The following is a 54,760-nucleotide window of genomic DNA, read 5'->3' on the forward strand; positions in this document are numbered from 1 at the left end:
GTAGGCCCGATAAGCAAAGCGCCATCGGGCAGGCTCGCCGCAGAGGGGAAGCGGGGGATGGTGTAGGCCCGATAAGCAAAGCGCCATCGGGCACAGGGGGTCAGGCAGTGACGGTCACGCTCTGACCGTCGAAGGTGACAGTTTGCCCGGCGACAACTTTGCAACGCTTACGCGTTTCAACTACGCCATCAACCTTCACGTAACCCTCGGCGATAACACTCTTCGCCTGCGCGCCGCTCTCGCTCCAGCCTTCCAGTTTCAGCAGATCGCACAATTCAACGTGCGGGTGTTTACCAAGAGAAAATGTTGCCATCTTAATTGCCTTTTACATCGTGATATTCTTCACACGCCTGCAGCGTGTTCTGGATCAGGGTTGCCACGGTCATCGGACCCACGCCGCCGGGAACGGGCGTTATGTAAGCGGCGCGCGCGGCGGCCTCTTCAAACACCACATCACCAACCACTTTGCCGTTTTCCAGCCGGTTGATGCCGACATCCACGACAATCGCGCCCTCTTTAATCCACTCGCCGGGGATAAAGCCCGGTTTGCCTACCGCAACGATCAGCAGATCGGCGTTCTCAACATGATGGCGCAGATTTTTCGTAAAGCGGTGCGTTACGGTGGTAGTACAACCGGCCAGCAGCAGCTCCATACTCATCGGGCGACCAACAATGTTCGACGCGCCAATCACCACAGCGTTGAGTCCGAAGGTGTCGATGTTGTAACGCTCAAGCAGGGTGACGATCCCGCGCGGCGTGCAGGGACGCAGACGCGGCGCTCGCTGACACAGACGCCCGACATTGTAAGGGTGAAAGCCGTCCACGTCTTTATCGGGCGCGATACGCTCCAGCACTTTGACATTATCGATGCCCGCGGGCAGCGGCAGCTGCACCAGGATGCCATCGATTGCGCTATCGGCGTTGAGTTCGTCAATCAGCCCCAGCAGCTCGGCTTCGCTGGTGGTTTCCGGCAGATCGTAAGAGCGGGAGATGAAACCCACCTCTTCGCACGCTTTGCGTTTACTGCCGACATAAATTTGCGAGGCCGGGTTGCTGCCAACCAGAACGACGGCCAGACCCGGAGCGCGAAAACCGGCCGCAACGCGGGCACGAACTTTTTCAGCAACCTCAGAGCGCACCTGCTGCGCAATCGTTTTACCATCAATAATTTTTGCTGCCATCAGAGAGAAGATTCCATCTGTTAAATTGACTAAAGGGGATGCGCGCTATTCTGTCAGAAGCACGCCGCGCTGTCAGTTACCGTTTGCGGATTTCACTTACCGTGCGGGAAGAGGTCGACTACCTGGCTTTAATTAACAAAAATGAAACAACTCATCACCCCCAGGAAACATGAGGTTAAGCTTGCAGCTATGCGGGGTTGGTCGTCATTTCAGGTAACACCAATAAAATATGGCAGGGTCATTTCTTAGGCCTTCTTAGGCAACCCCTTAGGGGAAATGCAGCATTTATATCTGGTTTTAATTTTGCGTCAGGCCTAATTTAAAAGGGCAGCAAGTAATAATGATAATTAAATAACTTTAATTCGTTTTGCTTGATCTGGGAGGCACACGAAATGAGGAGTGTTTCATCAATATTTTCACGGAAGAGAATCTCTTTCGGGCATTAAATGCCTTCAGTCATTAGCGATATTAAAAAGGATGATGAAATCGCTGGGCGAATTATAAGGAAATAACATGAAAGTCAAACCTATAGTTATTCCGCTTGCGGCGAATCTGATGCTGTTTTCTGGTTTAGCGCAGGCCAGCGGACCGGTGGTTATTCCGGGCGGTAACCTTCATTTTGAAGGTGAACTGGTACAGGTTGCCTGCGCGATTAGCGTGCAGTCGGGCAGCCAGACCGTGGCCATGGGCCAATATCACACGACGTTGTTCAGTAATGTCGGTGATACGACGCCTCCGGTGCCGTTCACCCTGACGGTGAATGATTGCGATCGCAGCGTGGCAACGCAGGCATCTGTCGCATTTGCAGGAAAAGCGGATGATGCTGATCCAACGTTGTTAGCGCTTACTGCGGGCGACCGCGGCACCAGCGCGAAAGGGGTGGCCATTGAGATCCTCGATAGTAATGCCGAAACGCTAAAGCCTGACGGCGCAACCTTTTCCGCTGCGCGAGCGCTGGCGAATGGAAACAATACCTTGCGTTTTGCCGCTCGCTATAGAGCGACAGCGGCAGAGGTAACGCCAGGTTCGGCCAACGCCGACACAATGTTTGTTATGAAGTACGAATAAGAAATGGAAGACAGGAGGCTACACTCTCAGGGATGAGTTCTTGTAGATATCCGTATAGTTTTTTTGAATATTCTTATTATAAGAAAGTTGACCATGCAGAATTTACTACAAATGGGTGTTGCGGCTATTTTTGTTATCTCCTGTGCCGTAAATGCCGACGGGGGAATATCTTTAGGTGCCACGCGAGTTATTTACCCTGCCGAGGCGAAACAGACTTCCCTTGCGGTAAGTAATAGCGATGATAAATCCCGCTTTTTAATTAACTCATGGGTTGAGGATGAGCAGGGGCAGAAAATTAAAACCTTTGCTGTCACCCCACCATTATTTGTCAGCGAACCGAACAGTGAAAATACGCTGCGTATTATTTATGTCGGTCCGCCGCTGCCCACCGATCGGGAATCGCTCTTTTGGCTCAATGTAAAAGCGATCCCCTCGGTGGAAAAAGAGAGCGTGGCGGGCAAAAACGTTCTCCATCTGGCGATCTTGTCTCGCATCAAACTCTTCGTGCGCCCCGCAACCCTTGCCGACCTGGCGCATGAGGCTCCTGCGGCGCTGAGCTTTGCGCGTGAGGGGAGCCGCCTGAAGATCGCCAACCCATCGCCTTTTTATCTGTCACTGGTAAACGTGCAGATCAACCAGCGGAAATTAAACAACATCATGGTTACGCCAAAAAGCAGTACGCAGGTGCCGCTGCCATTCGATGCCCGGGGCGATCTCACTTTTCAGACGGTGAATGACTACGGTGCCGTCACGGCAGCCAGAACAGTTAGCCTGCGTTAGACGGGCGAGTGGTAAACATTTATGAGCATAAAATTTCCTCCGCGTCGGTTCGCGCTCTCAATGCTGGCCGCGCTATGCCCGCTGGATCTCAATGCTGAACGTTATTTCAATCCGGCTTTCCTGGCGGGCGAGCCCGGTTCTGTCGCGGATTTATCGCTGCTGGAAAAAGGGTTTCAGCGCCCGGGCAGCTACCGCGTCGATATCTGGCGCAACGATGAGTTTATTGCCACACAGGATATCCGCTTTGAGCGGGGGGCGAGGAGCGCTGCTGATGCGGGATCAGGCGGCTTAACGCCCTGTTTCTCTGAAGCGCTATTAGCGCGTCTCGGCGTCAATATGGCTGCGTTTTCTGCGATCAAGTCACAGCAAGCGCCTGACTGTATTGATATAAGCCAGGCCATCCCTGGGGCACAAACCACCTTTACCTTTGCAACCCTGCGGCTCGATATCAGCCTGCCGCAGGCGGCAATGCATCTTCACGCCCGCGACTACATCCCGCCGGAATCATGGGATGAGGGCATTCCCGCCGCGCTGTTTAATTACAGCTTTAGCGGTAACCATGGCACGCAGAGCGATAGCGCTTTTTTTGCCCTGCAGAGCGGGCTGAATTATGGCCCCTGGCGGCTGCGAAACAGCGGAGCCTGGCGCAGCGCAGACACTCGGCGCTGGGAAAATATCGCCAGCTGGCTGCAGCGGACGGTTGTACCGCTGAAAAGCGAGCTGGTGATGGGTGACAGCAACACGCAGAATGCGCTGTTTGATAGCATCGGCTTTCGCGGGCTGCGCCTCTTTTCGGCGGACGCCATGTATCCCGATAGCCAGCAGGGCTATGCGCCAACCGTACGCGGTATTGCACGCGCGAGCGCGAGGCTCACTATTCGCCAGAATGGCTATGTCATCTATCAACGCACGGTTGCCGCTGGCCCTTTCACCATCACCGATCTGAATCCCACCTCCTCCAGCGGCGATCTTGAGGTCGTGCTGGAGGAAAAAGATGGCCGTGAGCAGCGTTACAGCGTGCCCTATTCGACGTTGCCGCTGCTGCAGCGTGAAGGACGCATCAAATATGATCTGGTGGCCGGGCGCTATCGCAGCGGTAATCGCCACTATGCTTCGCCCTTATTTACCCAGAGCACGGTCATGGCCGGTCTGGCAGAGGGCTATACCCTTTACGGGGGGACGCAGCTTGCCAGGGATTACGCGGCTTTCGTCAGCGGCGCTGGGGTGAACCTTGGCGATCTGGGGGCGATCTCATTTGATGTTACCCATACACACAGCCGCCTTGCCACGGAGCGCAAACAGCAGGGCGAGTCTGTACGCTTAATGTATGCCAAATCTCTTAATCAACTCGGCACGCACTTTCAGCTTATGGCGCTGCGCTACTCCACGCGCGGGTTTCATACCCTGGATGAAGTGGCACACCCGGTCAGCAAAAATGGTGGCGACGAAAAGGGGAGACCGGGAGAGGAGAGCGCGAACAAGAAACGGCGCGTGCAGGCCAATATTACGCATAACTTCACCGATTACGGGTCACTCTATCTCTTTGGCTCTCAGCAGACATATTGGGATGAAGCGCATAGCCGACGCTGGTTGCAGCTTGGCTATGCAGATGTCTGGCGAGGGATGAGCTATGCCCTGTCGTGGTCGCTGAGCTACGCTTCCGGCGACAAGCAGGCGGAACGTATCGCTGCGCTCAATATCTCCATCCCCTTTAGCGCACTGGGCTTTGGATCGCGCGGCGGTGTAGCACAAAACGCTTACACCAGCGCCAACTTCAACCGCAGCAGCAGCGGGCACTCCAGCTGGCAGAGCGGTATTGGCGGGACACTGCTGGAAGGGGGCAACTTTGGTTACAACCTCAGCCAGGGGAGCAGTCATACCCGCGGTTATAACGGCAGTGCTAATGCGTACTCGCAGGCAGCGTGGGGCAGGCTTAATCTGGGTTACAACTACGATAAACAGCAGCAAGACTATAACTGGCAGTTTGCCGGCGGGGCGGTAGCCCATGCCGATGGCGTCACGTTTGCCCAGCCGCTTGGCGACACCAATGTGCTGATTAAAGCGCCGGGGGCGCAGGGGGTACGTATTGAGCATCAGCCGGCCATTACGACCGACTGGCGCGGTTACGCCGTCGTCCCGTATGCCACCGTCTATCGCCACAATCGTGTGGCGCTCGATACGGCTACGCTCAACGATCACACCGATATTGTGAGTAACGTTGGCAGTGTCGTCCCCACCGAAGGCGCACTGGTGCGCGCCAGTTTCACGACCCGCATCGGCGTGCGTGCGCTGCTTACCGTCATGCGCGGCGATCGCGCGGTGCCTTTTGGATCGCTGGTCAGCGAGCGCGGCAGCGGTGTCAGCAGCATGGTGGGCGAGGAGGGACAGCTCTTTTTAAGCGGGTTACCGCTGCGTGGAGAGCTGCTGGTGCAGTGGGGAGCGCGCGCTCATGAACGCTGCATCGCTTCGTACGCCTTACCGGAAGCCAGCCTGCAGCAGCCCATCACCCTCGCCAGTGCAAACTGTGTCAGTAAAGGATAACGCGATGCGATCGATTTTTGCCGGTCTGTTATGGCTTGCGGCAACGCAGGTCTTTGCCGCCAATTGTTTTAACGCCAAAGGCAGCCCCACCGATGTGACGTATGATTTGTCGAACAGCTTCGATGGCAGCAGTAACCAGCTCAATAAAGTGATGACGCGATCGGAGAAATCAGCGTGGATCGGCGTGCAGGCCATCTGTCCTGCGGGTACTCGCCAGACCCATACTTACCGCAGTTATGTGACGCGCTATCCGGTGGAGTTTACCGCCCAGGGTTACCACTATCTGCAAGTTAACCCCTATTTGCAGGTGGCCATGCGCATTACGGATAATTTCGCCGGTGAGTTTTATCCCCCCATCAACTCTCTGCGCATGGGGCACAATGAGAATGTGGATAAACAGCAGCCGTTTGGGGTAATGGATTCGCAACTGATACTCAAGCTGCGGTTGACCCAGCGCTTTATGAACCGGGTGACTCTCCCGCAGCAGACCCTCTTTAGCGTGTATGTTACCACCGGCGTAAACGATCCGCTGATCACGCCGGTCTACACCATCAGTCTTGGCGGCGTGATAGAAGTACCGCAGCGCTGTGAGGTGAACGCCGGACAGGTGATAGAGTTCGATTTTGGTGATATTCGCGCCGCCCTGTTTAGCGAGGCCGGAGCGGGAAATCGCCCGCGCGGCGTGACGCCGCAAAGTCGAACGGTTGCGGTCAACTGTACGAATGTTCACGCCCGGGCCTATCTCTCGGTGCGGCTCGAAGCGGAGAAGTCGGCCAGCCATATTCTGCTCTCCGATAATCCGGATCTGGGCTTTGTGGTCGCCAATGAGGCGGGCGAGCCCTTAACGCCCAATAATATTTTCAGCCTGATCCCGCTTCAGCTCGATAACAGCGCCGCCGCAAGCTTCGGCATTCGTGCCTGGCCCGTAAGCGTTACCGGCAATAAACCGGCGGATGGGCCTTTTAGCGCCCGCGGTTTTTTACGCATGGAATATCATTAAGGAGCCGCAATGCCCCGCTTTTTATGCTTCATCTTGCTGCTCGGCTGCGCAGCGAGTGCTGCCGACGCGCAAACCAATATTGAACTGCGTGGCACGGTTATTCACGCCGGATGTGCGGTGGAGAGCAGCGATAGACACAAAACGGTCTCATTAGGGCGCTGGCCGGTACGGCAGTTGCAGATGGCAGGAAATATCACCACGCCGGTTGCCTTTTCGTTGCGATTGAAGGGGTGTCCACCGGGAAGCGTGTCGATAACTTTTTCGGGAAAAGCGGCCAGTAATTCTGGCTGGCTGGCGCTTAGCGACAATAAAATGGCGCATCAGGTGGCTATCCAACTGCGTGACCACGATCTGTCGCCCTTAGAACTTGAAACACCCAGCCAGGTGATGCTGGTGGATGGTAATGGCAATTCACTTTTGCAGTTCTTCGCCAATTACATTGCTCTGGTGAATAACCCTACGGCAGGCATTGCTAAAGCAGATGCTACTTTTACCATTAATTATTATTAAGCTCTCTTTTAAAACGATTGTTTAAAAAAGGCCGCACACGTTGCGGCCTTTTTTTATAACAACTCATGCGCCTTGGCATAATCAATCAACTCAACGATGGTATGAACACCCAGCTTAGAGAAGATGTTGGATTTATGGGCGCTGATGGTTTTGTTACTCAGTATCAATTGTTCCGCAATCTCTTTGTTTGAAAAACCATTCGCCAGATAGCGTAATACTGTGACTTCGCGATTAGAGAGCGGCATATCCCGCATTTCCCCTTTACGTTTACCGGGATGGTTAATGTAATTGAGCGTTTCGGAAGGGAAGAAAGAGTAGCCGGCAAGAATCATCTTTACCGCATTATAAATATCATTGAGATCTTTTCTTTTGCTGACAAAACCATTTGCGCCTGCGCGGATTGCGCGAGCGGCATAAAACGACTCCGATTTTGAAGAGAGAAAGAGTACGTTAACATCTTCACGTATCGCTTTGATTTTCCTTAATAAAGTAAAGCCATCGGTCTTCGGTAACTCAATGTCCAGAATAACCAGATCCACCTTATTGGCGCGAATAAAATCAAGCGCGCTGCGACTGTCATCTGTTTTCAGAACGACTTTTACATTCTGGCTTTTCTGCAACAGAACTTCTATCGACATCCTGACGATAGGATGCTCATCCATAATAATGACGGAAGCCGGTTTCATCTTTTCTAGCCTCTGATTGTTTTTTTATGACTCGTCTACGCAGGTGTGCCACAGACGTTAAGAAGAGTAGTTGCCGTTGACGTTTTCTGTGACGAAGATAATTTTCATGGGAAAACCGGTGGCTTCCTTGAGTCTGTCAGACTATTTCTTCTCGCAGACTGCGAAGGGGGGAAATAATCTATTCCTTATTAACGCAAGAGAGATTGCGTGCGCGTTAATGCGCTAGATCAATTATACCTGGTAAGTATGTATGGAGAGGTCTTATGAGTTAGCGTGATTTATTTACCGGCAGGAAATCCTGAGGAGTAAAAGCGTATAAAAGATATTTGAATCTATCTGTTATCAATTTTTCTTGTTTTAGAGAGTTATCATTTTTACGGCGAGCAAAACAAAATAACAGGCTATTTGTTTTAAGTCTGTTAAGAAGATAAATGACATCTTATCCGCAGTCAGCGTGAGCAAAGCATTGTGGTCAGCGGATACCAGAGAGAGGCAGACGCCCTCTCTGGTTCCAGGATAAGTATCAATTGTTATCGTCTTGTGAAAAAAATCTGCGTGCGTGCGCTTTTCTCGCTCTTTTGACCCATAAAGCAACGTGAAAAGTGAGTTCATTCATAGCATCTGGTGATGTCTGTTGAGGGTCAGACGATGCAGGAGATGGATAAGACTCTGTCTATCGGGGAGGCCAAGCAGCTTAAGTTGGGTGTTGAGTCGGTAAACAACGCGATGATAAGGGAGGTTGAGCTGTCGTGCGATGCGTTTCATGGTTAATCCTCGCGCCAGAGAAGAGAGAATTTTCCACTCTGTTGCCGGAAAGAGCGGAGCGTGAATACTTCTTTCAGGGGGCACCAACAGCGCCTGGCGGAACGGAACAACGGAGAGATTGCGGGCAATAACATGAAACGGGCCCGCAGCGCGCAGAAAGCTGATTTGCGCCGGATCGTCTTTTGAGGTTAAGAGGTAGATATGCAGACCGCGATTACTTAAATTGGGCTGCCGCAGGGTTTCCAGCGCCTCCAGCCGGGAGGTTGTCAGGGTTTCCATATCAACAATTAAGTGTGACAGATAGGGTTCGCACAGCTGATGATTTGCCAACTCAAGCGATGGAAAGACCGCATTTCGTTTGCCGGAGAAGAGGCAACTGCGCCAGGCATAACTCAAATAGTGATCGGTGGAGATTAGCGTCTGGCTAATCATATATTCCGGCAGTGCGAAATTGAGCTGCTGGACGAGCTGTTCCAGCGTATCAAAAAGGGGAGGCGTTGCGCCCCGGTAAGGTAGAACCCGATGTGTCGGTTTATCGCTGCGATGCTTTTCTCTACGGATACGTTTTCGCATTTTTCCCTCGCCAACGTATTTTATTTTTCGGCTAAAACGCCCTGTCCATTCAGGCTTTGCCAGCAGCAAACACACGCTGCATGTCCTGTTTTATGCCCTGTTAAGAGCAACATTTTTACAATCTGATTCATGCAGAAACAGGTACAGATACTTAAAGCCATCTGGGATATTTCCCAAGAAGTGAGGCAGGGTTAAGGCGAAGACGTAGGCGGAATGACGCATAAACTGGCGGATTGCCGGGAAAACGCGCAGGCGCGTTCACTTCGCGGTCAACCAGCCTAAAATTCATTGACTCACCTGGTGCTCACCGTATAATTCCAGGCGTTTCCACCGTAAAAGTGGTGGCATCCGCGCAATGCGCCCTTAGCTCAGCTGGATAGAGCAACGGCCTTCTAAGCCGTAGGTCACAGGTTCGAACCCTGTAGGGCGTACCATCTTCCCTCCGCTTGCGCGTACAGTTTCTCCCTGGTTTTTCTGCACAGCGCGTAGCCGCAAAAAAATTTTTTACCCACTCTTGAAAAACGTGTCTGCGACATTATTTTTATTAGCGGACAAGCAAGGCTTGCCTGTAACTTGAACTTTTGAATTGATTATTCAGGAGGTTAACTTATGGCACTCAGAACCTTGTCAGCACTCCCTGGCTTTTCAGATTCGCTTTTTGCCGACCGTTTTAACCGGATTGATTCGCTTTTTAGCCAGCTCACCGGCAACACGCCCGTGGCGGCATCGCCTGCCTACGATCTGAAAAAAGTGGATGCTAACAACTACCTGTTGCATGTCAGCGTGCCTGGCTGGAAAGAGGAGGAGCTGGAAATCGAGACGGTAGGCGGCAACCTGCATATTTCCGGCAAGCGCAGTGAAGAGGCTTCCGAGGAGGAGCAGGGCTGGATCTATAAAGGCATACGGCGCGCGGATTTCCGCCTCAGCTTCTCGCTGCCCGAGCATGCTAAAGTAAGCAGTGCGAAATTAGAGAGCGGTATTTTAGCGGTCTCGATTTATCAGGAGATCCCGGAGAGCGAAAAACCACGCAAAATCGCTATTGAGAATAACCAGAAGGTGATTGAGCACCAGCCATAATCGTACGCTTTTTCTTGATAAGCCGTTAAGGCCCGCCCGCGCGGGCCTTATTGCTTTCACCTGAGGTGAAAGAACACTCAGTTCGTTGCCTGAGCGAGGGCGTTTTTATCTTGGTTGAAAATTTTGCTGCAGTGCGGGCACATTAACATTGACCCTTTCTGGACGCGGGAGAAGCTGTGTTCGGAATATTGTGAGCAGTGAGGGCAGGAACATTTTACGAGGTAGTTACGGCGGCTTTTGGCATCTTTGCGTTGTGACATAGATTTTTTCCTAATGAATGGCCGGCAACCATACACGATCCTGCTGCGCATAGCTCGATATCATTATCTTCACTGATAATTTAACCGCGCAGACGCCGCCAGGATTAATCCCAATATTGCGCAAGGTTTTTAATATAACGCTATGATTTGACTAGCTATCATCATTAACCCCTATTAACCCTGATAATGTTTCTGCGCCGCTCTGCCCGAGCGGCTTTTTTTTATCTTATTACACGATTTGCGGCGTTTTTGTGCCCATCTTACAGGGATGTGATTGCATCCTGCCGCACCTGATGGTGTTATATCCGACCACTGGAAATGTAATCTGAGGAGCAAACAGTGTTAGAAGGATATTTTGATCTGGACGGCGCGACCGGCAATGACGCGCTGGAGAACAGAAAACGGTTATTAGCCGTACAGGCAGCACTGGAGATTTCGAAAGCGGCTGTCTCTGCAACGACTGCAAATGCCGGCATTCGCAGCCAGATGGATTTACGTAATGTCTCGCAAGAGGTCGCTACGCTTGCCGATGCCATCCAGGATGCGTTAGAAGCAGATTAACGCTTTACCCCCGCATTGATGAAGCAGCCCGAATGGGCGACTTCATCAATTTATTGCAATTTCCCTCTCCTCCTCATCCTTGATTATCATCACATTTCACGTTTTGAGCGCTTGAGCCAAATAATGGGATTCGTTATAAGAGTCCACCCGGGTCGTCATCAATAAACCGAGCGAAACCTGATTCCCTTACTGCCTGCCAGGCACGAAGGGAATCAGGTTTTTTTTTGCCTGTCGTTCGGCGTTCCGCGACGAGGCGCTATGACAACAAGGAGAGATAAACGATGAAAATGGTATTTCCCGACGGGTTTTTATGGGGCGGAGCGGTCGCCGCTAACCAGATCGAAGGCGCATGGAATCAGGGGGGAAAAGGCGTCTCGACCGCCGATCTGCAACCCAGGGGAATCGATGGCGAAATTGCCGTGCGCCCGGGCACAAACGGTAACCTCAAAGATATCGCCATCGATTTTTACCACCGTTATCCGCAAGACATAAAACTCTTCGCTGAAATGGGATTTACCATCCTGCGCACCTCTATTGCCTGGGCGCGAATTTACCCGAACGGTGATGAAACCGAGCCGAACGAAGCGGGGCTGGCGTTCTACGATCGCCTTTTTGATGAGATGGCGCAGCACGGTATTCAGCCGCTCATCACCCTTTCACATTACGAAATGCCTTTTAGTCTGGTGAAAAAGTATGACGGCTGGAGCAGCCGGCAGGTTATCGATTTTTTCGAACGTTACGCGCGCACGGTGTTCACCCGGTATCGTCACAAAGTGAAATATTGGCTCACCTTTAACGAGATCAATATGGCGCTGCATGCGCCCTTTACCGGCGTCGGGTTGATGGGCGAGCGTAGCAAGCAGGAGATTTATCAGGCGCTGCATCATCAACTGGTCGCCAGTGCGCGAGCCGTCAAAGCGTGTCATGACATTATTGAGGACGCCCGAATCGGCTGCATGCTGTTGGGGGCGGTACGCTATCCGATCAGCTGCAAACCGGAGGATCTGCTGCAAGCGCAGCAGGAGAACCGCGAGTGGCTCTTCTTCGGCGATGTGCAGGTGCGAGGAGAGTATCCGAAGTGGATTGCGCGTTATTTTCGTGAAAATGGCATTACGCTCTGTGTGACGTCGCAGGACAGAGAAGATCTTAAAGAGACTGTCGATTTTATCTCGTTCAGCTATTACATGAGCGGTTGCGCCGCCGCCCGGCCCGATCTCTATCAACGCGGCCACAGCACGCTCCTCAATATGATCCCCAACCCCTTTCTCTCGGCGTCGGAGTGGGGGTGGCAGATCGACCCTAAGGGGCTGCGTTTTCTGCTCAACGAACTCTATGATCGCTACCGTAAGCCGCTCTTTATCGTGGAGAACGGCCTCGGGGCGAAAGATGTGCCTGAACTGGATGGTTCGATTCAGGACGACTACCGCATTCACTATCTTCACGCCCATCTGGTAGAGGTTCGCGAGGCGATTGAAGATGGCGTTGACCTGCTCGGTTACACCAGCTGGGGGCCGATAGATCTGGTCAGCGCCGGAACGGGGCAGATGGCAAAACGCTACGGCTTTATCTATGTCGATCGAGACGATGGCGGTAACGGCAGCCTGGCGCGTCAGCGCAAGAAAAGCTTTTACTGGTATCGCGATGTGATCCACAGCAACGGTGGCACGCTGAGCGAACCGATTTAAGTCGCTCCTATTACGCTGGTCATCGTCATCATACGATGACCCTTTCGCTCACTCGCCAACGGACGGCGGCGACAAACGAGGTTTCAGGTTGTTGGATTACATGGAAGAAGAAGAATGAATTACATGGTTCTCGCAGAGAATATTCTGCGGCTGGTGGGGGGCGAAAGTAACGTCGTATCGGTCATCCATTGCGCGACGCGCTTGCGCATCGCCCTGATCGATAAGCACAAAGCGAAACTGGCGGAGCTCGGGGCGCTGGATGGCGTACTCACCGTGGTGAGCGAGGACGATCGGTTACAGGTGGTTATTGGCAATCGCGTGGAGAAAGTCTTCCATGCTCTCAGCGTGCGTTGCGGTTTAATCAGCGATGCAGAACAGAGCGGGCAGCCTGAAAGAGTGGGCTGGCCACAGTTGATGACGTGGCTCGACGATCTTGCGGATATAACGATGCCGCTAATGAGTGTCATGATGGCCGCAGGCATCCTGAAAGGTCTACTCATGATGTGTGTCGACGCCGGTTGGCTGAACCCTGGCAGGCAAAGCGCCGCCATCCTGTTTGCCATCGCCGAAAGTCCTTTTAATTTTCTGCCCATTTTTCTCGCTATTCTCTGCGCGCGTAAATTTAAGGCCAATCTTTTTATTGCCGTCGCGATGGCGGGCGCCTCTCTCTCGCCGCTGGAGATGGGGCTGCCGGCAGGCGGGCAACAGGAGGCTTTTCCGGCGCTACCGTTCAAAATAATAAGTCATAGCGGCGCGGTAATTCCGGTTATTGTCGGCGTCTGGTTAATGTCGCGCAGTGAGCAGGCTCTCGATCGCTATTTTAACGAGGCAAAACGCGCAATAGTGACGCCCTGTATAGTGCTTCTTCTTGTCGTGCCTCTCATCTTGCTGATTCTGTTTCCTGTGGGGGTGAGTGTAAGCCAGGGGATTAGCGCGCTATTTAGTGCGCTTTATAGCTTCAGCCCCATCTTTACCTGCGCGCTAATGGCGGCTGCCTGGCCTTTGCTGCTGATGCTCGGCCTTCACCAGGCATTTATTGTGCTTTTTATTAATGATATTTCGGTTATGAGACAGAGTTTTTTGCTGGCGGCATGCGGCCCGTCAATATTCGCCTGCTCTGCAATGTTGCTGGCTGTCAATCTGCGTACCCGTAACAGTAAATTGAAAGCGATAACCGGCAACGCAATTATTCCATCGCTTTTCGGTCTCAGCGAACCGGCTATTTATGGCGTAACGTTAAAACGTAAGAAAATGTTTTTATGCGTTCTGCTTGTCGCCGCATTTGGCGGCGCAATGGTGGGTTATGGCAAAAGTTTCGCTATCGCTATGGCGATGCCCGGGCTGCTGACATTTCCGGTTTTTTATGGCGAAGGGTTTATCACTTTTATTCTTGCGTGCAGCCTCGCATTTGTGGGCACTCTGGGATTAATCCTGCTTACCGGTTTTGAAGAGGGGGCTCAACGGGTGAGCCAGGCTCAATCCTCGGGTCGGGGAAATATAGCAGTAAGGCGTTTTCCACCTGTACCGAAACCGGTTTCAGATATTACTGAGCAAATTATCGCCCCGGTGTCAGGTGAGGTCATCTCACTTGCCCAGGTCAATGATGGGGTCTTTTCTACCGGCAGCGTTGGGCCAGGTTTTGCGATTATTCCCGATGAAGGGCGCGTTTATTCTCCGGTTGATGGTTATATCGCCAGCACATATGCCAGTGGACATGCAATTGGGATCTGCTCTAACGCAGGTGCAGAGATCCTGATTCACGTCGGGATTAATACCGTGCAGCTGGCCGGAAACTATTTTTGCGTCGAGGTAAAAACGGGAGAGGCGGTAAAACAGGGACAACTGTTAATGACATTTAATCTGCTGGCGATTGCCGCTGAAGGTTATGACACGGTAACGCCTGTCATCATTACGAATAGTGAGGCATGGCGCACACTGGATGTCAGCGAAAAACCGCGCTCGCGTAGCGGTGAGCGAAGCTCAGCATTAGCAATATAACCTGTTGGCAACAGGGAGAAGGGCGTATTGATGCAGATTTTATTTTTCATACCCCTGATGAAAACAGGTGTAATGCACTATTTGCAAGGGAAATGAACATGTTACAAGGCAGATAAAAAAGAGGGCGATAATATTATCGCCCTGCTTTTTAGATGGAGAAGTCTTCCAGTTTTTTGCCTTCTTCCAGCGCCCTGGCGATGACTTTCGGCGTACGGCCCTGGCCGGTCCAGCTTTTTTCAGTGCCGTCTTCGTCAATATACTTATATTTAGCAGGACGCGGCGCACGAACAGATTTGGTTTTAGTCGCCTGACCTTTCAGCGAGGATAAAAGTTCGGTCGGATCGATACCTTCATCCAGCAACTTCTGGCGGAATGCCGCCAGTTTAGCTTCTTTCTCTTCCTGCTCTTTACGTAAAGAAGATTCCTCTTCGCGGCGTTCTTCTACAACCACGGACAATTTTTCAAGCATTTCTTCCAGCGTTTCGAGCGTAACTTCACGCGCCTGAACTCGCAGGGTGCGAATGTTATTTAACGATTTAAGTGCTTCTGACATGATGTCACTCCGTGTGCGGGTAAATGAAAATCGATCGGAATTAATTTTTAGTGATAAAGAGATAAAAATCAACTTGGGATTATGTGTTTTATCAAATAGGGTGAGGAAATTGCAACCCTTGATGTTGGATATCTATGTTGTGCTAAGAAATTTAGTAAGTTCGCGCCGTGATAAAGGCCGGGTCATTTAAGGGTTATTTTTAACGTAAACCCTGGTTGAAGCTCAAGCGCTATTAAGAAAATAGCATATGGGTTAGAAGGCGAGCGATTTCAGCGTTACTGTAGCTTTACTTAAACATTGCGCATGTGCTTTGTTCAACAACGTCACAATAAGCGACAGAAAGTTTCACTTATATCTGTCATAACTGAGAATATTCTCAGTTGGAGACAAAATCGCACTTTCAGATCATTCTTCGCTGAGAAACACCCGAGGGGAGTGCGCAATAGTCAGCGCTATTCGATAACGGTGCCACGATGAGGATATTTGTTCGCCGCCTTTCCATCACTATTGCAATAAAGATTTCTGTATGGCACGGCTAAGGCGGCAAAAATTTGCCTTTATCTGCCATGTTGTGCCGACGGTCGACAAAACGGCTTACCGCAATAATAACCCTCTTTGCCGCAGGATATCCTCACGCGCGCGTCGCGATATTCGTCGATTTTTATCTTAAAATTGAAAAATTATTTTCAACTTAGCTTTCATAACGTTAACCAGACCATTGATTGCCTGAATATCGTTCTGCCCGCTGCTAACGGCACATCCCGCCAAAGACAAGCTATGGTAATTGGCTGACAGTTTCTTCTCTTTACTGCGCGCGGGTGCTTTCAGTTGCGCAGTGAACGAAGCCGGAAAAGGATGAGACATGAGTAAACTATTTTCAGAAGTGACGCTTGGGCGTGTGACGCTGGATAACCGTATTGTGATCGCACCGATGTGTCAGTATTCGGCCGATGAAGGCAAAGCGACCGCCTGGCATCGTATTCATCTCGGTAACCTCGCGCTCTCCGGCGCAGGGCTGCTGATAATTGAAGCGACCGCCGTGGAGCCGGAAGGGCGCATCTCACCAGAGGATCTTGGGTTGTGGGATGATGCCACCGAAGAGGCGCTGCGCGTGGTGCTGGACGATATTCGCCGCTATTCGCCGATCAAAATCGGTATTCAGCTGGGTCATGCCGGGCGTAAAGCTTCCACCAGTGCGCCATGGCTTGGCGGCAAGCAGCTCTCGCTGGACGAAGGTGGGTGGGAAACGCTCTCCGCTTCTGCTCAGGCGTATGACGAAACAGAACGTCCACCGCACACGATGAGCAAAGCGGATCTGGCGCGCGTGAAGCAGCGTTTCGTCGATAGCGCGCTGCGCGCGGTGAAGCTTGGGGTTGAGGTGATCGAGATCCATGCTGCGCACGGCTATTTACTGCATCAATTCCTCTCTCCGCTCTCTAATGAGCGCGACGATGAGTATGGCGGTAGCCTCGAAAACCGTCTGCGCTATACCGTAGAGGTGTTCCGCGCGGTGCGCGAGGCGGTACCGGCTTCCGTTGTGGTCGGGCTACGCCTGTCGGCCACCGATTGGGTGGAGGGCGGCTGGGATATTGAGCAATCCGCGGCGCTCACCGGGCAGATCGAAGCAGCCGGCGGTGACTATGTCCACGTCTCCAGCGGCGGCCTTTCGCCGATGCAGCAGATCAGCGTCAAAGCGGGTTATCAGGTGCCGTTTGCTAAGGCGCTGCGCGAACGGACAACGATGCCGGTTATTGCCGTCGGGCTGATCACCGAAGCAGAGCAGGCGGAAGCGGTTCTGCAGCAAGGCGAGGCGGATCTGGTAGCGCTGGCGCGCGGCATGCTTTATGACCCGCGCTGGCCGTGGCACGCAGCGGCAAAACTGGGCGGTGCCGTGAATATTGCGCCGCAGTATCAGCGCGCTGAGCCGCACGGTGTTAAAGGTACGGTGAAATAGAAATAAACAGGCGAGTTTGCCTCTGTGACAAACTCGCCTGGTATGATTAATGGGCGTGGCTACACGCCTTTACTGACCAGTTCCGCGGCTTTGAGGAACACCTCTTCCTCAACGCCTTCTCCCCGGGCCCGCCCCTGTCGCCCAATTTCACGCACAATATTGTCCCGATTGAGAGGTTCACGCGCCGCAATCAGGCCAATCACCGCTGCACCAATGGCTAATCCAATGAGTCCCGTGTGCTCATCATTGAACTTCATACCCTGTCCTCCCTTCTTGCCCCTCCCAAAAATAGCACAACCTGCTTCATTTGTAGCCAGCCGGCCCGCCAGGGCAAAAGGAGTCAATCTGTCTACTTTTTGCCGTTCGGCTTCAGTTGTTCGCCTGCCTGCAGTGTGAACAACTCATCATCGCGTGTGGAGTAGCGCACGCTACCATCCGCCATCAGATAAGCCCCTTCAGTAAAACCGGCACCATTAATAAAGGCGGCAACGGTATCAGGCTTACCGCGATGAGCAGCTTCGAGCGCCAGCAGCGCATATGGGGCAATGTTGTCGATATTGGCGTAAACATAGCGGCGATCGTCGATAAAAAAGTTATTCAGCCTTTTGCTGGCTAAAATATTGTCAGCGACCCTATCCGCCAGCGTGAGATAGCGTTTATCACCGGTTGCCTGCACTGGTCGGAAAGTATTGGCTTTCTCATCGTAGGCGGAATGGGCAGATGCTTTCAGACCATCCAGCGTCCATGTTTTGAGATCATCTCCGCTATTGCCGGGGGATTTCGCCAGTACCAGCTGCATTAACGCACTCTCTGGGTAGAGGATAGCTGTTAGCTGACGAGCTGCTGTTCAGGTTCAAGCTGAAAGGGGGGATTGGTCTTGTAGACATAGCTGGCCACTACTTCGGTGCCGTTACTGAGGGTCTCATGGTAGGCCTTGTTTTTATCCTGCGATCCCTTCCATTTCCCTTCCAGCGACGGGCCAAAGCCGTTAGCGAAGCGGCGGGACATCAACAAGCGGTCTTTGTGATTATCTCCTCCGCTGTCATTCATTTCATGGCGGTAATCAAACGTGACGGAATGGGTAGTAAGAATGATAAAAGGCAATGTGGGTATTTATAATGTACGCAACATACAATCCCTATTGTTTTTCTGAAAGATTCAAGATGTTCTCTGCATGAATGCAGACTTTTTTTATAAACATGGTACGAGTAAAACTGCCGGGTGCAAGCCGGGATTACCAGTAAGCTTTTTCATGTTTTTTAATACAATAATGCATTGATAGATGCCGCATAAAAATGCGACTCCTGTCGTAGCAGCGAACTGGCGATTGATGTCATCGCCGGGGGATGGCTATTGTGGAGATGTATGAGCTCTTTTTCTCCCGTCCGACGACTCACTACGCGATATTTATCTCCACAGAGCGCCATTTTGAACCCCTGACGTTACTCTTTCCGGCTCTGATTAAACTCTGCCTCGCAGAGAGCGTGTGCGTTGACAAACTGCGACGAGGCGCTGGCTTCCTAAAACAGCAGCGCGTGCAGCAGCGTACGCAGCAGGATGCCGACAATCGCGCCTGCGAGTGCGAAACGGAAGAGGCGTACAAAGCGGCTGGCGATACCAAGGAAAATACCGATCCCCGGCAGATCCAGGGTTTGTACCAGAAAGCCTGCCGAGGCGTTAATCTGTGCCGCCGTCAGCTGCCCGTGCTGCGCCATTTCGGACGCAACGCCAAAATAGGCGGTGCCGCCGGCCAGGCATTTGGTCAGCGTCAGCAAAACGTAGACCGACGAGAGATGAAAGAGAGACATCAGCGGCGTTAGCAGGGCGGTTAACGCCTCCACCACGCCTGCCGCTTTTAATATCCCGACCACCGTCAGCGATAGCAGCAACATCGGCAACGAGCCCAGCGATAAGCGAATCGCATCCGCGCCCGCGCCGTTAATCACCGCAATCAGCCCGGCGCGCGGTTTCTCCTGCGGCAACTCCCCCTCTTCATCGCGCAGCGTGGCGCTGGAGAGCTTGCGCCCGGCAAGATAATAGGTAAACGACGAGGCCGCCAGCCCGCCAATCAGCGAAATGCCAATCGCGGCCCCCCAGTGCAGGCCAAAAGGAGTGAGAGGGTAGAAGACATTCGCCTGACCCATAGCAAAAACCATAGCAAGCGTAGCGGCGAGGTGACGATCGGAGGTTCCGCGTCGCTCCATAATCGCCAGCGCGGCGAGCGGGGCGGCGAAGCTGACAAAGTTAAGCTGAATAAGAGCAAAAATGCCCATCCCGCTGATACCAAAGGGTTTGAGAGCCGGGGAGGTGAGACGGACAATCGCGTCCAGCACGCCCTTCTCCTCAAGGTATTTCATAATGATAAGCATCACCACCATGATCGGCAGCAGGGTATAGAGGGCGACATCCACGGATACCCGACCCGCCGACATGATAATTTCGATGATATTCATTAACCGCTCCGGTGAACTTGCGTGCCGGGCATTCTACACCCGTCAAAAGAAGAGCAGGATCACAAATTAAAGTGGTTGAGCGGTACGTGATGCGGTGTATTGCATGAAACGGCGCGATGGCGTCTGAATATTACACGCCCGGTGTGGCGTAGCCGCCCGCGATAAACCAGGCCAGAAACGCGACGGCGACAATAAATACCAGCACGGGAAACGCGATACCAATTCTCATAAAGCCTCATTCAATTTTGCAGCAGGGGGAGGGGGAGCGCCGCATCGCCTGCGGCGGCACAACGTTAGCATAAATGGTCGGATAAGGCGGATAAAAAAAGGGGGCTTCTTTAGCCTTTAACGCATCATGCCCGCGCGCGAGGCGTGTTCGCTGGCGGTAAAAAAGGTCTGGCGGCAGTAAAGTTGTAGCACCCGCTCTTCGGGGATCAGATAGCCTTTGCCCTCCACGCGCAGAATAAAATCTTCAGGAAGATCAAACGCTGCCAGCTTACGTTTCAGGTTATTCATCACCTGCCACAGCCGCTGGCTTGAGCAGCTTAACCCGTTGTTTTCCCACACCTGCGTTTGCAGCGTTCTGTCTGCTACCACGCGGCCCACGGCGTGCGTCAGCAGAAAGGTGAGCAGGTTCGCCATGGTGGTGCGCAAATAGTCAGCCTTACCCGGCGACGCGTAGTTGATCAGGCGTTTTTTAAACGGCAGATATTCCACCTCATGATCGTTGCCGAGGCGGTAGCCATATACCGAGAGTGGTTCCATCATGTTCGTCCAAAGGGATGCGTTCTGCTAATTACATCGGCCTTTTGACGCAGAAACTAAAATTAGCGGCGGTTTGAGGGGATCGCCTGCGTCCATTCGGTCGCGGTTTTGACCAGCTCTGCCACCGTGCCGCGATGAAAACCGAGGCGATGGCCCAGCGCGCTGACCTCTTCCCACTGATGGTTTTCATACAGCTCAATCAGCTGCAAATAGGGGTAGAGCGGCCCTTTTTGCGCTTTCAGCGCCATCATCACATTGTCGGAAATATCGATTTGGCTTATCAGATCGGCCATTGGCATTTCAAAAATGCTGTCGAGTTGCGAAAAAAGCCCGACGATAAAAGCGTCATCCGCCGAGTGGCGCGTAATTGAGTGTGAGGATGCGAGCTCGCAGAACCTGGCGCGGATCAGGCTCTGCTGATAGATCTCGCCAATCTCCTCTTTATTCACCGAGGTCAGGCAGGAGACCAGCACGAAGCGGCGCAGCTCATTGGCACCGAGATAAAAAATAATATCTTTTAACGACTGGCTGCGGACGTTTTTAATCCCGCGTGCATTAAAGACAATATTTTGCGCATAGCGCATCAGCTTGAAAGAGAGGGCGAGATCCTGTTTTAACAGCGCCTCGATGCGGGCGAAATCGGGCTTATCGGCATTCACCTCTTTCATCAATCTTAAGGTGATTGCCTGGTTCTGAATCAGTTTGTTAGCCGCATGGATCACCGGGCGGCTGAAGAAGTGGCCCTGAAACAGCGTGCAACCGAGGTTTTTGTAGCACTCATACTCCTGCTGGGTCTCCACCTTTTCGGCGAGAAAAAGCGTGTCACGCAGTAGATGTGCTTTTCCCTGAATATAACCGCCGATCTCCTCCGGCGTATTATTGCGGACGTCGAATTTAATAATGTGAATAAAGGGCAGGAAATCATTCCAGGTATCGCCCAGCGCGAAATCATCCAGCGCAATGCGAAAACCCTGCGCGGAGAGTTTTTTGATGCTGTCCAGCAGCAGCGGCGTCGGCTCGGCGGTTTCGAGGATCTCAACAATCACCCGATCTTTTGGCAGCGTTTCCGCCATCCCCTGTACCAGCAGTTCATAAGGGAAGTTGACGAAAATCGCACTGTACTCTTTCAACCGCCCCAGCGGCGCACCAAGAAACTGTTCAACAATAATTTGCGCAGTCGCATACTCCGGTGTGACGTCAGGAAACCGGTTAGTCATACTGTCCCTGAACAGCAACTCGTAGCCGACTGTGTTCATATTTGCATCAAAAATCGCCTGGCGGGCGACAAAAGAGAACATTCGATACTCCACTCACAGATGCCTGCAAATTATAGAAATGTCGCTGGCGCGCAAACCTGAATCAGGCGGCCCCTTGCCATTTTTCCAGAGCCTGAAAGGGAAGCCTGGACGAAAACCACAAAGACGCAAGTCGGACAGGGGAAAGGCGGTATCTTTTGTAAACGCCCGCAGAATTTAAGTCAAATTCCGCTGTGCAAAATGATATCTGCTGCTGCATTTTCAGGCAACTCAAGCAAAAATTAAGCACACTTGCGTCGATCGTGCTGAGAGATGGGCAAAGTGTCTGTATACCTGATTTTTCATTTTCACCCCGATAAAGCGGTTGACGACTGGGTGAAAATTAAACGTGACCGCCATCACGCCTGTCTGTGGACAGCGGGTAGAAAGTATGATCGAAATCATATATTCACGCATCGGTATTATTTTTCTCTTGTTAGGAATTTTCCGATGGCGTATTGTGAATTTACCCCAGCAAAGAGCTAACACCACCTCAGAGTGAGTGCCGGAGATAAGCGCCGGGCGGGGTATAACCGTGTCAGCTATTCAACACCCAGGAAATCCCTAATAAAAGGCCCCGTCAGCAATGCCGGGGCCTTTTCTTTTTAGCGGCGACGAAAGAGAGCAGGCTGTCGTCAGAAGTGGGTATTAATGCCCATAAACCAGGTGCGACCCGATTCGTTATAGGTCTCTGCGCCCGCGCCATACATATAACCGGTAGTGCCGCCGGTGCTCTGGGCATTGCCCGCGCGCCAGTGGCGCTTATCGAACACGTTATCGACGCCGGCGGTCAGGCTGACGTTTTTGTTTACGTCCCAGGTGCCGCTGAGTCCGACAATGCTGTACGGGCTCACTTCGTTAGTCGCCGAGCCGGTTACGCGCTGGCCTTTGTAGTCATACTTCTTCGGTTGCTGCTTGCCGTACCAGGTAAAGGTCGACTGGAGAGAAACATCCTGCGTCACCTGCCAGTTCAGCGTCGAGTTCAGCGTATATTCCGGAATGATTGAGAGCCGCTCGCCGGTGGTTTTGTTCTTACTTTGCAGCATATAGGTGAAGTTGTTGCTCCAGGCCACACTCTCAGAAACCGGCACGTTGAGCGTACCCTCCAGCCCTTCAACTACCGCTTTCGGCACATTTTCCCACTGATAGATATCGGTTTTGGTGGCACCCGCCGCCGTTTGCGCCATCGGCGAGTAACCCGCTTCAATCTTATTGCGGTAATCGTTACGGAACCAGGTTACACCGGCCAGCCAGTCATCATGTTTGAACTCAAGGCCGATCTCTTTATTGATACTGGTCTCCGCTTTCAGATCGTCGTTACCCATCATGTAACAACCGACGCCGTTGCCGCTGGCGTAGCAGCCCTGGCCCTTGCTGTAGAGAATGTAGTTCGGGTTGGTCTGGTAGAGGCTCGGCGCTTTATAGGCGCGGCCAATGCCCATTTTCAGCGTGAAATCGTCGCCTAATCCCTGCGAGAGGTTCAGCGACGGGCTCCAGTTATCGCCAACAATGGTGTGGTGATCGAAACGCAGCGCTGGCGTCAGCATGGTGCTGTCGGTCAGCTCCATATTATCTTCGGCGAAAATGGAGTAGATATCGGCGCTCGAGTAGGGGCTACGGTTGGTGCTGTTCACCCCGCTAATTGGCCCGCCCTGGAAGGCCTGGGTATTGGAGCCAAGATCTTTCATCCGCTGCTGGTTCCACTCGGTACCCAGCGTCAGCGTCTGGTTGACCAGCAGATCCAGCGGCAGGTTCACCTCGTTGTGCAGCATCACATCGGAGAGATCGATATCGGTGAATTTATTGCTATTGAACAGCCCTTCAGTGCCCCCGGCCAGCCCTTCGCCCAGGCGCGAGTTACGCGTGTGCTCATACTGAAGCCAGTTGCTGGTGGTGACACCGTTATCCCAGCCGCCGTTCCAGGTTACCGAGTAGTTCTGGCGATAGAGACGGTTGGTCTCTTTGCCGTAATTCTCGCGCACATAGTTATTGCTGCTGCTGTCGTTATTGGTGTTTTGCGTATCGCCTGCGTAGAGGTTGCCCTGGCGGCTGTAGCCCGCCTGGAACTCCAGCGACTGCATCGGCGCGAAATCCCAGCGCACCACGCCGTTAATATCTTTATTGATCGCGCCTTCGCGCCCAGCGGCGAGGGTATTAGCGTAAATCCCGGTACGTTCAGACTGGTGATCGCGGTTGATATCCCACGCATCGGCCTGGGTTTTCGCCAGGTTGCCATAGAGGCGGAAGCTGACATCGTCACCCAGTGGGCCGCTGAGGCTAAAGTCGGTGCGTTTGGTCGCACCTTCTGCTTTATGCTCCGGCGCGTTGACGTAGGCGTTCCACGATCCATGCCACTCCTGGGTGCCATCTTTTTTGGTGATGATATTCACCACACCGCCCGCCGCACCGTTACCGTAACGCACGGCGGCCGGGCCACGGATCACTTCGATGCGCTCAATCATCTCTGCCGGCACCCAGCTGGTGTCGCCGCGGCTGTCGCGCTCGCCGCGCCAGCCTAAGCGCACCGAGTTACGGCTGGTGACCGGTTTGCCATCAACCAAAATCAAGGTGTTTTCCGGGCCCATACCGCGAATATCGATCTGGCGGTTATTGCCGCGCTGGCCGCTGGTGGCGTTGCCGGTTAAGTTAACGCCAGGCATCTTGCGGATAATCTCCGATACATCGCGCGCTGGCGGGTTCTTACGAATCTGATCGGCGGTGATAGTCGACACGCCGGGCGCCTGGAGGTTCTGCTGTGCCGCCGTGACGACAATGGTGTCCGCGCTGCTGGCGTCGCTGCTTTTCTCCTCCGCCGCCATCACGGGCATTGCCGCGCCGTAGATCCCGAGGTTGACCAGTAAGGTCAGGGATTTTATCTTCTTATTCATTATGTTACCTGCGTTCCTTTGCCGTATCCCCGTAGCTCTCCATTCCCAGGGGAGAGGAGACGGCAGTGATGAAGCCCGCGCGCGACGATTCTCTCAGCCCTGAGAAAAAAGGCCTGCGGCAGGCAGAGTTAGGTGAAAGACGCGCTTCCCACAGCGCGCCAATACGCTATTGCAAATAAGAATAGTTATCAATAATATTATCTATAAATTTGAGCGATAAATATAAGTCCGCAGCAATTTGGGGTTAAACCGTGACGTCAACGACGGGAAGCGATGCCTGGTGGGCGTCAAAAAAAGGGCCGGAGTGGCTTAAAACCGCCGACGGGCGCTATGAAGTGACCTTCTGGTGGCGCGATCCGGCGGGTACAGAGCAGACCTCGCGTCTGCGCCGGGTCTGGATCTACATCACCGGCGTGACCGATCACCATCAACAGGCGCAGCCGCAATCGCTGGCACGCATCGCCGGAAGCGATGTCTGGTGCTGGAAAACGACGCTCGAAGCGGGCTGGCGCGGCAGCTACTGTCTTATCCCCTCTGAACAGGACAATGATTTCGCTGATGCCGTTTTTGCCAGCGTGCCGCCGGATCGCACGGCGCTGCGCGAAGGGTGGCGCAAACTGCTGCCGCGCGCGATGGCCGATCCGCTGAATGCGCAAAGCTGGCGCGGCGGGCGCGGCCATCCGGTCTCGGCGCTGGAGATGCCCGGGGCACCGCCTCAGCCCGGCTGGCAGGCAACCGATACTGCTTTTACCCCTCCTCAACTGCTGCACTGGCAGAGCCCGCGGCTGCAAAATCGTCGCCGCGTCTGGGTCTATGCTACCGGCGAGGCGCAGGATGCTGAACGCCCGCTGGCGATCCTGCTCGATGGCCAGTTCTGGGCAGAGAGTATGCCGGTGTGGCCTGCGCTGGCGGCGTTGACCAACGCCCGCAAGCTGCCGCCCGCGGTCTATCTGCTGATTGACGCCATTGATAATGCTCAGCGCAGCCGGGAGCTACCCTGCAACGCCGATTTCTGGCTGGCGGTGCAGGAGGAGTTATTGCCCAAGGTGCGCAAGATTGCGCCCTTCAGTGATTGCGCCGATCGCACGGTGGTGGCGGGGCAGAGCTTCGGCGGGCTCTCCGCGCTTTATGCCGCTCTGCACTGGCCCGCGCGTTTTGGGTGCGTACTGAGCCAGTCCGGCTCTTACTGGTGGCCTCATCGCGGGGGGGAGGGTGACGGGCTGCTTATCGAACAACTTAAAAAGGGTGAGATAGCCCCACAAGGGCTGCGTATCGTGCTTGAAGCCGGGGTACGCGAGCCGCTGATTTTTCGTACTAACCAGACCCTTTTATCCCTCTTACAACAGACACAGCAGCCGGTTTTCTGGCGTCAGGTTGACGGCGGACATGATGCGCTTTGCTGGCGCGGCGGGCTGACGGCGGGCTTAATCACCCTCTGGCAACCGCTGGAACGCTAAGGCGCTTTTCCACGACAGGAGTTTGCTATGGAGTTCACTAACCCTTTCGATCATCCGCAAGGGCGGTTTTATATTCTGCAAAACGGCGCGCAGCAGTGCAGTTTGTGGCCCGCGCAGTGCGCGCTGCCCGCAGGCTGGCACGTTCTCTGCGAGCCGCAATCACCGGCGGCCTGCAACGACTGGCTGGCCGCGCACTGGCAGAGCTTAACCCCGGCGCACTACGCGCACCCTCACGCGCAATAAGGAGCGGAAGATGAGCGAACGTTTACCGCTGGTTGCCGCACAGCCGGGGATCTGGATGGCAGAAAAACTCTCCTCGCTGCCCAACGCCTGGAGCGTGGCGCACTATGTTGAGCTTGAGGGGGATATTGATGCCGCAAAGCTCAGCGAGGCAATTGTCACTGGCCTGATGCAGGCCGATACGCTGCGCATGCGTTTCACTGAAGAGAGTGGCGAAGTGTGGCAATGGGTTGATGAGGCGATGCGCTTTGCCGCGCCCGCGATTATCGATCTGCGCCAACAGGACGATGCGCACAGCGCCGCGCAGGCCTTAATGCAGGCCGATCTGGCGCAGAACTTGCGCGTAGAGAGCGGCAAACCGCTGGTGCACCATCAGCTGATGCGCGTCGGCGAGCGGCGCTGGTACTGGTATCAGCGTTATCACCATTTGCTGGTCGATGGTTTCAGTTTCCCCGCGATTACCCGCCAGATTGCCGCCATTTACTCTGCCTGGCGACGTGGCGAGCCAACGCCTGCCTCGCCCTTTACTCCCTTCGCCGACGTTGTGGAAGAGTATCAACGCTATCAGGGGAGTGATGCCTTCGCTCGCGACGCCGCTTTCTGGGCAGAGCAGCGGCGTACACTACCACCGCCGGTGTCGCTCTCCAGCGAGCCGCTGCCGGGACGGGCGGCAACCACCGATATTCTGCGCCTGAATGTAACCCTGGACAGCGACGCTTTCCGCCGCCTAAGCCAGGCGATGGCAAACACTACGCCCGCCGATTTGGCGCTGGCGTTAGTGGCGCTGTGGCTGGGGCGGCTGTGCGGACGCACCGATTATGCCGCCGGATTTATCTTTATGCGCCGCATGGGTTCGGCAGCGCTCACCGCGACCGGTCCGGTGCTTAACGTCCTGCCACTTGGGGTGCATCTGGATGGCGCGCAAACCCTGCCGGAGCTTGCCAGTGCGCTTGCCCGGTTGCTTAAAGCGATGCGCCGCCACCAGCGCTATGACGCAGAGCAGATCGTGCGTGACGCCGGACGCGCGGCGGGGAATGAGCCGCTGTTTGGCCCGGTACTGAACGTTAAACTGTTTGATTACCAGCTGGATGTGGATGGCATCCAGGGTATTACCCACACGTTAGCCACCGGGCCGGTCAACGATATGGAGATCGCGCTCTTCCCGGATGAGGCGGGCGGGCTGTCGCTGGAGGTGCTGGCGAACCGCAGCCGCTATGACGAGACGACGCTCAATACTCACGTCGCACGCCTTGCGCAGCTTTTGCAGCAATTTGCCGACAACCCGGCGCTGCGCTGTGGGGATGCGGAGCTATTAAGTGCAAAAGAGGCGGAGCAACTCACGCAGATCAACGCCACCGCCGTGTCGCTGCCAATGACCACGCTGAGCGAGCTGGTCGCGCAACAGGCGGCGAAAACGCCTGATGCACCGGCGTTATCCGATGCCCGCTGGCGCTTTAGCTACCGGGAGATGCGCGAGCAGGTCGTGGCGCTGGCGAATCAGCTACGCGCGCTGGGCGTGCAGCCTGGCGACAGCGTGGCGGTCGCGCTGCCGCGTTCGGTTTTCCTGACGCTCGCGCTGCACGGTATTGTTGAAGCAGGCGCTGCCTGGCTACCGCTCGATACCGGCTATCCTGACGATCGCCTGCGCATGATGCTGGAAGATGCCCGCCCGCGTCTTTTGATCACCACCGAAGATCAGCATGCCCGCTTTGCCGATATTCCGCAGCTGGCGCACTTCTGCTACGACGCGCCGCTGGAGAGCAACGGCGCTGAGCCGCTTAATCTGGCCCGCCCGCAGCAGACGGCCTATATCATCTTCACCTCCGGCTCCACCGGGCGACCAAAAGGGGTGATGGTCGGACATACCGCCATCGTCAACCGCCTGCTGTGGATGCAGGCGGCTTATCCACTTAGCGCTGACGATGTGGTGGCGCAAAAAACGCCGTGCAGTTTTGATGTGTCGGTATGGGAGTTCTGGTGGCCGTTTATCGCCGGAGCCAGCCTGGTGATGGCTGAGCCAGAGGCGCACCGCGATCCGCAGGCGCTACAAGCCTTCTTTGCTGAAACAGGCGTGACCACAACCCACTTTGTCCCCTCTATGCTGGCGGCCTTTGTCGCCTCGCTGACGCCGGAAAGCGCGCAGCAGAGCTGCCGCACGCTGAAGCAGGTCTTCTGTAGCGGCGAAGCGCTGCCCGCCGATCTCTGCCGCGAGTGGGAAACTTTAACCGGCGTGGCGCTGCACAATCTCTATGGCCCGACGGAAGCGGCGGTGGATGTCAGCTTCTATCCGGCCTATGGCGAGACACTGGCGCAGGTGCGCGGCAACAGTGTGCCGATTGGTTACCCGGTGTGGAACACGGGTCTGCGTATTCTGGATGCGATGATGCGCCCGGTGCCGTTCGGCGTGGCGGGCGATCTCTATCTCACCGGTATTCAGCTGGCGCAGGGCTATCTTGGTCGCCCTGATTTGACGGCCAGCCGCTTTATCGCCGACCCCTTTACGCCGGGCGAGCGCATGTACCGCACCGGGGATGTTGCCCGCTGGCTGGAAAATGGTGCGGTAGAGTACCTGGGACGCAGCGACGATCAGCTGAAAATTCGCGGTCAGCGCATTGAGCTTGGCGAGATTGACCGGGCGATGCTGGCGCTGCCGGATATCGCCCAGGCGGTTGCGCATGCCTGCGTCTTTAATCAGGCGGCGGCGAGCGGCGGCGATGCCCGCCAGCTGGTTGGCTACCTTGTCTCTGCCTCCGGTCAGCCGCTGGATACGGCCGTACTGCTGGAGCAGCTGCGTGCGCAGCTACCGGCGCACATGGTGCCGGTGCTGTTGATGCAGGTGAGCGCGCTGCCGCTCAGCGCGAACGGTAAGCTCGATCGCAAAGCGTTGCCGCTGCCCGTGCTGCAGGCAGAGCAGGGCGGTCGCCCGCTCACCGCCGGTATGGAAACGCAGGTAGCGCAGGCCTTTGCCGCGCTGCTGGGCTGTGAGGTGAATGATGCGCAGGCGGATTTCTTCGCCCTTGGCGGCCACTCGCTGCTGGCGATGCGGCTTGCCGCGCAGCTGAGCCGCCACTGCGACCGTCAGGTAACGCCGGGACAGATTATGGTCGCGCCGACGGTGGAGAAGCTGGCGGCGCTGCTGGAGCAGCCGCTCTCAAATGAGCAGGCCGGGCGACTCGGGCTGGAAGCGGTGCTGCCGCTGCGTGAAAGCGCGGGGCCAACGCTCTTCTGCTTCCATCCGGCCTCTGGTTTCGCCTGGCAGTTTAGCGTGCTGGCCCGCTATCTTGCGCCGCGCTGGTCGATTACCGGCATTCAGTCTCCGCGCCCGGATGGCCCGTTACAGCAGGCGGCAACGCTGGATGAGGCCTGCGAGCAACAGTTAGCGGCGCTGCTGGCACAGCAGCCGCACGGGCCTTATTACCTGTTGGGTTACTCGCTTGGCGGGACGCTGGCGCACGGCATTGCGGCGCGGCTGCAACAGCGTGGCGAAGAGGTGGCGTTCCTCGGGCTGCTCGATACCTGGCCGCCGGAGACACAAAACTGGGCGGAGAAAGAGGCGAACGGCCTCGATCCTGCGGTGCTGGCCGAGATTGAGCGCGAGCGGCAGGCGTTTCTTGCCGCCCAGCAGGGGCAGGCGTCCAGTGAGCTCTTCTCGCAGATCGAGGGGAATTACGCCGATGCGGTGCGGTTGCTAACCACCGCCCGCAGTGTGCCGTTTGCGGGTAAAGCCACGCTGTTTGTCGCTGAGCGTACCCTGCCGCCCGGCACCGACCCGCAACGCGCCTGGGCACCCTGGGTGAGCGAGTTGGCGGTGTACCGTCAGGATTGCGCCCATGTCGATATCATCTCCCCGCAGGCGTTCGGGCAGATCGGGCCAGTGTTGAGGGAGTTATTGGAGAGGTAAAAAATGGTGTAGGCCGGATAAGCGTTTACGCGCCATCCGGCATATTCCGCAGCACCGATTGCCGGATGGCGGCTTCGCCTTATCCGGCCTACGCGGTTTCAGTGGCTCCGTTAAAGTGGTTTTGTAGGCCGGATAAGCGTGTATCGCGCCATCCGGCAATGGGGTTTGCCAACAACGTTCAACCGCTGCGCCCCAGTGGCACCACCAACGGGGTATGCGCCACCGGATCGTCAATGATCATGCAGCGCAGCCCATACACCTCCTCGATCAACCCGGCGGTGACAATCTCTTTCGGTGCGCCCTGCGCCACAATTTTGCCGTCGCGCAGCGCAATCAAATGGGTGGCGTAACGGCATGCCTGATTTAAATCATGCAGCACTGCGGCCAGCGTATACCCCTGTTCACGGTTCAGCTCGCTGAGCAACTCCAGCAGATCGATTTGATAACTGATATCAAGCCAGGTCGTTGGCTCATCAAGCAGCATGATCGCCGTCTCCTGTGCCAGCACCATGGCGATCCACGCCCGCTGGCGCTGGCCGCCGGAGAGCGTGTCGACGCTCTGCTGCGCCAGACGCTCGACGCCGGTCGCTTTCATGGCGCGCTTCACCGCCTCGTCATCCTCTCTGCGCCAGCGGGTAAAGAGCGGCTGATGCGGATAACGCCCGCGCGCCACCAGCTCCTGCACCGTAATGTCGCCCGGCGTGGTGGCATTTTGCGCCAGCAGCCCGATGCGCCGCGCGACCTCTTTGCTGGCAAAACGCTGGATCTCCTCGCCATCAAGGTAGACATGCCCCTCGCTGGGCGTCATCAGGCGGCTGAGTGTACGTAAGAGGGTCGACTTCCCGCAGCCATTCGGGCCGATGATGGCGGTGAAATGACCATCAGGGATAGCGACGCTCAGCTGCTCGGCAATCACTTTCTTGCCATAGCCAAGGGTTAACGCTTCGCCGCGCAAACGGGGGGATAACGCGCTCATTTCTTGCGGGACTCCTGAATTAACAAGGCGATAAGGTAAATACCGCCGAGGCTGACGGTGACCACGCCAACCGGTAGCTGGTAAGGGGTAAAGCCGCGCTGGGCAATCATATCCGCCAGCAGCAGCAGCAGCGCGCCGCAGAGCGCCGACTGGGTTAACCCCCAACGCGCCGTGCCGCTCAGGCGGCGGGCAATATGCGGTGCCACCAGCGCAATAAAGGAGATGGGGCCGGCAAGTGCCGTGGCGGCGGCGGTCAGCGCCACCGCGACCAGCATCAGTAGCAGACGCGAGCGCTCAACGCTGACGCCCAGCGCGCAGGCGCTGTCATCGCCCATCTCCAGTAGCCGCATGCGCCGCGCCAGCAGGGCAGCGCAAACAAACATCACCAGCATAACCGGCACCGACGGCACCGTTTTCGCCCACGTTAATCCATTCAACGATCCGGCGTTCCACAACCCGGCAGAGAGCGCCGTTTCCAGCGAGGCTTTCAGCAGCAGCCAGGTGTTAAAGGCCACCAGCATCGCGCGTACACCAATCCCGACAATGATCAGGCGGAAGGTTTCAATGCCGTTGCGCCAGGCGAGCAGCCACACCAGTAGCGACGTGAGGATGCCGCCTGCCATTGCTGCCAGCGCAATCGCCGTCAGATGCTGGCCAAACAGCACCATCGCCACCAGCACGCCGCTCCAGGCACCGGTGTTAAACCCCATCACATCCGGGCTACCGAGCGGGTTACGCATCAGCGACTGGAAAATCGCCCCGCTGACACCGAGCGCCGCGCCAACCACCAGCGCCATTAATACCCGCGGCAAGCGCCACTCCAGCACGACCAGCTGCATTGCGCGCGGCGCGTCACCGCATAGCGCGTCGAATACCTGCCTGAAGGTGAGCATCACTGTGCCGCTGCGTAATCCCCAGACGGCGAAGAGCATGGCGGCGACAACCATCAACAGGCAGCTTGCCACTAAACGGCGGGAGGGGGCGATCATAAGCCGCCTCCGCGCGCGCGGCGCACCAGCAGGATCAGCATTGGCGCGCCGATAAAAGCGCTTACCACCGAGACGCGCAGCTCGCCCGGCACAATTACGCGGCCAATTATATCGGCAAACAGCAGTAGAGCAGGGGTGGCGATCAGCGTCACCGGCAGCGACCAGCGGTGATCGGCCCCGACCAGCCCGCGCGCCAGGTGGGGCATCATCAGACCGATAAAGGCGATTGGCCCGACAACCGCCGTGGCGCTACCGCAGAGTACGGTGATCGCCAGCAGGCCCAGCAGCTGGGTGCGCGCCACTTTACTGCCCAGCGCGGTCGCGGTGTCACTGCCCAGACTCAGACTGTTAAGCGCGCGGCTAAGCAGTAACGCCACGCCCGCCGCCAGCAGCACCGGGATCAACACTACGCGCAGAGTTGCCAGCGTGCGAATATCGAGGGAACCGGCTTGCCAGAAACGCAGCTGATCGTAGACGTCAGCATTGAGCAGCGAAATGCCGCTGGAGAGGCCGTCGAGCACGGCGGTGAGCGCCACGCCCGCAAGTGTCAGGCGCACCGGGCTAAGCTGACCGCCGCCCTGGCTGCCGGTAAAAGCCACCAGCAGCGCAGCGGTGAACGCGCCGCAAAAGGCGAGCAGCAGTTGCTCCGTCGGCGTGCTCGCCCCCAGCAGCGCGGCGCCAAGCACAATGGCGAAACTGGCGCCCGCGTTAACGCCCAGCAGGCCCGGGTCGGCCAGCGGGTTGCGCGTCAGGGTTTGCATCAGTGCACCGGCAAGGCCGAGCGCGCCGCCGGCGAGTAAGCCTGCCAGCGTGCGCGGTAGGCGCGCATCGCGAATGATGGTGCAATCTGCGCTGTGACAAGCGCCAAAGAGGGCGTCGGTGATGACCGCGGCAGGCATCGGTTTTGCGCCAATAAACAGGCTCAGTGCCGCGGCAAATATAAGCAGTATCAATAGCCCGACGAGAATCAATACGCGCGCCGGGGAAGTAGAAAACGACATAAAAATCCCAATTTTGATAATGATAGTAATTATCGTTATCGATCCCGTTTTGTTATGTTACCATGCGCAGCCTGAGATTGGACACAGAAAGTATGGAATACAAGGTCTTGTAATGAAGCAACACTCCTGGCTGCTGAATCTCAGCCTGCTGCGGACACATCCGGCTTATCGCGCCGTTTTCCTTGCGCGTTTTATCTCAATCTTATCGCTGGGCTTACTGGGCGTGGCAGTGCCGGTGCAGATCCAGGCGATGACCCACTCCAGCTGGCAGGTCGGGCTTGCCGTGACGCTGACCGGCGGCGCGATGTTTGTCGGCCTGATGCTCGGCGGCGTGCTGGCGGATCGCTTTGAACGTAAAAAGCTGATTTTGCTCGCGCGATCTACCTGCGGTCTTGGCTTTATTGGCCTCTTTCTCAATGCACTGTTACCCGCGCCGTCGCTGGCGGCGATCTATCTGCTCGGCGTATGGGATGGCTTTTTCGGCGCGCTCGGCGTGACGGCGCTGCTGGCGGCGACACCTGCGCTAGTGGGGCGGGAAAACCTGATGCAGGCGGGGGCGATCACCATGCTCACCGTGCGCGTCGGTTCGGTGATCTCGCCGATGGTTGGTGGGTTGCTGCTGGCCTCCGGCGGCGTAGCGTGGAACTACGGTCTGGCAGCGGCGGGCACCTTTATCACTCTGTTGCCGCTGCTGACGCTGCCCGCGCTTCCGCCACCGCCGCAACCGCGCGAGCACCCGCTTAAATCTCTCACTACCGCGCTGCACTTTCTGCTGCGTAACCCGTTAGTTGGCGGCATTGCGCTGCTCGGCGGTCTGCTGACTATGGCCAGCGCCGTGCGCGTGCTCTACCCGGCGCTGGCGATGAGCTGGCAGATGTCGGCGGCGGAGATTGGCGTGCTTTACGCCGCGCTGCCGCTTGGGGCGGCTATCGGCGCGTTGACCAGCGGCAGGCTGGCGCACAGCGAGCGGCCCGGCATCATCATGCTGCTGACCAGCGTCGGCGCGTTTATCGCGATTGCGCTCTTTAGCCTGATGCCCGTCTGGCCGCTCGGCGTACTCTTTCTCGCGCTCTGCGGCTGGCTGACGGCGGTGAGTTCGTTACTGCAATATACCCTGTTGCAAACCCAGACTCCGGAGGCGATGCTCGGGCGCATTAACGGCTTGTGGACGGCGCAAAACGTTACCGGCGACGCCATCGGCGCGGCGCTGCTGGGCGCAATGGGATCGATGCTGACACCCGCCGCCTCGGCGAGCTTCAGCGGTCTGGCTTTAGCGATAGTTGGGTTAGTGCTGGTTCTCATACTCGGCGAGCTGCGCCGTTTCCGACAGGTTCAGTCCGGCGCATAACCCGCACCGGTGGCGTTGATGTCACCGGTGCTTCAGCGTTACGGCGATCTGATCACCCCTTATTGCAAACGGGATGCCTTCACAGGCCGGATAGGTCACGCGCGTTATCCAGCAACGTGGGGCGTGTTTACCGGCCATCCGTCAATAAGGCGTGCGCCAAACACCTTAACCAAATAGCGCCGACAAGCGCTGCAACACGCGGGTTGCACTGTAGTAATCGAGGCGGAAGGTCTCAGCCCCAAGGGCATAAACCCGCTTATTGCGTACCGCGGGAAGATGCGCCAGCAGAGGGTTGGCGCTCAGGGCGTCAGCCTCTTTTTGATCGCCGGCGAACAGAAACAGCGCTTCGCCATTTAGCCCGGCAGCCAGGTTTTCACCGCCGAGCTGGATGATGTCATGGCGCTTCCCCTGGCTCTGGCTCGCCTGCAGGCCTGCCGGTAGCGGCGCGAGGGCAAAACCGAGCTGCTGCATTAACTGGCCCTGCGCGGAGTCGCGGGTCCAGAGATTCGCGCTGTGCGCGGCGGGTGTGTAAACCAGTGCGCTGACCGGTTGCGGCGGCAGCTTCATACGCGATTTTGCCGCCGCAAGCTGCTGGTTGAATTCAGCGATGCGCGCGGCGGCCTGCTTCTCGTGGCCGGTGATTTCGCCAAGCTGGGTAAGCAGCGCCTGCCAGCTCTTATCGTCGTAATTGATGATAAGCGTCGGGGCGATAGGCGAAAGCTGATCGTAGAGGGCCAGCGCGGAGTCGCCGCCGGTGGCGCTGATCAGAATCAGGTCCGGCATCTGTGCGGCAACCGCTTCGGCATTGGCTTCGCCGATGTAGAGGCGCGCGACTTTGCGCTGTTTGGCTATCTCGCCCCACTGGCGCAGAAATCCCTGATCGTCGGCGAAACGGTTATTTGGCGTCGTGGCACCGCTGGCGATCACCGGAGCATCAATCGCCAGCAGCGAGCCGGTGAGAGTCACGCTTGTAGAAACAATGCGTTGCGGCGCGCTGGCAAGCTGATGTACGCCGCGGCTGTCGGTTATCTGGCGCGGCCAGTCGGCGGCGCAGGCTGAGTTAAGTCCTAAAACGAAAATGCCCACTAACAGAGCGTGTTTACGACACCAGCTAAGAAAATTCACAACGTGAGTCCTGTTTCTGTTGGAGTTAATGCTTCTCATTTTCATCGTTGAGCGCCATGGATGCAAGTTATGACCATGCGAGAGGAGATTCTACTGTTGACATCACCGGCAATAACTTTTTATCTTACCGCACCAAACAAAAATGATAATCATTCTTAATACATTTATCATTGCCGGAGGATGATATGGATACGTCATTGGCTGAAGAGATCCAGCTGTCTGCAACGACACTGGCCGCCGATCAATTTTTCTTTATGTCGCCGTACCGCAGTTTCACCACGTCGGGGTGTGTTACGCGTTTCTCAGAGCCGGCAGCGGGGGGCGAGGTCCCGGAGAGCGCCTTCCAGCAAAAAATGGCGCAGGCCTTTGCCGACGCCAGAGCACAGGGCATCGCGCGGCCGATTATGGTGGGTGCCATCCCGTTTGATACCACGCAACCTTCGGCGCTCTTTATCCCTCAACGCTGGCAGAGCTTCTCCCGCCCGGAAAAACAGCGCGCTGCGCGCTACTTCAACAGCGGCGCGATGCCGAATGTGAAAGCGCAAAAAGCGGTGCCCGAGCAGGATCTGTTTATGGCGATGGTGGCGAACGCGTCCGCGCGCACCGCCACGCCGGAAGTGGACAAAGTGGTACTCTCACGCCTGATTGAGATCGCAACCGACCGTCCGGTCGACAGTGGCGTGCTGCTTGAGCGCTTAATTGCGCAGAACCCCGCCAGCTTCAACTTCCACGTTCCGCTGCCCGATGGCGGCGCGCTGCTGGGCGCAAGCCCGGAGCTGCTGCTGCGCAAAGAGGGCGATCGTTTCAGCTCCCTGCCGCTGGCCGGTTCGGCCCGTCGCCAGCCCGATGACATGCTCGATCGCGAAGCGGGCAACAAACTGCTGGCTTCAGAAAAAGATCGCCATGAACACGAACTGGTGACGCAGGCGATGAAAAAAGTGCTCCAGCCGCGCAGCCGCATGTTGACGCTGCCATCGTCGCCGCAGCTGGTGAACACACCGACGCTGTGGCACCTGGCAACGCCGATTGAGGGCACGGCAAAAGAGGGCGAAAACGCCTTAACACTCGCCTGCCTGCTTCACCCGACACCCGCGCTGAGCGGCTTCCCGCATCAGATCGCGAAGAAAATCATCGCCGAGCTTGAGCCCTTTAACCGCGAACTTTTCGGCGGCATTGTTGGCTGGTGCGATGCCGAAGGAAACGGCGAGTGGGTAGTCACCATCCGCTGCGCGCGCATCCGCGACAACCACGTCCGCCTGTTTGCCGGCGCCGGGATTGTCCCCGCCTCGTCGCCGCTCGCGGAATGGCGCGAAACGGGCGTCAAACTGACCACCATGTTAAACGCCTTTGGTTTGCATTAAGGAGCCACAGTGACCATTCCTTTTAGCCGCTGGCCAGAAGAGTTTGCCCGTCGTTATCGTCAAAAGGGCTACTGGCAGGATCTGCCGCTGAGCGATATTTTGACCCGCCATGCCGCCAGCCAAGCCATTGCGGTGATCGACGGCGATCGCGAGTTGAGCTATCGCCAGCTGCATGCCGCCTCGGACAACCTCGCCAGCGCGTTGCGCTCGATGGGCATTGCGCGCGGCGACACCGCGCTGGTGCAGCTGGGCAATGTCGCCGAGTTTTACATCACCTTTTTCGCCCTGCTGAAAATCGGCGTCGCGCCGGTGAATGCGCTCTTCAGCCATCAGCGCAGCGAACTCAACGCCTACGCGGCGCAAATCAGGCCCGCACTGCTGATTGCCGATCGCGCACACGGGCTGTTTGCCGATGACGCTTTCCTCAGCGGGCTGGAAAACGATCACCCGTCGCTGCGCGCTATTTTGCTGCGTGGCGAATCGCTGGAGCAGGCGATTGCCCGCCCGGCAGATAATTTTACCGCTACGCCGACCCCGACGGATGAGGTGGCCTTCTTCCAGCTCTCCGGCGGCAGCACCGGCACGCCGAAGCTGATCCCTCGCACACACAACGACTATCTCTACAGCATTGTGCGCAGTAATGAGATTTGCCATTTCACGGCGCAAACCCGCTACCTCTGCGCCTTGCCGGCGGCACACAACTACCCGTTAAGCTCGCCCGGTGCGCTCGGTGTCTTCCTCGCTGGCGGGTGTGTGGTGCTGGCGAGCGATCCCAGCGCCACGCTCTGTTTCCCGCTGATTGAAAAACATCAGATTAACGTGACCGCGCTGGTGCCCCCGGCGGTCAGCCTCTGGTTGCAGGCGATTGCCGAGTGGGGCAGCAGTGCCCAGCTTGCGACGCTGGAATTGTTGCAGGTGGGCGGTGCGCGGCTCTCGGCGACGCTGGCGGCGCGCATACCGGCGGAGATCGGCTGCCAGCTTCAGCAGGTGTTCGGCATGGCGGAAGGGCTGGTGAACTACACCCGCCTCGACGATCCGCAAGAGCGCATCATCAACACCCAGGGGCGGCCAATGTCGCCGGATGATGAGGTGTGGGTCGCGGATGAGAACGGTAATCCACTGCCCGCAGGGCAGACTGGGCGTCTGATGACGCGCGGCCCGTACACCTTCCGTGGCTACTTCAACAGCCCGCAACACAACGCCAGCGCCTTTGATGCTGAGGGCTTCTACTGCTCGGGCGATCTTATCGCCATTGATGAGCAGGGCTACATCACCGTGCAGGGGCGGGAAAAAGATCAGATCAACCGTGGCGGCGAGAAGATTGCCGCCGAGGAGATCGAAAACCTGCTGTTGCGCCATGAAGCGGTGATCCACGCTGCGCTCGTCAGCATGGAGGATAGCCTGCTCGGCGAGAAGAGCTGTGCGTATCTGGTGGTGAAAACCCCGCTGCGCGCGGTGGCGATCCGCCGCTTTTTGCGCGAGCAGGGCGTGGCGGAATTTAAGCTGCCGGATCGCGTCGAGTGCCTTGAAGCGCTGCCGCTGACGCCGGTAGGAAAAGTTGACAAGAAACAGTTACGCCAGTGGTTAGCACAACGCACCCCGGCGTAAAGGAGAGAAGATGGCAATCCCAAAACTACAGGGCTACGCGCTGCCCGCGGCGGCTGATATCCCGGACAACAAAGTGAACTGGTCGTTTGAGCCCGCCCGCGCGGCGCTGTTAATCCATGATATGCAGGACTATTTTGTCAGTTTCTGGGGCGATAACTGTCCGATGATGCAGCAGGTGGTGGCGAACATCGCCGCGCTGCGTGACTTCTGTAAGCAGCACAATATTCCGGTCTACTACACCGCGCAGCCGAAAGAGCAGAGCGATGAAGACCGCGCGCTGCTGAACGACATGTGGGGGCCAGGGCTGACCCGCTCGCCGGAGCAGCAGCAGATCGTCAGCGCGCTGGCACCGGACGAGGCCGACACTGTACTGGTGAAGTGGCGCTATAGCGCGTTTCACCGCTCGCCGCTGGAGCAGAGGCTGAAAGAGACCGGACGCAATCAGCTGCTGATCACCGGCGTTTACTCGCATATCGGCTGTATGACCACCGCTACCGACGCTTTTATGCGCGATATCAAGCCCTTTATGGTGGCCGATGCGCTGGCGGATTTCAGCCGCGAAGAGCACTTAATGTCGCTCAACTATGTCGCCGGGCGTTCCGGTCGCGTGATGCTGACGCAAGAGTTGTTGCCGCTGCCGGCGAGCAAAGCGGCGCTGCGCGCGCTGATTCTGCCCCTGCTGGATGAGTCCGATGAGCCGCTGGATGACGAAAACCTGATTGATTACGGCCTCGATTCGGTGCGCATGATGGCGTTGGCCGCACGCTGGCGCAAAGTGCATGGCGATATCGATTTTGTCATGCTGGCGAAAAACCCGACCATTGATGCCTGGTGGGCGCTGCTTGCGCGCGGGGTGCAGTGATGGCGAGCCTCGATTTCAGCGGGCGCAGCGTCTGGGTAAGCGGGGCGGGGAAGGGGATCGGCTATGCCACCGCGCTGGCCTTTGTCGAGGCGGGTGCGCAGGTGACCGGCTTCGATCTCGCCTTTAACGGCGACGCGTACCCCTTTGCCTGCGAAACGCTGGATATCGCCGATGCCGCGCAAGTTGCCGCCGTCTGCGAACGCCTGCTGGCGAACAACGCGCCGCTGGATGTGCTGGTCAATGCCGCGGGTGTTTTGCACATGGGCGCAACGGATGCGCTCTCTGACAAGGCGTGGCAGCAGACGTTTGCCGTCAACGTCGGCGGTGCCTTTAACCTCTTTCGCCAGACGATGGCGCATTTTCGCCGCCAGCAGCGCGGCGCAATTGTGACCGTCTGCTCTGACGCCGCGCACGCGCCGCGTATCGGCATGAGCGCTTACGGCGCGTCCAAAGCCGCGCTGAAAAGCCTGGCCCTGACCGTGGGGCTTGAGCTGGCCGCCAGCCATGTGCGCTGCAATATCGTCTCACCGGGATCAACCGATACCGATATGCAGCGCACGCTGTGGGTGAGCGAGGATGCGGAGCAGCAGCGCATTCGCGGTTTCGGCGAGCAGTTCAAGCTCGGCATTCCGTTGGGGAAAATCGCCCGTCCCCAGGAGGTGGCCAACACCATCCTGTTCCTCGCCTCGGATCTCGCCAGCCACATCACGCTGCAGGATATCGTGGTGGATGGCGGCTCGACGCTGGGGGCGTGATGATCTGGAAACGGCACTTCACGCTGGAGGCGCTGAATGCCACCAGCAATAACACCCTGATCGAACACCTGGCGATTACCTACACCCGCATCGGGGAGGATTTTCTCGAAGCGGAGATGCCGGTCGATAGCCGCACCCAGCAGCCGTTTGGCCTGCTGCATGGCGGCGCGTCGGCGGCGCTGGCGGAAACGCTCGGCTCGATGGCCGGTTTTATGATGACCAGCGACGGGCAGTGCGTGGTTGGCACTGAACTGAACGCCACCCATCACCGGGCGGTGGCGCACGGCAAAGTACGCGGCGTTTGCCAGCCGCTGCATCTAGGCCGCCATAATCAGAGCTGGGAGATCGTGGTGTTCGATGAGCAGGGGCGGCGCTGCGCAACCTGTCGTCTCAGCACCGCGCTGCTCGGCTAACCTTTCGCCCTCCCGCTCAGGAGGGCATTCTTGCGATCCCGTTAACACAATCAGCGAAATGCCGTGCGGCAGGCCGCCTTTCCTGTGTTTCAAAGTTGTTAAGTTCTTTGAGTTGATATAGAAACAAAATGTAACATCTCTCTGTCTCTCAAACGGATAACCGCTATGAACAACCCAGGGAAATACCTTGTTTGGGGCGCGCTCTCGCTTATTGGCGCGTTTGCCCTCGGCTATATCGCTCTGAATCGCGGCGAACCGATCAACGCACTCTGGATCGTGGTCGCAGCCGTCTGTATTTACCTCATCGCTTACCGTTTTTATGGCCTCTATATAGCCAAAAATGTGCTGCAGGTTGACCCGACGCGCATGACCCCGGCGGTGCGCTACAACGATGGCCTTGACTATGTCCCGACAGATAAAAAAGTGCTGTTCGGTCACCATTTTGCGGCGATTGCTGGCGCAGGCCCGCTGGTCGGCCCGGTGCTGGCGGCGCAGATGGGGTATCTGCCAGGCATGATCTGGATCCTTGCCGGCGTCGTGCTGGCGGGTGCGGTGCAGGATTTTATGGTGCTCTTTATCTCCACCCGCCGCGATGGGCGCTCCCTTGGCGAGATGGTGAAGGCAGAGATGGGGCCGACGGTCGGCGTGATCGCGCTGGTGGCGACCTTTATGATCATGGTGATTATCCTCGCGGTGCTGGCGATGATTGTCGTCAAAGCACTCACCCACAGCCCGTGGGGCACTTATACCGTGGCGTTTACCATTCCGCTGGCGGTATTTATGGGCATCTACATTCGTTACCTGCGCCCCGGGCGCATCGGCGAAGTGTCGGTGATTGGCCTGGTGCTGCTGGTGTTCGCTATTATCTCCGGCGGCTGGGTAGCTGAAAGCCCGACCTGGGCACCGTGGTTTGACTTCACCGGCGTACAGCTCACCTGGATGCTGGTCGGCTACGGTTTTGTCGCCTCGGTGCTGCCGGTGTGGCTGCTGCTGGCGCCGCGCGACTACCTCTCCACTTTCCTGAAAATCGGCACCATTATTGGCCTGGCGATTGGCATTCTGATTATGCGCCCGACGCTGACGATGCCCGCGCTGACCAAATTTGTTGACGGCACCGGCCCGGTGTGGACCGGCAATCTCTTCCCATTCCTCTTTATCACCATCGCCTGCGGCGCGGTCTCCGGCTTCCATGCGCTCATCTCCTCCGGCACCACGCCGAAGATGCTCGCCAGCGAAGGGCAGGCCTGCTTTATCGGCTACGGCGGCATGTTGATGGAGTCGTTTGTAGCGATCATGGCGCTGGTCTCGGCCTGTATTATCGACCCGGGCGTCTACTTTGCGATGAACAGCCCGATGGCGGTGCTGGCTCCGGCAGGCACGACGGACGTGGTGGCCTCGGCGGCGCAGGTGGTAAGCAACTGGGGCTTTACCATTACGCCGGATGCGCTGCGGCAGATTGCCGATGAAGTGGGGGAGCAGTCGATTATCTCGCGGGCGGGCGGGGCACCGACGCTGGCGGTCGGCATGGCTTATATTCTGCACGGCGCGCTCGGCGGCCTGATGGATGTCTCCTTCTGGTATCACTTTGCGATTCTGTTTGAGGCGCTGTTTATTCTGACGGCGGTGGATGCCGGTACCCGTGCGGCGCGCTTTATGTTGCAGGATCTGCTTGGGGTGATCTCACCGACGCTGAAACGCACCGAATCACTGCCCGCCAACCTGCTTGCCACCGCACTCTGCGTGCTGGCCTGGGGCTACTTCCTGCATCAGGGGGTGGTCGATCCGTTGGGCGGCATCAATACGCTGTGGCCGCTGTTTGGTATCGCCAACCAGATGCTGGCAGGCATGGCGCTGATGCTCTGCGCGGTGGTGCTGTTTAAGATGAAGCGCCAGCGCTATGCGTGGGTGGCGTTAGTGCCGACAGCCTGGCTGCTGGTCTGTACGCTCACCGCCGGCTGGCAGAAAACCTTCAGCCCGGATAACAAAGTGGGCTTCCTGGCGATTGCCAATAAGTTCCAGGCGATGATCGACAGCGGCAACATTCCGGCGCAGTATACCCAGTCACAGCTGGCGCAGCTGGTGTTTAACAACCGTCTTGATGCCGGGTTAACCCTCTTCTTTATGGTTGTGGTGGTGGTACTGGCGTTCTACTCGCTGAAGACCGCGCTGGCGGCGCTGAAAGCGGAACAGCCGACGGCGCAAGAGACGCCGTACGAAGCGATGCCGGACGATGTTGATCGGGTTGTCGCGCGCGCCAAAAATGCGCATTAAGCAAAGGAGCAGATATGTTCGATACGCTCTCAAAAGCGGGCAAATACTTAGGCCAGGCGGCAAAGATGATGATTGGCGTGCCGGATTATGACAACTACGTTGAGCATATGCGCGTCACCCACCCGGACCAGACGCCGATGACCTACGAGGAGTTCTTCCGCGAGCGCCAGGATGCGCGCTACGGCGGCAAAGGCGGCGCACGCTGCTGTTAACGATAAGAAGGCGGCACATCTGCCGCCCTCTTTTTGTCTGCCGTCAGGCGTTGGTCCCGCCATCCACCACGATATCTGCGCCGGTAATGTGCTTCGCCGCCGGGCTGGCGAGGAATGCCACTGCTTCGGCAATATCCTGCGGCTCACCGTAATGGCCTAACGCCGTAAAGCTGCGCTGCTCCTCTGCCTGCGCGCCATCTGCCGGGTTCATATCGCTGTCCGTTGAACCGGGTTTCACCATATTCACCGTAATGCCGCGCGCGCCCAGATCCCGTGCCAGTCCGCGCGTCAGGGAGTTGAGGGCTGATTTAGTCATCGAATAGACAGTGACGCCTTTAAACGGCACCTGGTCGGAGAGGTTACTGCCGATGTTAATGATGCGCGCGCCATCCGGCAGGTGCGCCAGCGCCGCCTGGGTGGCATAGACCACGCCGCGAATATTGACGTTAATCAGCGCATCGATATCCGCCTGCGACATCGACTCCAGCGGCCCGCCGCGCGCAATCCCGGCGTTATTGACCAGAATATCCAGCCCGCCCAGTTGCGCCACCGCCTGGGTGACGGAGGCCTGCGCCGCCTGCGGATCGGCGCTATCAGCCTGGATGGCGACACCGTTGCGCCCGAGCGCTCGGATCTCTTCGGCAACCGCTTCGGCTTTCTGGGTCGATTTTTCATAAGTGATGGCGACATCCGCCCCGGCGCGCGCCAGCGTTAAAGCGATGGCTTTGCCGAGACCCCGGCTTGCGCCGGTGACCAGCGCGCGTTTACCTGACAGTGAATAGGACATGGTGACTCCTGAATTATGTGTCGATTGATACATAATTAAAATAATCAGGCTTCCATCTATTCGTCAATATTATTAATATACCGATCAGCACAAAATGTGAGGAGCTGATGATGAGCCGGGGAAGACCGCGCGAGTTTGATCGTACAGAAGCGCTGAACAAGGCGATGTTGATCTTCTGGCGCAAGGGGTATACCGCCACCTCAATGAGCGATCTCTATGAAGCGATGGGGATTAAATCACCGAGCCTCTACGCGGCGTTCGGCAGTAAAGAGGATCTCTACAATGAGGTGTTACAGCACTATGAGCAGTGTGTTGCACCGCTGATTTGGGGCGACATGGAGCAGGAGCCATCGCCCAGGCGCGCGGTGGCTGGCTGGCTTGAACGCTCCGCAGAGAGCCTGACGCGCTGCGATCTGCCCCATGGCTGCATGGTGACGCTCTCGGCTGTCGCCAGCGAAGGTAACGATCGGCTCGGCCAGCGCGTACAGGCTATGCGCCACGGCGGCATGGCGTTGCTGAAGGCGCGTCTGGCGCAGGCACAAGCGCAGGGCGAACTGCCCGCTGATACCGATATTGATGCGCTGACCCGGCTTTACACCAGCATCCAGCAAGGGATGTCGATCCAGGCGCGCGACGGCGCCAGCCGCGAAACCCTGCTCGGCATCGCCCGCATGGCGATGGGGCTGTGGCCGACAAAGTAATGACCGGTTTTTATAGGCCGGATAAGCGGTTACACGCCATCCGACAATGAGTGGGGCATGTTGCCGTGGTGGACGAGGTTCTGTAGGCCTGATAAGGCGCAGCCGCCATCCGGCATGTGATCCCGTCTCCATTTCCCAATAAAGCGAAAGGACATATGCTGCCAAAAATGTTAAATACGTCGATAAAAACACATTTATTAGACATGTTATCGTGACAGGTCGATTGCATCGATATATTATCAGTATATGTCGATAAAAATGGATTTTGTAAACATATGAGCTGGGATCCGACCATACCCTATAACGCGCTACCGATGCTGCCGCCCAACGTGGAGGAGATTGAAACCCGCAAGGTACTTAAGGCCTGCATAACTGCACGTGCCGCTCTGGCAGAGTTGAACACGGCAGGGGAGTTAATTCCCGATCAAGGTCTACTGATTAACCTCCTTCCTCTCCTGGAAGCAAAAGACTCCTCGCGCATCGAAAATATCGTGACCACCAGCGATCAGCTCTTCCAGTACGCTGGTCAGGCCGAGAATGCCGATCCCGCAACAAAAGAGGCGTTACGTTATCGAACTGCGTTGCACGATGGCTTTACTTACCTGAGCAGTTACCCGTTATCTACTAACACAGCAATAACTATCTGCACCACGCTGCGCGGCGTACAAACGGATATTCGTAAGACTCCGGGAACGGTATTGCGCGATCAGAACAGTAACGTGGTTTACACCCCTCCGGTAGGCGAAGCGGCTATTCGCGATCTGCTGGCGAACTGGGAACGTTTCGTCCATGCAGATGATGACCTGGATCCGCTGATAAAAATGGCGATTTCACACTATCAATTTGAATGTATTCACCCCTTTTCGGACGGAAACGGCAGAACAGGCCGAATCCTGAATATTTTGTATCTGATCCAGAGTGAATTGCTTTCGCTGCCCATCCTTTACCTCTCCCGGTTTATCCTGGAAAGGCGCGATCACTATTACACGCTCCTGCGTGAGGTAACAGCCGAGGGTCGTTGGGAGGCGTGGATCTTATTTATGCTGGAAGCGATAGAAAACACGGCGCGCTGGACCAAGAAAAAAATCGCCATCATTCGGGAATTGATGGTGGATACGACACAATTTGTGCGTGCACGACTGCCAAAAATCTACAGCCATGAGTTGATTCAAATACTTTTTGCACAGCCCTACTGTCGGATAGATAACCTTGTAAAAGGGCAAGTGGCTAAGCGCCAGACTGCATCGCTCTACCTTAAGCAATTGGCAGAAATAGGGGTGCTGGAGGAGATGAGCGTGGGTCGCGAAAAGCTTTACCTCAATACCCAACTGCTGCAGGAGTTAAGCAACTAATTGCCGCGAGTCAGCTCTCTCACGATGTTCTCCTGCCGGATGGCGCGTGCCGCTTATCCGGCCTACGCCGTTTCAGCGGTTTCGTTACCGTAGGCCGGATAAGGCGCAGCCGCCATCCGGCAATCGGTGATAATGCCGGATGGCGCGTACACGCTTATCCGGCCTGCGGGATTGATGCCTTTTGCGATTTACCGCGCGAAGGCCTCCACCTTCTCAAACGCCGCATAGAGCGTTTCGGCGGTAACGGCCACTGGCAGGGCATGAATTGATTCCACCGGTCGCAGAGTGTGGGCGATCACCTTATCCAGCTCGGCACGGTTATGAATATCCACCTCCAGCTCCGCAAGTGTGGTCGGCAGGTTGAAACGCTGATAGGCAGCAATAAGCTGCGCCAGCACCTCCTCCTGGCCGAGCAGGGCGCTCTGCACCAGAATGCCGTAAGCCACTTTCGTGCCGTGCAGAAACTTCTCCGTTTGCGGCAGCACCGTCAGCCCGTTATGCACCGCATGTGCCGCCGCCACGCGGGTATAGCGCTCGCCAAGCCCACCGACCATGCCGCCACCAGCAATAATCGCATCCACCACATCGCGAAATGCCTGCGTCACTTCCCCGCGCTGCCGATCGGCCAGCGCCGCTTCGCTGCTCTCCAGCAAGACATCGCGGATCGCCAGCGCGCCGTTGATGCCAAGGCGCACCGTTAGCGGCAACTTCTCCGGCTGCGGTGCCAGCACAACCGCTTCATACCACTTCGCCAGCGTATCGCCGATGCCCGCCAGCAGGTACTCCGCCGGGGCATTAAGGATAATCTGCGGCTCAACCAGCACCAGAAAGTTAGCGTCATCAAAGATCTCAAAATGGAGCGCCTGACCGGCGTCGTTATACCAGACCGAAAGCGGCGTCCACGCCGCACAGGTAGCGGCGATGGTTGGAATCGCCACTACCGGCAAGCCGAGACGGCGCGCCACCGCTTTTGCCGTATCCAGCAGTGCGCCGCCACCCACACCGATCACCACGCTGCGATCCCTCCCCGCCTGCTGCGCCAGTTCCGCCACATCACTCTCGCTACAATGGCCTTTAAACAGCAGATGCGTGGCGCCGGGCGCATGAAATGCTTGTGGCAGATAGGGTTCTGCGGCGGCAAAGGCGCGCTCGCCGTAGATCCACACCGCGCGAGAAAGCTGCTCAGCGGAGAAAAAATCCTCCAGCCGCGCCAGGCTGCCGGGGTGGGAGTAGTAGTTGGCGGGGCCGGGTACAACGCGGATATCGGTGCTGCTCATATGAGGTGTCCTTGTGTGTGATCGCTAACCCGATGTTATGTCTGGACATCCGGATGGCTAATATCATTTCGCTTTAACTTATGCCTTTTCTGTCGTTGCCAGTCAAGCGAGGCTGTGAAAAATTCGCTAAATCAATCTATTAATCGCAGGTATTCACGCGCTATGGGAAGCAACCTCCTCGAAATGCGTGGCATGCGCCTCGCCTTCGGCGGCTTCAACGCCCTGTCGAATGTCGATCTCACCTTGCGGGGCGGTTCAGTCCATGCTTTAACCGGCGCAAATGGCGCAGGCAAATCGACTCTGATGGCGGTGTTGTGCGGCACCTATGACCATTACGAAGGGGAGATCGCCATTAACCATCAGGTGGTGTCGATCCGCTCCCCGCGCGATGCCAGGCAACTCGGCATTCACCTGGTGCAGCAGGAGGTGGACGTTGCGCTGGTGCCGGGGCTGAGCATCGCCGAGAACATCATGCTGGATAAGCTGGCAGAGGGCGGACACCGTTTTCGCTGGGGCGAGATCCGCCGCCAGGCGCGCGAAGCGCTGGCGCAGCTCAATGTCGCGTTTGATGTCACCCGCGCCATCGACAGCTGCACGCTGGCGGAAAAACAGCACATTTTGCTGGCGCGGGCGCTCTCCCATCACTGCCGCTTTTTGATCCTCGATGAGCCAACCGCGCCGCTCGATCAGCATGAGAGCGAGCGCCTCTTCGCGGTGGTCAGACGCCTGCAACAGCAGGGGATTGGCGTGGTGTTTATCTCTCATCGCATTCATGAAGTGAAAGCGATTTGCGACACCCTGACGGTGCTGCGCGACGGCAGGCTGGTCGAGTCCGGGCCGATGACGGCGCTCAGCGGCGAAGAGATTGTCGAGAAGATGCTCGGCCATGAATTGAGCGATATCTACCCGCCCGCGCGCCCACCGCACAGCGATGAACTGCTGCTCAGCATTGATGGCCTGCACGATGAAGGGCTGCTGAAAGATATCTCACTGCGGCTGCGTAAAGGCGAAATTCTTGGCATTGCCGGCCTGGCGGGCGCGGGCAAAACCGAGCTGTGCAAAGCCCTCTTCGGGGCGAGCAAAAGCCGTATTACGCGCGGGGAGCTGAACCATCAGCCGTGGCGTCCGCGCGATCCGGCCGATTCGGTGACGCGCGGCATGGCGCTGGTGCCGGAAGAGCGGCGCAAAGAGGGGATCTTTATTGATGAGCCGGTCAGCATGAACCTCGCCGTCAGCGCCGATCGCACCTTTTCGCGCTGGGGGATCTTTGCCCATCACCAGGCGTGGCGCTGGGCGCAAGAGGTGATTGCCCGCGTCGGCGTGCGCGCCAGTGGGCCCGGTCAGGTGCTGCGCCGTCTCTCCGGCGGCAATCAGCAGAAGGTGGCGATTGGCAAGTGGCTGCGCGGCCGGGCAAATGTGGTCATTTTTGACGAACCGACCAAAGGCGTTGATGTAAAGGCGAAAACTGACCTCTTTCAGCTGATCGATGGGCTGGCGCGGGAGGGCAAAGGCGTGATTTACGCGTCGGGTGAATTCGCCGAGCTGGTGGGTTTATGCGACCGGATTTGTGTGCTGTGGGATGGGCGCATTGTGGCAGAAGTGCAGGGCGAGGATGCCCGCGAAGAGACACTCCTTTACTATTCCACCGGAGGAACGGCCCGTGAGTAAGGCCCTTTCAGTCAGTGCGGCGGCATCCCCGCGGCAGCAATTTTTCGATTTCCTTTATAAGTGGGGCATGTTGCTTACCGTAGTGGCGCTGGTCGCCATTTTTGGCATCGCCTCGGACAACTTCCTCGATCCCAATAACATCATCAATATCCTGCGATCGATCGCCATCGTCACGGTGATTGCCGTCGGCGTCTCGATCTCACTGACCATCGGCGGGTTTGATCTCTCAGTCGGCTCCACCGCATCGCTGGCCAACGCACTGGTGATCTCGCTCTTTGTCTGGCACGGCTTTGGCACGACGGAGGCGATCCTCGTAACGCTGGCGCTCTGTACGCTGGTCGGCCTGTTTAACGCTTTTCTGATTGTGGTGCTGCGTATTCCCGACATGCTGGCGACGCTCGGTAGCCTGTTTGTCATTCAGGGCGTGGCGATGACCTACAGCTACGGCGGGTCGATTACTGAAAACATGGTGCTGCCGAGCGGCGATATGGCGGAAGGCACCATTCCGGCGGCGTTTTCGCTGCTCGGCCAGGTGCCGACTATCGTCATCATTATGCTGGTGGTTACCGTCGTTGCGCAGCTTGGCCTGTCGCTGACCACCCATGGCCGCCGGATGTACGCCATCGGCGGGAACCCGGAAGCGGCGCGCCTCTCCGGCATTCGCACCACGCGCTACAAAGTGGCGGCATATGTGATTGCCTCACTGCTGGCCGGGCTTGGCGGGATTCTGCTCGCCTCGCGGATTGGCTCCTCGCAGGTGAACGCCGGCGGCGGGTATTTGATGGATGCGGTCGCTGCGGCGTGGATCGGCTTCTCGCTGGCGGGCTCGGGCAAACCGAACGCGCTCGGCACGCTGGTCGGGGCGGCGATCCTCGGCGTGCTCTCTAACGGGCTGGTGATGCTGTCGGTGCCCTATTACGCCATGGACATTATTAAGGGGCTGGTGCTGGCCGGTGCCCTTGCGTTGACTTACTTCCAGCGTCGTTAACTTTCAGGGGAAAACAGAGATGAAAAAAATGGCACTTTCACTGCTGGCGCTGGGATGGCTGAACGCGCTGCCGGGCCATGCCGCCACGCCTGCGCCAGTTCCGGAGGCGATTGCTAACCATAACGGCCCGGTGCGTATTGCGCTGATCCGCAACCTCGGCTCTGATGACAACACCACCCAGTTTGTCGCCGGTGCCTTGCAGCAGGGTAAAAAGCTCGGCTTTAAGATCAGTACCTTTTTAAGCAATGGCGACGACGCCAAATTCCAGGACTTCGTTAACCAGGCGATCAGCCAGAAGTACGACGGCATTATTCTTTCGCAGGGGCGCGATCCCTACTCGACGGATCTGATCAAAAAAGCGGTTGCCGCCGGCATCAAAGTGGCGGTGTTTGATACCGCCGTTCAGGGTGAGATCCCGGGCGTTACCGTGACGCAGCAGGATGACGCCTCGCTGACCAAACTCTCTTTCGGCGAACTGGTGAAAGATTTCAACGGCAAAGCCAACATTATCAAGCTGTGGGTCGCCGGTTTCCCGCCGATGGAGCGCCGCCAGGCGGCCTATGCCGAACTGCTGAAAGCCAACCCTGGCATCAAAGAGCTGGAGTCGATCGGTGCCGTTTCATCCGATGTGCAGGGCGACACCGCCAACAAAGTGGGCGCAGTGCTGGCGAAATACCCGAAAGGGCAGATTGATGCCATCTGGGGCACCTGGGATGCCTTCAGCCAGGGGGCCTATAAGGCGCTGAAAGAGAATGGCCGCACTGAGATCAAGCTCTATAGCATTGATGTCTCGAACCAGGATCTGCAACTGATGCGCGAAGCGGGCAGCCCGTGGAAAGTGAGCGTGGCGGTGGACCCGAAACTGATTGGTGCCACCAATGTGCGCCTGATTGCCAATAAAATTGCCGGAGAACCGACGCCTGCGACCTACGATTTTAAAGCCGCCGCCATTCCGCAGGCGCTGCTCGCCAGCCAGCCTGGCGCGGTGAATGTGGCGACGCTTGGCAAAATCATTCCCGGCTGGGGCCAGACGCAGGACTTTATCGCGCCGTGGTTTGCGACGCTGGAAGCGAAGAGCAAGTAGTTTGCAAAACGAGCCGGTTTTGTCGGCCGGATAAGGCAACGCCGCCATCCGGCAGTGCGCCGACCTTTAATAAGGATAAATCATGGCAACTGAACTTCCACGCCCGGACTACAGCCGCAATATGCGGCTTATTGGCCACAGCGATCAGGGTGGGCGCCCGGACGGCGTACAGCTCATGGTGCACCGCGGCTTTGCCTATATCGGGCATATGGTGTCGCAAGGCTTCTCTATTGTGGATATTCGCGATCCGAAGAAGCCGAAACCCGCGGGCTTTATCGCCGCGCCGCCCGGCACCTGGAATGTGCACCTACAAGCTCACGACGATCTGCTGCTGGTGATCAACGCCCGCGATCTCTTTGCCGACGCCCGCTTTGCCGATGAAAAGGTCTACTACACCCGCCCGGTCGGCGAAACGGTAAGCGATGTGCAGGAGAGGGGCTGGAGCGCCGGGCTGCGTATTTTCGATATCTCCACGCCGGATAAGCCGCGTGAAATCAGCTTCCTGTCGCTTGATGGTATTGGCATTCACCGTATCTGGTACGTGGGTGGGCGCTGGGCCTATGTCTCTGCATTGATCGACGGTTTTACCGATTACATCTTCCTGACTATCGATCTTAACGACCCGCGCAAACCTGAGGTAGCCGGGCGCTGGTGGCTGCCGGGCATGAACCAGGCCGCAGGTGAAACGCCGGGCTGGGAAGAGGGCAAACGTTATGCGCTGCACCACGCGATTATTGCCGGTGATACCGCTTACGGCAGCTGGCGCGACGGCGGCCTGACGCTGCTGGATGTGAAGGATCGCACCCAGCCGACGCTTATCAGCCACCGGAACTGGAGCCCACCGTTTGGCGGCGGCACCCATACCGCGCTGCCGCTGCCGGATCGCGATCTGCTGGTGGTGCTGGATGAAGCGGTGCTGGACAATCAGGAGGATGGCGAGAAGCTGATCTGGCTGTTCGATATTCGCGAGCCCTCCAACCCGGTCAGCATCGCCACCTTCCCCCAGCCGGATGAGATCGATTATGTGGCGAAAGGGGCGCACTTCGGGCCGCACAACCTGCATGAGAACCGCCCCGGCAGCTTTATCAGCTCAACGCTGATTTTCGCCACCTACCAGAACGCTGGCGTACGCGCCTACGATATCTCTGACCCCTATCGCCCGGTTGAAACCGGTGCGCTGGTGCCTGCTGCGCCAGAGAAAATGATGGATACCCGCCCCGGTCGACCGCGGGTGATCCAGTCCTGCGATCTGTTTGTTGATGCGCAGGGGATCATCTACAGCACCGACTACAACGGCGGGTTATCGATTATTGAGTATCTGGGGTAAGCGAAGCGCCGGAGGGCGCTTCGTTATCTGGCTTATGAGTATTGCCGCACGCGGGCAATTAACTCATCGACGCTATCAATGCGATCGGCAATCACAATCAGCGCTTTGCCAAGTGAAATGGCATGGCGCAGGCAGGCGTGGCGCATCTCATCATCTTTAATGGTGTCGATATCCGCCACGTGCGACAGGCCGACAGTGCGGCGAATAAGCTCAGTGCCGCAAAAACCGATCGCATCGATCCACACTTTTTTCAGGAACGCCGAGGCGTAGCCCGGCTGCGCCAGCGCCGCATCCTGCGTTTTCTCTGTGGCCAGCGCCTGGAAGCGCTCGGCAAACGTCGTCCACAGGGTCTGAATATCGATCAGCCGCTGTTCGCGTGCCGCCGCCGCATCGCGAATACCGAGGTGGCCCGGCAGGCCGCAGTAGTTGAGCAGCAGGTTGCCGATGGCGGTGCCGATATCAAAGCCAATCGGGCCGAAATAGCCGAACTCGGCGTCAATGGCTTTCAGGCTGCCGTCGGCGACAAAGATCGAGCCGCTGTGAATATCGCCATGCAGCAACGCTTCAGCATGGGAGAAGAATCGGTGCTTCAGCGACGCGACGGCCAGTTTCAGCTGCGCGTCATCGCGCAGGGCGGCGACATCCGTTTCCAGCTCGGCCGGGTAGTTATTGCGCTCGTGGATCTGGTAGGGATCGTTGAAGAAGAGATCTTCGGTGATCTCACACATCGCCGGGTTAAGAAATTTCGCCACCTGCGCTTTTTTCACCTGTGGGTTGAGGTAAAAATCGCTGGTATGAAACAGCGTCTGCGCCAGGTATTCACCTAACTGCGACGCCGCCTGCGGATAATAGATGTTGCGAATGAGTTCGCCGCGCCAGATGTGGTGATCGGAGAGATCTTCCATCACCATCACCGCCAGCTCCGGGTCGAAATGGAGAATATTGACGGTGTGCTGCGGGCAGTGCTGATAGTGTTCGACCAGCGTTTGCGCTTCGAGGCGCGCGCGATCGAGCGTCAGCGGCCAGGATTCACCAACGCAGCGCACATAGGGCAGCGCCTGTTTAACGATGACGCGGCTGGTGCCGCTGCGGTCGAAAATTTTGAATACCAGATTGAGGTTACCGTCGCCCACTTCCTGCGCGTCAACCAGTTCGCCGGGATCGCGAAGACCGCCAAATTGTTGTGCATACGCCACGGCATCACGGGCGGAAAAGGTACGGTATTGCGACATTGCCTCGATCCTCTTTTTGCGATTTAAGCCATTTAGACGTCTATACATCCGCTTTGCATCCTGACACAATACGCCACAATAACGCAACAGGGATTTAACGATATGCCGTCATTACAGACCACCAGCCTGCGCATCGCCGAAAATCGTTTATTTATTCTCGACCAACAGGCGTTACCGCAGGAGAAACGCTGGCTCGCTGCCGATTCGGTAGAGGCGCTTGTCGGCCATATTCACGCGCTGCGCGTGCGCGGTGCACCGCTGATCGGCCTCTCTGCCAGCCTGCTGCTGGCGCTGCTGGCCGCGCACGGTGAGAGTCGTGAACAGCTGGCGCAGGCGCTGGAGACCCTGCGCGCGGCGCGCCCGACGGCGGTGAATCTGATGAACAATCTCGACCGCATGAAGCAGGCGCTGGTGCAGGAGAGGTACGCCGATGCGCTGATGGCAGAAGCGCTGCGGCTGGTGGAAGAGGATAAACAGCTCTGCGACAACATCGCCCGCGCGGGGGCAGCGCGGGTTACACCCGGCAGCCGTATCCTGACCCACTGCAACACCGGCGGGCTGGCAACGGCGGGCGTCGGGACGGCGCTCGGCGTGATTGCGCACGCCCACCGGCAGGGCAATATCCTCAATGTGTGGGTGGATGAGACACGCCCGCTGTTACAGGGCGGTCGGCTTACCGCCTGGGAGCTGGGCGAACTCGGCGTGCCCTATCAGCTGATTACCGATTCGATGGCCGCCAGCCTGATGGCGAAAGGGGAGGTGGATGCGGTGTGGGTCGGCGCGGACAGGATTGCGGCGAATGGTGATGTGGCGAACAAGATCGGCACCTACTCGCTGGCGGTGCTGGCGAAATTCCACAACGTGCCGTTTTATGTCGCCGCGCCGCAAACCACCCTCGATCCCCACTGCCCGAACGGGGAGGCGATCCCGATTGAGCAGCGTGCCGCCGCGGAGGTGACCGGCGTGGCGGGGAGTTTTGGCGCGGTGCAGTGGGCTCCGGAAGATGCGCAGGTCTATAACCCGGCGTTTGATGTTACGCCCGCCGCGCTTATCAGCGGGTGGGTGCTCGATAGCGGCGTGGTAACGCAGGCCGCGGATCTTTTTCCGCGTAGTGCATAAAACGTTGCCGGATGGCGCTGGCGCTTATCCGGCCTACGGGCGGGGGGCCGCTGAAACCCCATTGCCGGATGGCGGCCAAGCCTTATCCGGCCTACGGGCGGGGAGCCGCTGAA

The 54,760-nt window shown here is 57.2% G+C and carries 48 protein-coding genes, 1 tRNA gene and 1 pseudogene; 29 read left to right on the forward strand and 21 right to left on the reverse strand.

Annotated elements, in window-relative coordinates:
- Positions 1–100 precede the first annotated feature (100 nt).
- Both ybcJ and folD read right to left on the reverse strand, forming a co-directional pair.
- A complete protein-coding gene (gene ybcJ / locus PU683_RS04230; RefSeq protein ID WP_277170274.1) occupies positions 101–313 on the reverse strand; it encodes a ribosome-associated protein YbcJ in 213 nt (70 codons plus the stop codon).
- A gap of 1 nt (position 314) precedes the next feature.
- Positions 315–1,181 carry a bifunctional methylenetetrahydrofolate dehydrogenase/methenyltetrahydrofolate cyclohydrolase FolD gene (gene folD / locus PU683_RS04235; RefSeq protein ID WP_277170276.1) on the reverse strand — a complete coding sequence of 289 codons (867 nt, stop codon included), beginning with the start codon at positions 1,179–1,181 and terminating at the stop codon, positions 315–317.
- Between the two features lie 513 nt (positions 1,182–1,694).
- Between folD and fimA the strand changes: the two genes are divergently transcribed.
- From fimA to sfmF, 5 genes are all read left to right on the forward strand, one after another.
- Positions 1,695–2,249, forward strand: a complete 555-nt coding sequence (gene fimA, locus PU683_RS04240; RefSeq protein ID WP_277170277.1) for a type 1 fimbrial major subunit FimA — start codon at positions 1,695–1,697, stop codon at positions 2,247–2,249.
- Between the two features lie 93 nt (positions 2,250–2,342).
- The gene (fimC, locus tag PU683_RS04245) at positions 2,343–3,029 is read left to right on the forward strand and encodes a type 1 fimbria chaperone FimC (RefSeq protein ID WP_277170279.1); all 687 of its coding nucleotides are present in this window, start codon (positions 2,343–2,345) and stop codon (positions 3,027–3,029) included.
- A 21-nt stretch (positions 3,030–3,050) separates the two neighbouring features.
- On the forward strand, positions 3,051–5,570 hold the full coding sequence (fimD, locus tag PU683_RS04250; RefSeq protein ID WP_277170280.1) for an outer membrane usher protein FimD: 2,520 nt from the start codon (positions 3,051–3,053) through the stop codon (positions 5,568–5,570).
- Between the two features lie 4 nt (positions 5,571–5,574).
- On the forward strand, positions 5,575–6,570 hold the full coding sequence (gene fimH, locus PU683_RS04255) for a type 1 fimbria D-mannose specific adhesin FimH (protein WP_277170281.1): 996 nt from the start codon (positions 5,575–5,577) through the stop codon (positions 6,568–6,570).
- Between the two features lie 9 nt (positions 6,571–6,579).
- Positions 6,580–7,080, forward strand: coding sequence for a fimbria assembly protein (gene sfmF, locus PU683_RS04260; RefSeq protein ID WP_277170282.1), 501 nt, complete (start codon positions 6,580–6,582; stop codon positions 7,078–7,080).
- Positions 7,081–7,133: 53 nt separating this feature from the next.
- On the opposite strand, the gene fimZ is transcribed toward sfmF, so the two are convergent.
- Both fimZ and fimY read right to left on the reverse strand, forming a co-directional pair.
- A complete protein-coding gene (gene fimZ / locus PU683_RS04265; RefSeq protein ID WP_277170283.1) occupies positions 7,134–7,766 on the reverse strand; it encodes a fimbria biosynthesis transcriptional regulator FimZ in 633 nt (210 codons plus the stop codon).
- Between the two features lie 612 nt (positions 7,767–8,378).
- Positions 8,379–9,104, reverse strand: coding sequence for a fimbria biosynthesis regulator FimY (gene fimY, locus PU683_RS04270; protein ID WP_277170285.1), 726 nt, complete (start codon positions 9,102–9,104; stop codon positions 8,379–8,381).
- Between the two features lie 357 nt (positions 9,105–9,461).
- Here fimY and PU683_RS04275 point away from each other — a divergent pair.
- Both PU683_RS04275 and PU683_RS04280 read left to right on the forward strand, forming a co-directional pair.
- A tRNA-Arg gene (locus tag PU683_RS04275) sits at positions 9,462–9,538 on the forward strand.
- Between the two features lie 175 nt (positions 9,539–9,713).
- On the forward strand, positions 9,714–10,181 hold the full coding sequence (locus PU683_RS04280) for an Hsp20 family protein (protein ID WP_277170286.1): 468 nt from the start codon (positions 9,714–9,716) through the stop codon (positions 10,179–10,181).
- Positions 10,182–10,258: 77 nt separating this feature from the next.
- Here the strand turns inward: PU683_RS04280 and PU683_RS04285 are convergent, their stop codons facing one another.
- Positions 10,259–10,492, reverse strand: coding sequence for a YnfU family zinc-binding protein (locus PU683_RS04285; RefSeq protein ID WP_346771055.1), 234 nt, complete (start codon positions 10,490–10,492; stop codon positions 10,259–10,261).
- A gap of 288 nt (positions 10,493–10,780) precedes the next feature.
- Here PU683_RS04285 and PU683_RS04290 point away from each other — a divergent pair, with 288 nt between their 5' ends.
- From PU683_RS04290 to PU683_RS04300, 3 genes are all read left to right on the forward strand, one after another.
- Positions 10,781–11,002: a hypothetical protein gene (locus PU683_RS04290; RefSeq protein WP_187801684.1), complete on the forward strand. Its 222-nt coding sequence runs from the start codon at positions 10,781–10,783 to the stop codon at positions 11,000–11,002.
- A gap of 281 nt (positions 11,003–11,283) precedes the next feature.
- The gene (locus tag PU683_RS04295; protein ID WP_277170289.1) at positions 11,284–12,687 is read left to right on the forward strand and encodes a glycoside hydrolase family 1 protein; all 1,404 of its coding nucleotides are present in this window, start codon (positions 11,284–11,286) and stop codon (positions 12,685–12,687) included.
- 123 nt (positions 12,688–12,810) lie between these two features.
- Positions 12,811–14,685, forward strand: coding sequence for a glucose PTS transporter subunit IIA (locus PU683_RS04300; RefSeq protein WP_277170490.1), 1,875 nt, complete (start codon positions 12,811–12,813; stop codon positions 14,683–14,685).
- A gap of 148 nt (positions 14,686–14,833) precedes the next feature.
- Here PU683_RS04300 and PU683_RS04305 read toward each other — a convergent pair whose 3' ends face one another.
- Positions 14,834–15,238 (reverse strand): H-NS family histone-like protein, encoded by a 405-nt coding sequence (locus PU683_RS04305; RefSeq protein WP_277170290.1) that lies wholly within the window; start codon positions 15,236–15,238, stop codon positions 14,834–14,836.
- Between the two features lie 862 nt (positions 15,239–16,100).
- Here PU683_RS04305 and PU683_RS04310 point away from each other — a divergent pair.
- Positions 16,101–17,192 carry an NADH:flavin oxidoreductase/NADH oxidase gene (locus tag PU683_RS04310; RefSeq protein WP_277170292.1) on the forward strand — a complete coding sequence of 364 codons (1,092 nt, stop codon included), beginning with the start codon at positions 16,101–16,103 and terminating at the stop codon, positions 17,190–17,192.
- A gap of 59 nt (positions 17,193–17,251) precedes the next feature.
- Here the strand turns inward: PU683_RS04310 and PU683_RS04315 are convergent, their stop codons facing one another.
- The 8 genes and pseudogenes from PU683_RS04315 to PU683_RS04350 form a co-directional block, all read right to left on the reverse strand.
- Positions 17,252–17,449, reverse strand: coding sequence for a hypothetical protein (locus tag PU683_RS04315; protein WP_277170293.1), 198 nt, complete (start codon positions 17,447–17,449; stop codon positions 17,252–17,254).
- A 92-nt stretch (positions 17,450–17,541) separates the two neighbouring features.
- On the reverse strand, positions 17,542–17,991 hold the full coding sequence (locus PU683_RS04320) for a hypothetical protein (RefSeq protein ID WP_277170295.1): 450 nt from the start codon (positions 17,989–17,991) through the stop codon (positions 17,542–17,544).
- A 22-nt stretch (positions 17,992–18,013) separates the two neighbouring features.
- Positions 18,014–18,305, reverse strand: a pseudogene (locus PU683_RS04325) (oligogalacturonate-specific porin KdgM family protein); the annotation flags it as partial.
- A 407-nt stretch (positions 18,306–18,712) separates the two neighbouring features.
- A complete protein-coding gene (locus tag PU683_RS04330; RefSeq protein WP_277170297.1) occupies positions 18,713–19,645 on the reverse strand; it encodes a nucleoside recognition domain-containing protein in 933 nt (310 codons plus the stop codon).
- Between the two features lie 130 nt (positions 19,646–19,775).
- The gene (locus PU683_RS04335) at positions 19,776–19,874 is read right to left on the reverse strand and encodes a YoaK family small membrane protein (protein ID WP_277170298.1); all 99 of its coding nucleotides are present in this window, start codon (positions 19,872–19,874) and stop codon (positions 19,776–19,778) included.
- A gap of 116 nt (positions 19,875–19,990) precedes the next feature.
- Positions 19,991–20,413, reverse strand: coding sequence for a winged helix-turn-helix domain-containing protein (locus PU683_RS04340; protein WP_277170299.1), 423 nt, complete (start codon positions 20,411–20,413; stop codon positions 19,991–19,993).
- 59 nt (positions 20,414–20,472) lie between these two features.
- Positions 20,473–21,708, reverse strand: coding sequence for an EAL and HDOD domain-containing protein (locus PU683_RS04345; RefSeq protein ID WP_277170300.1), 1,236 nt, complete (start codon positions 21,706–21,708; stop codon positions 20,473–20,475).
- A 632-nt stretch (positions 21,709–22,340) separates the two neighbouring features.
- Positions 22,341–24,593, reverse strand: coding sequence for a TonB-dependent siderophore receptor (locus PU683_RS04350; RefSeq protein WP_277170301.1), 2,253 nt, complete (start codon positions 24,591–24,593; stop codon positions 22,341–22,343).
- 251 nt (positions 24,594–24,844) lie between these two features.
- Here PU683_RS04350 and fes point away from each other — a divergent pair, with 251 nt between their 5' ends.
- From fes to entF, 3 genes are read left to right on the forward strand one after another with little or no spacing between them, the layout of a single operon-like run.
- Entirely contained in the window at positions 24,845–26,050 is a 1,206-nt protein-coding gene (gene fes / locus PU683_RS04355; RefSeq protein WP_277170302.1) for an enterochelin esterase, read from the forward strand.
- Between the two features lie 27 nt (positions 26,051–26,077).
- On the forward strand, positions 26,078–26,293 hold the full coding sequence (locus PU683_RS04360; RefSeq protein WP_277170303.1) for an MbtH family protein: 216 nt from the start codon (positions 26,078–26,080) through the stop codon (positions 26,291–26,293).
- A 10-nt stretch (positions 26,294–26,303) separates the two neighbouring features.
- Positions 26,304–30,191, forward strand: a complete 3,888-nt coding sequence (entF, locus tag PU683_RS04365) for an enterobactin non-ribosomal peptide synthetase EntF (RefSeq protein WP_277170304.1) — start codon at positions 26,304–26,306, stop codon at positions 30,189–30,191.
- A 178-nt stretch (positions 30,192–30,369) separates the two neighbouring features.
- On the opposite strand, the gene fepC is transcribed toward entF, so the two are convergent.
- Genes fepC through fepD form a run of 3 tightly spaced genes read right to left on the reverse strand, consistent with a single transcriptional unit; the run spans position 30,370 to position 33,157 of the window.
- Positions 30,370–31,167 (reverse strand): iron-enterobactin ABC transporter ATP-binding protein, encoded by a 798-nt coding sequence (gene fepC / locus PU683_RS04370; protein WP_277170306.1) that lies wholly within the window; start codon positions 31,165–31,167, stop codon positions 30,370–30,372.
- Positions 31,164–32,156 (reverse strand): iron-enterobactin ABC transporter permease, encoded by a 993-nt coding sequence (gene fepG, locus PU683_RS04375; RefSeq protein ID WP_277170307.1) that lies wholly within the window; start codon positions 32,154–32,156, stop codon positions 31,164–31,166. The genes fepC and fepG overlap by 4 nt, the downstream gene beginning before the upstream one ends.
- On the reverse strand, positions 32,153–33,157 hold the full coding sequence (gene fepD / locus PU683_RS04380; RefSeq protein ID WP_277170308.1) for a Fe(3+)-siderophore ABC transporter permease: 1,005 nt from the start codon (positions 33,155–33,157) through the stop codon (positions 32,153–32,155). Before fepD ends, fepG begins: the two co-directional genes overlap by 4 nt.
- 112 nt (positions 33,158–33,269) lie before the next feature.
- On the opposite strand from fepD, the gene entS reads away from it, so the two are divergent.
- Positions 33,270–34,505: an enterobactin transporter EntS gene (gene entS, locus PU683_RS04385; RefSeq protein WP_277170311.1), complete on the forward strand. Its 1,236-nt coding sequence runs from the start codon at positions 33,270–33,272 to the stop codon at positions 34,503–34,505.
- A gap of 165 nt (positions 34,506–34,670) precedes the next feature.
- On the opposite strand, the gene fepB is transcribed toward entS, so the two are convergent.
- Entirely contained in the window at positions 34,671–35,630 is a 960-nt protein-coding gene (gene fepB, locus PU683_RS04390) for a Fe2+-enterobactin ABC transporter substrate-binding protein (RefSeq protein ID WP_431190922.1), read from the reverse strand.
- A 185-nt stretch (positions 35,631–35,815) separates the two neighbouring features.
- Between fepB and entC the strand changes: the two genes are divergently transcribed.
- The 7 genes from entC (at position 35,816) to PU683_RS04425 (ending at position 43,112) form a co-directional block, all read left to right on the forward strand.
- Positions 35,816–36,991, forward strand: coding sequence for an isochorismate synthase EntC (gene entC / locus PU683_RS04395; protein WP_277170312.1), 1,176 nt, complete (start codon positions 35,816–35,818; stop codon positions 36,989–36,991).
- 9 nt (positions 36,992–37,000) lie between these two features.
- A complete protein-coding gene (gene entE / locus PU683_RS04400; RefSeq protein WP_277170313.1) occupies positions 37,001–38,599 on the forward strand; it encodes a (2,3-dihydroxybenzoyl)adenylate synthase EntE in 1,599 nt (532 codons plus the stop codon).
- A 10-nt stretch (positions 38,600–38,609) separates the two neighbouring features.
- On the forward strand, positions 38,610–39,461 hold the full coding sequence (locus tag PU683_RS04405; protein ID WP_277170315.1) for an isochorismatase: 852 nt from the start codon (positions 38,610–38,612) through the stop codon (positions 39,459–39,461).
- Positions 39,461–40,216 (forward strand): 2,3-dihydro-2,3-dihydroxybenzoate dehydrogenase EntA, encoded by a 756-nt coding sequence (gene entA, locus PU683_RS04410; protein ID WP_277170316.1) that lies wholly within the window; start codon positions 39,461–39,463, stop codon positions 40,214–40,216. Before PU683_RS04405 ends, entA begins: the two co-directional genes overlap by 1 nt.
- Positions 40,216–40,629: a proofreading thioesterase EntH gene (entH, locus tag PU683_RS04415; RefSeq protein ID WP_277170318.1), complete on the forward strand. Its 414-nt coding sequence runs from the start codon at positions 40,216–40,218 to the stop codon at positions 40,627–40,629. The genes entA and entH overlap by 1 nt, the downstream gene beginning before the upstream one ends.
- Before the next feature lie 165 nt (positions 40,630–40,794).
- Positions 40,795–42,900 (forward strand): pyruvate/proton symporter CstA, encoded by a 2,106-nt coding sequence (gene cstA / locus PU683_RS04420; protein ID WP_277170319.1) that lies wholly within the window; start codon positions 40,795–40,797, stop codon positions 42,898–42,900.
- Between the two features lie 14 nt (positions 42,901–42,914).
- Entirely contained in the window at positions 42,915–43,112 is a 198-nt protein-coding gene (locus PU683_RS04425; protein WP_000460621.1) for a YbdD/YjiX family protein, read from the forward strand.
- A gap of 43 nt (positions 43,113–43,155) precedes the next feature.
- On the opposite strand, the gene PU683_RS04430 is transcribed toward PU683_RS04425, so the two are convergent.
- The gene (locus PU683_RS04430) at positions 43,156–43,899 is read right to left on the reverse strand and encodes a 3-oxoacyl-ACP reductase family protein (protein ID WP_277170320.1); all 744 of its coding nucleotides are present in this window, start codon (positions 43,897–43,899) and stop codon (positions 43,156–43,158) included.
- A gap of 107 nt (positions 43,900–44,006) precedes the next feature.
- On the opposite strand from PU683_RS04430, the gene PU683_RS04435 reads away from it, so the two are divergent.
- Together PU683_RS04435 and fic are read left to right on the forward strand one after the other, a co-directional pair.
- A complete protein-coding gene (locus PU683_RS04435) occupies positions 44,007–44,600 on the forward strand; it encodes a TetR/AcrR family transcriptional regulator (protein WP_277170322.1) in 594 nt (197 codons plus the stop codon).
- Positions 44,601–44,875: 275 nt separating this feature from the next.
- Positions 44,876–45,952, forward strand: coding sequence for a protein adenylyltransferase Fic (gene fic / locus PU683_RS04440; protein WP_277170323.1), 1,077 nt, complete (start codon positions 44,876–44,878; stop codon positions 45,950–45,952).
- Positions 45,953–46,140: 188 nt separating this feature from the next.
- Here the strand turns inward: fic and PU683_RS04445 are convergent, their stop codons facing one another.
- Positions 46,141–47,229, reverse strand: a complete 1,089-nt coding sequence (locus tag PU683_RS04445; protein ID WP_277170324.1) for an oxidoreductase — start codon at positions 47,227–47,229, stop codon at positions 46,141–46,143.
- A 162-nt stretch (positions 47,230–47,391) separates the two neighbouring features.
- Between PU683_RS04445 and PU683_RS04450 the strand changes: the two genes are divergently transcribed.
- The 4 genes from PU683_RS04450 to PU683_RS04465 all read left to right on the forward strand — a co-directional run bounded on the left by PU683_RS04450 (position 47,392) and on the right by PU683_RS04465 (position 52,296).
- Positions 47,392–48,897 (forward strand): sugar ABC transporter ATP-binding protein, encoded by a 1,506-nt coding sequence (locus tag PU683_RS04450; RefSeq protein ID WP_277170326.1) that lies wholly within the window; start codon positions 47,392–47,394, stop codon positions 48,895–48,897.
- Complete coding sequence (locus PU683_RS04455; protein WP_277170327.1) at positions 48,890–49,885, forward strand: ABC transporter permease; 996 nt, start codon at positions 48,890–48,892, stop codon at positions 49,883–49,885. Before PU683_RS04450 ends, PU683_RS04455 begins: the two co-directional genes overlap by 8 nt.
- A 19-nt stretch (positions 49,886–49,904) precedes the next feature.
- Positions 49,905–50,969 (forward strand): sugar ABC transporter substrate-binding protein, encoded by a 1,065-nt coding sequence (locus tag PU683_RS04460; protein ID WP_277170329.1) that lies wholly within the window; start codon positions 49,905–49,907, stop codon positions 50,967–50,969.
- Positions 50,970–51,051: 82 nt separating this feature from the next.
- Entirely contained in the window at positions 51,052–52,296 is a 1,245-nt protein-coding gene (locus PU683_RS04465) for an LVIVD repeat-containing protein (RefSeq protein WP_277170330.1), read from the forward strand.
- Between the two features lie 32 nt (positions 52,297–52,328).
- Here PU683_RS04465 and mtnK read toward each other — a convergent pair whose 3' ends face one another.
- A complete protein-coding gene (mtnK, locus tag PU683_RS04470; protein WP_277170331.1) occupies positions 52,329–53,528 on the reverse strand; it encodes an S-methyl-5-thioribose kinase in 1,200 nt (399 codons plus the stop codon).
- 102 nt (positions 53,529–53,630) lie between these two features.
- Here mtnK and mtnA point away from each other — a divergent pair, with 102 nt between their 5' ends.
- Entirely contained in the window at positions 53,631–54,647 is a 1,017-nt protein-coding gene (mtnA, locus tag PU683_RS04475; RefSeq protein ID WP_277170332.1) for an S-methyl-5-thioribose-1-phosphate isomerase, read from the forward strand.
- Positions 54,648–54,760 lie beyond the last annotated feature (113 nt).

This window comes from Candidatus Kosakonia sp. 282A-S69, from assembly GCF_029433855.1.
Classification (GTDB): Bacteria; Pseudomonadota; Gammaproteobacteria; order Enterobacterales; family Enterobacteriaceae; genus Kosakonia; species Kosakonia cowanii_A.

What these genes read in the sequence shown, in the direction of transcription:
- PU683_RS04295 (WP_277170289.1), top strand. Translation starts at nt 11,284, where the DNA reads ATGAAAATGGTATTTCCCGACGGGTTTTTATGGGGCGGAGCGGTCGCC.
- entA (WP_277170316.1), top strand. Translation starts at nt 39,461, where the DNA reads ATGGCGAGCCTCGATTTCAGCGGGCGCAGCGTCTGGGTAAGCGGGGCG.
- PU683_RS04350 (WP_277170301.1), bottom strand. Translation starts at nt 24,593, where the DNA reads ATGAATAAGAAGATAAAATCCCTGACCTTACTGGTCAACCTCGGGATC.
- fepD (WP_277170308.1), bottom strand. Translation starts at nt 33,157, where the DNA reads ATGTCGTTTTCTACTTCCCCGGCGCGCGTATTGATTCTCGTCGGGCTA.
- PU683_RS04280 (WP_277170286.1), top strand. Translation starts at nt 9,714, where the DNA reads ATGGCACTCAGAACCTTGTCAGCACTCCCTGGCTTTTCAGATTCGCTT.
- PU683_RS04320 (WP_277170295.1), bottom strand. Translation starts at nt 17,991, where the DNA reads ATGCAGCTGGTACTGGCGAAATCCCCCGGCAATAGCGGAGATGATCTC.
- PU683_RS04445 (WP_277170324.1), bottom strand. Translation starts at nt 47,229, where the DNA reads ATGAGCAGCACCGATATCCGCGTTGTACCCGGCCCCGCCAACTACTAC.
- PU683_RS04315 (WP_277170293.1), bottom strand. Translation starts at nt 17,449, where the DNA reads ATGAAGTTCAATGATGAGCACACGGGACTCATTGGATTAGCCATTGGT.
- PU683_RS04435 (WP_277170322.1), top strand. Translation starts at nt 44,007, where the DNA reads ATGATGAGCCGGGGAAGACCGCGCGAGTTTGATCGTACAGAAGCGCTG.
- fepC (WP_277170306.1), bottom strand. Translation starts at nt 31,167, where the DNA reads ATGAGCGCGTTATCCCCCCGTTTGCGCGGCGAAGCGTTAACCCTTGGC.
- fimD (WP_277170280.1), top strand. Translation starts at nt 3,051, where the DNA reads ATGAGCATAAAATTTCCTCCGCGTCGGTTCGCGCTCTCAATGCTGGCC.
- PU683_RS04405 (WP_277170315.1), top strand. Translation starts at nt 38,610, where the DNA reads ATGGCAATCCCAAAACTACAGGGCTACGCGCTGCCCGCGGCGGCTGAT.
- PU683_RS04285 (WP_346771055.1), bottom strand. Translation starts at nt 10,492, where the DNA reads ATGCGCAGCAGGATCGTGTATGGTTGCCGGCCATTCATTAGGAAAAAA.
- PU683_RS04305 (WP_277170290.1), bottom strand. Translation starts at nt 15,238, where the DNA reads ATGTCAGAAGCACTTAAATCGTTAAATAACATTCGCACCCTGCGAGTT.
- PU683_RS04335 (WP_277170298.1), bottom strand. Translation starts at nt 19,874, where the DNA reads ATGAGAATTGGTATCGCGTTTCCCGTGCTGGTATTTATTGTCGCCGTC.
- PU683_RS04425 (WP_000460621.1), top strand. Translation starts at nt 42,915, where the DNA reads ATGTTCGATACGCTCTCAAAAGCGGGCAAATACTTAGGCCAGGCGGCA.
- mtnK (WP_277170331.1), bottom strand. Translation starts at nt 53,528, where the DNA reads ATGTCGCAATACCGTACCTTTTCCGCCCGTGATGCCGTGGCGTATGCA.
- entF (WP_277170304.1), top strand. Translation starts at nt 26,304, where the DNA reads ATGAGCGAACGTTTACCGCTGGTTGCCGCACAGCCGGGGATCTGGATG.
- ybcJ (WP_277170274.1), bottom strand. Translation starts at nt 313, where the DNA reads ATGGCAACATTTTCTCTTGGTAAACACCCGCACGTTGAATTGTGCGAT.
- entH (WP_277170318.1), top strand. Translation starts at nt 40,216, where the DNA reads ATGATCTGGAAACGGCACTTCACGCTGGAGGCGCTGAATGCCACCAGC.
- cstA (WP_277170319.1), top strand. Translation starts at nt 40,795, where the DNA reads ATGAACAACCCAGGGAAATACCTTGTTTGGGGCGCGCTCTCGCTTATT.
- entS (WP_277170311.1), top strand. Translation starts at nt 33,270, where the DNA reads ATGAAGCAACACTCCTGGCTGCTGAATCTCAGCCTGCTGCGGACACAT.
- PU683_RS04360 (WP_277170303.1), top strand. Translation starts at nt 26,078, where the DNA reads ATGGAGTTCACTAACCCTTTCGATCATCCGCAAGGGCGGTTTTATATT.
- fimC (WP_277170279.1), top strand. Translation starts at nt 2,343, where the DNA reads ATGCAGAATTTACTACAAATGGGTGTTGCGGCTATTTTTGTTATCTCC.
- fepG (WP_277170307.1), bottom strand. Translation starts at nt 32,156, where the DNA reads ATGATCGCCCCCTCCCGCCGTTTAGTGGCAAGCTGCCTGTTGATGGTT.
- folD (WP_277170276.1), bottom strand. Translation starts at nt 1,181, where the DNA reads ATGGCAGCAAAAATTATTGATGGTAAAACGATTGCGCAGCAGGTGCGC.
- PU683_RS04430 (WP_277170320.1), bottom strand. Translation starts at nt 43,899, where the DNA reads ATGTCCTATTCACTGTCAGGTAAACGCGCGCTGGTCACCGGCGCAAGC.
- PU683_RS04460 (WP_277170329.1), top strand. Translation starts at nt 49,905, where the DNA reads ATGAAAAAAATGGCACTTTCACTGCTGGCGCTGGGATGGCTGAACGCG.
- fimY (WP_277170285.1), bottom strand. Translation starts at nt 9,104, where the DNA reads ATGCGAAAACGTATCCGTAGAGAAAAGCATCGCAGCGATAAACCGACA.
- PU683_RS04465 (WP_277170330.1), top strand. Translation starts at nt 51,052, where the DNA reads ATGGCAACTGAACTTCCACGCCCGGACTACAGCCGCAATATGCGGCTT.
- PU683_RS04345 (WP_277170300.1), bottom strand. Translation starts at nt 21,708, where the DNA reads ATGTTCTCTTTTGTCGCCCGCCAGGCGATTTTTGATGCAAATATGAAC.
- entC (WP_277170312.1), top strand. Translation starts at nt 35,816, where the DNA reads ATGGATACGTCATTGGCTGAAGAGATCCAGCTGTCTGCAACGACACTG.
- PU683_RS04450 (WP_277170326.1), top strand. Translation starts at nt 47,392, where the DNA reads ATGGGAAGCAACCTCCTCGAAATGCGTGGCATGCGCCTCGCCTTCGGC.
- fimH (WP_277170281.1), top strand. Translation starts at nt 5,575, where the DNA reads ATGCGATCGATTTTTGCCGGTCTGTTATGGCTTGCGGCAACGCAGGTC.
- fimZ (WP_277170283.1), bottom strand. Translation starts at nt 7,766, where the DNA reads ATGAAACCGGCTTCCGTCATTATTATGGATGAGCATCCTATCGTCAGG.
- PU683_RS04330 (WP_277170297.1), bottom strand. Translation starts at nt 19,645, where the DNA reads ATGAATATCATCGAAATTATCATGTCGGCGGGTCGGGTATCCGTGGAT.
- sfmF (WP_277170282.1), top strand. Translation starts at nt 6,580, where the DNA reads ATGCCCCGCTTTTTATGCTTCATCTTGCTGCTCGGCTGCGCAGCGAGT.
- fic (WP_277170323.1), top strand. Translation starts at nt 44,876, where the DNA reads ATGAGCTGGGATCCGACCATACCCTATAACGCGCTACCGATGCTGCCG.
- PU683_RS04300 (WP_277170490.1), top strand. Translation starts at nt 12,811, where the DNA reads ATGGTTCTCGCAGAGAATATTCTGCGGCTGGTGGGGGGCGAAAGTAAC.
- mtnA (WP_277170332.1), top strand. Translation starts at nt 53,631, where the DNA reads ATGCCGTCATTACAGACCACCAGCCTGCGCATCGCCGAAAATCGTTTA.
- fimA (WP_277170277.1), top strand. Translation starts at nt 1,695, where the DNA reads ATGAAAGTCAAACCTATAGTTATTCCGCTTGCGGCGAATCTGATGCTG.
- PU683_RS04340 (WP_277170299.1), bottom strand. Translation starts at nt 20,413, where the DNA reads ATGATGGAACCACTCTCGGTATATGGCTACCGCCTCGGCAACGATCAT.
- PU683_RS04310 (WP_277170292.1), top strand. Translation starts at nt 16,101, where the DNA reads ATGAGTAAACTATTTTCAGAAGTGACGCTTGGGCGTGTGACGCTGGAT.